Origin of the sequence: Nocardiopsis sp. MG754419 (genome assembly GCF_018207095.1) — a bacterium.
GTDB lineage: Bacteria > Actinomycetota > Actinomycetes > Streptosporangiales > Streptosporangiaceae > Nocardiopsis.
This window is the reverse complement of the sequence record NZ_QOCZ01000012.1, coordinates 1-56,528: the sequence shown is the minus strand read 5'-3', so window position 1 is coordinate 56,528 and position 56,528 is coordinate 1. Positions and strand designations below refer to the sequence as shown.

Here is a 56,528-nt window from a genome sequence, read left to right as displayed (position 1 = left end):
ATCGGGGGAGCCCTCGCCGACCGCGCCGACCGCCGGGCCATCCTGCTCGTCTGCGACCTCGGCCGGCTCCTCCTGCTCGTCACCTTCGCCACGATCCTGTTGCGGGGCGAGGCCGACGTGTCGCTCATCATCGGGGTGGCGGTCACCTCCTCGGCCCTGATGGGCATCTCCAACCCGGTGGCCATGGCCGCGATCAAACAGCTCGTGCCGGCCTCACAGATCGCCGTGGCCTCGGCGCAGAACCAGATCCGCTTCTTCAGCACCACCGCGCTCGGCGCCCCCGTCGCCGGGGCGCTCTTCGGGCTGGGACGCGCCTTCCCCTTCCTGGCGGAGGCCGTGTGCTACCTGCTGTCCACGGTGTTGATCCTGCGCATCCGCCGACCCATGCAGGCCCCGCGATGCGAGAGTGGTGAACCCTGGACCCTGCGTGCGTCCATGACCGGGTTCGCGCTGTTGGCGGGGCACCCGATCCTGCGTCCGATGATGTGCTGGATCGTCGGGTTCAACATCGCCTTCACCCAGACGGGTGTGTTCCTCGCGCTCATCGCCACGGCGGACGAACGCGGCGCCTCCAACCTCGTGGTCGGGGTGACCGTGTCGCTGGCCGGCACCGGCGGGCTGCTCGGCGCGCTGGCCGCGGGGCCCGTGGTGCGCACCGTGAGCCCCTCCCGGATCTTCCTGTTCACGGCCTGGGCGGCACCGGTGTGCGCGCTCGCCCTGGTCGCCGCTCCCGGTGTGCTCGCGCTCGGGTTGATCGTGGCGGTCGTGTTCGCGGCGGTCCCCTGCGTCAACGCCGTGTTCTTCGCCTACGTGGCCTCCGCGGTCCCGGACCGCTTCCAGGGGAGGGCGCTGGGGGCGGTGACGTTCATGGCGCTGTTGTCCCAGCCGGTCGGCATCGTCGGCATCGGGGTGGTCTTCGACCTGGCCGGCCCCACTCTGGTGTTCCTGATGATGGCCGTGGTGTCCGCGTTGGCCGCCCTGTTCACTCTGGGCCCGACGATGCGTGCGCTGCCGCGCCCCGAGGAGGTCGCCGTCCTGTGAGGGGCGGACACGTCGCGGCCCCCGTCGAAGGACGGGGGCCGCGGCGTCGATGGGGATCGTCGATGGTGATCAGCCGGTGACGGGCATCGCCATCACCGGGTCGGAGGTCGGCCGTTCGGAGCCGCCCTCGGGTTCGATGGTGACGGCGACGCCGTCGGTCTCCTCGTCCTTCGGGGTGGCCAGGACCGGCAGGACCAGACCACCCTCGTCCACGGCCAGCACGCCGGCCGAGTAGACCGAGCCGTCCGGGCGGGTCAGCCACAGCTGGTAGTCCTCGTCGTGCAGGTCCTCCAGTCCGTGGGCGCTGAAGACCAGGTCGCCCAGGGACTCGGAGTGCACCACCGTCACGCTCACACCCTCCATGGGTTCGGCGCTGGTGGTGACGGCGTCCGGGGCGGCCAGCACGGCGGCGATCTGCTGTTCGTTGGAGCGCAGCTCGTCGACCTGGTCACGCTGGTCCAGTACGACGGCGCCCAAGGCGATGATCACGGCCAGGCAGGCGGCCAGGACGAGTCCGAAGGTCCAGGGCAGGGCGCGGCGGCGGGGTTCGGGCAGCCGTTGCGGTGCCGGGGCGAGCTGGCGGGTTCGGGACACCTCCTCGACCACCTTCGCCCGCAGGCTCGCGGGTGGTGTCTCGGCGGTCGCGGCCGCCAAACGAGCGGAGGTCTCGTTGAAGCCCCGCACGTCCTGGACACAGGAGTCACAGTCGGCCAGGTGGTCCTCGAAGCGGACGCTCTCACTCGGAGTGAGGGCGTGCAGCGCGTAGGCGCCGGTCAGCGTGTGCAGATCCGGACCCAGTGAATTTCTCACCACTCCACCCCCAAACAATCCCTGAGTCGTATGAGTCCATCGCGCATCCTGGTCTTGACGGTTCCCAGGGGAGTGGACAGCAGGCGAGCCACTTCACGGTAGGAGTAGCCGCCGTAGAAGGCGAGACGTACCGACTGTTCCTGGATCTCGGTCAGATTGTCCAGACATCGTCGGACGCGCTCGCGTTCGAGCGTGTTCGTGGCCTCTTCGGCCACTTCGTCGTAGGGGCGTTCCGTGCCGGCCGCGGCGGCCCGGGCGTCCCGGTCGCTGGCGGCCTGTTCCGAGCGCACCCGGTCCACCGCTCTGCGGTGGGCCATCGTCATCACCCACGCCTGCGGGCTGCCTCGGCGGGGATCATAGCGACAGGCGCTACGCCACACCTCGACCAGCACCTCCTGGGCGACCTCCTCGGACTGGGCCGGGTCCCGCAGAATGCGCCGTACCAATCCGTACACGGTCGGACTGATGAGGTCGTACACCCGATTGAAGGCCTCTTCGTCACCGCGCGCCACCCGGCGTAGCAGTTCCTCCAGACCCGGGGGGCCCTCCTGCGAGGCCTCCTGCGGCATCGCCGCTGCCCTGTCCATGTACGCCCTTCCGCTGGGGTCATGATCGTTGCGGTTCTCTGTGATGGGGTTCGGACGCGAGGGCAGGGGCCCTGTCGTCCGAGGGGCCCGGACGATCCGGCGTCAACGCGCGGACCGCCCGGGTGTCCTCGGACAGCCTCCCCGCCAGGAAGGCATCGACACTGTTAGGAAGGCATCAGAACCGTGTCGACGATGTAGACGGTCGCGTTGGAGGTCTGCACGTTGCCGCAGACCACCTGCGAGTCGTCGTTGACCGTGAACTCCTCACCGGAGCCGGTGGTGGTCACGTCCTCGCCCTGGAGCGAGGTGAACGTGCCGTCCTCCAGGGCCTCGGGGGCCTGCTCGCCCTCGACGACGTGGTAGGTCAGGACCTCGGTGAGCTGCTCCTGGTCGGCCAGCAGCGCCTCCAGGTCCTCCTCCGGGATCTTGTCGAAGGCGTCGTTCGTGGGCGCGAAGACGGTGATGTCCTCGGCCGAGTTGAGGGTGTCGACGAGGTCGGCCTCACCCACGGCGGTCACCAGGGTGGACAGCAGCGGGTTGTTCGAGGCGGCGGTGGCGACCGGGTCCTGGGCCATGCCCTCGAAGCTGCCGTCACCGTCCTCGGGCACCTCGGCGCAGCCCGGGCCGAAGTTCTCGCCCGCGGCCATGCCCTCGTCGGTGTTCTCGTCCATGCCCTCGTCGGTACCGGTGGTCTCCTCGGTGTCCCCCATCTCCGTGTTCTCGTCGGCACCGTTGTCCATGTCGCCGCCGCAGGCGGTGAGGCCGAAGGCCAGCGCGGCGGCGGCAGCGGTGACGGTGAGCGCGTTCTTGCGGATGACGGTGTTCATCTTCTCTCCTTGATTACTTTCAGTGATGACGCTGTTGAGGTCTGTGACTGTTGCTGGTGTGGCTGATGAGACTCATGTGACTCATGTGACTCATCTGGTCTGTGTGATCTGAGCGAGCGGCTCGGATCGGTGCGGATCAGTCGGCGGTGAAGCGGATCCGGTGCCACCCCGTGGCACCGTCCGGAATGGGGTCCACCCGCTCTGAGGGCTGGGTGAAGCCGGTGGAATCGGTGGCACGAACCTCCACCGAGTGCGCACCGGGTTCGACGGAGGTCTCGGCCACCCACTGCACCCAGGTGTCGATACCGGGGACCTCGGCCAGTTCGGCCTCCCACCAGTCGCCGTCGTCGACGCGGACCTCCACGGCGTCGATGCCGCGGTGTTGGGCCCAGGCGACCCCGGCCAGGACGGTCTCGCCGGCCTCCACACGTCCCAGGGGCGCGGGCACGTCGATCCGGGACATCGTCTTGATCGGCGCGCGCACCCCCCATCCGCGCTGGGCCCAGTAGGCCTCCTCGTCGGCGAACCGGGTGAGCTTGATGTCGGTGACCCACTTGGTGGCGCTGACGAACCCGTACAGGCCGGGCACCACCATGCGGGCGGGGTAGCCGTTGACGTGGGGGAGCGGCTCGCCGCCCATTCCCACGGCGAGGAGGGCGTCCCGTCCGTCCATGACGACCTCGGTGGGGGTACCGCAGGTCCAGCCGTCGTCGGAGGTGCTGAGGATCTGGTCCGCACCGGACTGCACCCCGGCCTCGCGCAGCAGGTCGGCCAGAGGGAACCCCAACCAGCGGGTGTTGCTGATGAGGTCACCACCGACCTGGTTGGACACGCAGGCCAGGGTGATGTCCGCCTCGACGAGCTCCCGGGACAGCAGCTCGTCCATGTCGATCTCGAAGGGCCGATCGACCAGACCGTGGACCCGCAGCGTCCACCGCGTGGAATCCAGCCGCGGGATGGTGAGGGCGGTGTCGATCCGGTAGAAGTCCTTGTTCGGGGTGGAGAAGGGCACCATCCCCGGAACGCCGAGGTCGACACCGGACGGAAGAGCCGGGAGCGGTGAGGCCGGGGCCGGCAGGGTCAGCGCGCCCTGCGCTCCGGCGCCTCCGGTGACGGAGGGAAGGAAGCGCCCCAGGGCACCGGCGGCGCCGGTGGCGGCGAGGACCCCGGTCGCGGTGAGCACGAACCCGCGTCTCCCCGGTCCTCGGTCCGGCCCCGGTTCGGAGGACGTCGCACCCTCCGTGTCCGCCGGTGCCTGGGGCGTTCCGTGCCGTTCCTCCGTCGCGAGAGCCGGGCGTGCGGTCCTGAGGAGGAGCCACAGCGTCACGGCACCCGCCACCCCGCCGACGACGACGGCCGAGGCCGCCCCCATGTCGTCGGCTCGACGGAGGATCACGGCGGCGAGCCCCACCGCCGTGAACAGCGTCAGCCCCACGTATCCGACGACGGGGCGGCTCAGTGCCACGACACCGAGGACCGCGCCGGCGAGGACGAGGACGACCACGACTCCGGTGATCAGAACGGCCTTGTCGGCCGTACCGAAGAGGGAGATCGCCCACTCCATGAGGAACGGGGGGCTGTTGTCGACGAGCGCGTCGCCGACCGTGACCACCGGAGAGGTCGCACGCGCCAGGCCTGCGGTGAGTTCGCCGAATCCGAGCGCGGCCCCGACGACGAGCAGCCCGAGGGCCGCACCGACGGCGTACCGTCGGCTGTCGCGTGGCGGACGCTGTGTCCCGCGTGTCTTGATGGTCACGTGGGGTATTCGGGGCCGACGCGGGGGCGGATGGGTGGACGGGCGCTTTTTTCCGAGATTTTCTTCGTCCTCTGCGAAGCCGCTGGTCACGGCGGCCTATCGAAGTGTCAGGAGGGGATGAGAAGCATGCTCGCGACGTGCACGGTGGCGTCGGCGGTGCGCACGTCGGCGCACACCACCGGCGCGTAGCCGTCGACCGTGTACTCGCCCTCGCTCTCGTCGGTGCGGATCCGCGCGCCGCCGAGGGTCTCGAAGGTCGCGCCGCTCAGGTCCGCGCCGGCGACCTCGTCGAGGACCACATGGCGCCCGAGGAGCCGCGCCAGGGCGGCGGGGTCGGAGAACAGGTCGTGGATCTCCGGATCGGGATACATGTCGAAGGCGTCGTTGATGGGCGCGAACAGAGTGAGGTCCTCGGCGGCGTCCAACCCCGGTGCCAGGCCCGACCGATCCAGCGCGAACGACAGGCGTTCCAGCAGTGGAGTGGCGGCGACGGCGTCGGTCAGGGACTGTTCGGCCATCGCGGCGAGGCTGCCCGGGCCCTCCCGGGGAAAGTCCGCGCAGTCGGGGCCGAACGCGGTGACCGGGTCCGGTTCGACCACGGTGGCCTGTTCGGCGCTCGTGTCGCCCGGGTCGGCCTCCGCGCCGTCCCGATCGCCCCCGCCCGTACAGGAGGTCAGGGTGAACACGAGCACGGCACAGCCGGCCGCGAGGGTGGTTCGGCGCATCTTCCGTCCCCAGGACACGACGTCACATCACGAATACATCACGCTACGTGGGAACCGCTTGCGCAGCGTGTCACGACGCGCAGAGCGCGGCGTCGGATCGGTCCGTCCCCAGGGTTTCCGCGACGCCACGGTGAAGAATCCCCCATACGGGTCATCGCTGGCCAGGGCGGGTGCGGGAGTCGTTCACGGGGCACTGTGGTCGGTTCGACCCCGCGAGTGCAGGAGGATGTTGCCGGTACGTCCTCTCAACGATCGGAGTTCCCCCACATGGCGCGGAAGAAGCCCCTCACCGTGGTCGCGCTCATGGTCTCGGGCAGCCTCCTCCTCGGTGGCTGCGCCCCCGTGTCCGACTGGTGGTCCGAGACCTTCGGCGACGCGTCCGGACCGCCCGAGGTCAGAGAGGAGTTCCCCTACGTTCGTGAGGGACGCATCTTCCAGGACACCGGCCAGGACACCGAGATGCGTTTCGCCGTCACCGGGCTGGAGCGCACCGACGACTACACGGTCATGCACTACGAGGTCACCTACCTGGACGACTTCGCCGGTCCCAACCGCAACCTGAGCATGGCGCACACCCTGGTCGACCCCCTCACGGGACGGGTCTACCGCCAGTTCCTCGACGAGGAGGGGCTCAAGTACGGCTCGGAGAGCCCCAACGAGGACGGCCTCTACCCCGTGCACGACGGGGTCACCAACGAGTACACGCGTTACTTCCCCCGCATCCCCGACGAGGTGTCCCAGGTGACCTTCGTCGGCAGCGGCCTGGGCGCCATGACCGGCCTGCCCGTCCAGGACGTGGAGACCGAGCGCGAGGACCCCGAGAACCCGAACGGCCCCGACCACCTGAGCCTGGACGACCCGCCCGCGCGCGGGGACAACCTCACCTTCGCCAACCGTCGTCCCGACGAGGACGCCCTCGCGGACGAGGGGTGGGTGCAGAGCTTCGTGGACTCGGAGATCGCCTCGACCACCCGCGACGGTGACCGCGAGATCATCTCGCTGCACTCGGACGTGATGTTCGAGTTCGACCGGTCCGACCTCACCGACGACGCCGAGGACGTGGTCCGTCGCGCCGCCACGACCCTGGCGCGCAACGTCGACCCCGACGAGCCCACCATCACCGTGGTCGGCCACACCGACGGCATCGGCGACGACGCCTACAACGACAACCTGTCGGTGGAGCGCGCCGAGAGCGTGCGCGACCTGCTCGCCGAGGAGCTCGGTACCGACTACCGGTTGGAGGTCGAGGGTCGGGGCAAGCGCGAGCCCATCGCCCGTGAGGGCGGCTCCGACGACGAGGAGGCGCGCGCCCGCAACCGGCGCGTCGAGTTCTCGTACGTCTTCGACCCCACGGTCGAGGCCACCGAGGACGAGGAGTACGACGACGACGGCCTGGGCGTGGCCCAGCGCAACGTCACCTGGCCCGCCCCCTTCAGCGACGACCCGGGCTCCGTGGTCGCCGAGGGCGAGGAGAACGGGATCCGGCTGGAGATCTACCCGCTCCGCCGCGATGGTGCCTACGTCATCGGCGCCGTGTCGATGACCAACACCACCGACGGCCCGCTCGCCCCCGAGCTGGGCGGCAGCGAGACCGTGGCCGGTGGACCCGAGCAGTTCAACAAGGGCACCCTCGGCGGGTTCCAGCTGTTCGAGCCGGACAGCGGTCTGGTCCGGTACGTGGCGCAGATGGACTTCGGCGACAACCGCTACAGCAGCTTCGCCGAGGAGGTGCACACGATCCAGCCCGGTAACACCCACGAGCTGGTGGCGGTGTTCCCGGCGCCGCCGGTGGACGTCGAGGAACTGACGCTGCGCGCCGGCCCGTTCGGTGAGTTCGAGGAGATCCCCGTCGAGTACTAGGACCGTTCGACGGACCGCGGGGGTGTTCCCCGGTGCGGGCGCCGTCGGGCCGTGAACCCGGGGAGGACCTGAGGAACACGGCCTGCACGGGACACGGGAGAGGGGCCGCCGACCACGCGTCGGCGGCCCCTCCTCGTTCATCAGGCGTCGGGATCCACCGCGCGGTCGGGCAGGCCCGCCGCCTCGCGCAGGCGGACGAACTCCTCGGCGAGGGCGTCGGGCGCGTAGTGCGCGTTGCGTCCGCTGGGGTTGGGCAGGACCCACAGGCGGGTCCCACCGATCGTCGCCGCCTGGGGGCCGACCCCCGCCCGTCGCTCCCCGAACGCCGCGCGATAACCGGTGATCCCCAGGAAGGCCAGCCAGGTCGGCCGCAGTTCCAAGACCTTGCGGCGCAGGTCCCGCGCTCCCCGCACGAACTCCTCGGGGGCGAGCTCGTCGGAGCCGCGGGTGGTCCGGGCGACCAGGTTGGTGAACCCCAGCCCCAGTCGCGGCAGTTCCCGGTCCCGGTCGGGCGGGTACCGGCCCGGGGTGAACCCGGACCGCCCGAGGGCGGGCCAGAACCGGTTGCCGGGACCCGCGAAGTGGTGTCCGCGCACGGCGCTGGTCAGCCCGGGGTTGAGCCCGCAGAAGACCACGGTCAGCCCCTCTTCGAGCACGTCCGGCAGCAGGAGGTCGCGTCCGGCCTCCAGCTCGGCGCGGGTGAACCCGCCGACGCCGCGCTCGGGCCCGGCCCCGCTCCCCGTCGCCACGCCGTCAGTTGCGGATCTGCCCGGCGGCCTGCAGGACGACGCGCTCCAGGTCGCCGCGTTCGACGTCCTCGTGGTAGGCCACCGCGGTCACGTAGAAGTCGCCCGGCAGTTCCAGGTAGAGGTGGCGGCTGGAACCGTCCACGGTGCCCACGTACTCCAGGTCGCCGCCGAGGTCGTCGGACTCCTCCGTGTGGTAGGTGTCCACGTCCACGTCGACGTCCACCTCCCAGTTCATCTCGGCCTCCGCGCCGGGCACCTGGACGACGTCCGGGTTGGCGCTGGGGTCGGCCCCGGAGGTGAACACGAGGGTGAAGGAGGCGGTGCCCGGGCCGGTGCCGCCGTCACTGAAGGTGCAGGAGAGTTGTTCGGTGTCCTCGACCCCATCGACCTCCCCGCTCTCCTCGGTGAGGACGGTGCCGGGGGCGAGGTCGCCGACGATCTGGGCGGCTCCGGCGGCCTCGCACGACTCCGGCAGACCGTAGGCCGAGGCGTCCTGCTCCTCGGTGTCCTCCGTGTCCTCGGCGTCGGGGTCGGGGCTCGCGCTCGCCTCCCCGTCCGGGGCGTCCGCCCCGTCGCCGCCGGAGAGGCTCAGATCCAGATCGAGGTCGACCGCGTCGCAGCCGACGAGGACGACACCGCCGATGAGGACCGCGGCGACGGCCGTGCCCAGGCATGACAGGGGAGAGGACGGGATCAGGCGCATGGGTGGCTTTCGGTTCGGGGTGCGCCGGGCTCGTGGGAGGGGAGCCGGCGGGGGACACAGGGAAACTTAGCAACTCCGAGGGCCGTCGGGGTCGCCCTCGGCGGGCCGCGACGGTTCCGCGGGGTCGTGAACGTCCTTCGCCGGCCTCACGCGGCTCGCGTCGCGTGGCCGTCGGCCCGGGTGGGCGCCCCGGATCGCCGCTGCCGCCGGCCGGTGCGGGCCCGGAGACGACGGCGGGGCCGGCTCGGGAGCGTCTCCCGTTCCGGCCCCGCACCGACCGACCGCCGTCGGGGCGGTCAGAAGTTGATCATGTGCCCGGACAGGCCGTGCACGGCCTCCTTGACGGCCTCACTGAGGGTCGGGTGGGCGTGGATGTTGCGCGCCACCTCGTGCACCGTCAGGTCCCACTGCTGGGCCAACGTGAGCTCCGGCAGCAGTTCGGTGACGTCCGGCCCCACCAGGTGGGCGCCCAGGAACTCGCCGTACCGGCCGTCGGAGAGGATCTTGACGAACCCGCGGCTGTCGCCGAGGCCGTGCGCCTTCCCGTTGGCCATGAACGGGAACTTGGCGACCTGGACGTCGAAGCCCGCCTCCCTGGCCTCGTTCTCCGTGTAACCGAAGCTGGCGATCTGCGGCTGGCAGTAGGTGGCCCGGGGGATGAACCGGTAGTCGATCTCCTGTGTCTCGGCGCCCGCGATGGTCTCCGCGGCGACGATGCCCATGGCCTCGGCCGTGTGCGCCAGCATGAGCTTGGCGGTGACGTCGCCGATCGCGTAGATGTGCGGCACGTTGGTGCGGCCCCGGGAGTCGATGGCGATCGCCCCCCGGTCGGTGAGCTCGACACCGCTGCGTTCCAGACCGTAGCCCTCGACGTTGGGGGAGAACCCGATCGCCTGGAGCAGTTTGTCGGCCTCCAGGACCTGCTGCTGATCGTCGGTACCGGTCACGGTGACCCGCACGCCCGAACCGGTGTCCTCGACCTTCTCCACCTTGGTGGAGGTCAGGACCTTCACACCGAGCTTCTTGTAGGCGCGGGCGATCTCCTTGGAGACCTCCTCGTCCTCCAGCGGCACCATGCGGTCGAGGAACTCCACGATGGTCACGTCGACCCCGTAGTTGGCCATCACGAAGGCGAACTCGACGCCGATGGCGCCGGCGCCCGCGATGACGATGCTCCCGGGCAGTTCCTCGCTGAGGATCTGCTCCTCGTAGGTGACCACGCGCTCGGAGAGCGAGGTCCCCGGAATGAGCTTGGTGGAGGATCCGGCGGCGATGATCGCGTTGTCGAAGGTGACCGTGTCGGTCTCGCCGCTCGCCTTCTCGACCTTCATGGTGTGGTCGTCGACGAAGGTGCCACGCCCGTCGAGCTCGGTGATCTTGTTCTTCTTCATCAGGAAGTGGACGCCCTTGACCCGGCCGTCCGCCACCTCACGGCTGCGCCCGAACGCCTTGCCGTAGTCGAACTCGACCGTGCCGTCCACCTTGATGCCGAAGGTGTCGGCGTCGTTGTGGAACAGGTGCGCCAGCTCGGCGTTGCGAAGGAGCGCCTTGGAAGGGATGCAGCCGACGTTGAGGCAGACCCCGCCCCAGTACTTCTCCTCGACGACCGCGGTCGTGAGGCCGAGTTGGGCGGCGCGGATCGCCGCGACGTAACCGCCGGGCCCGGCGCCGAGGACCACCAGATCGAAGTGTTGCTGTCCCATGACGGGATCTCCTTGAGTGTGTTGGTGACGCACCCGGTGCAGCCGGCGTGCCCGGGGTGTCGGGCTGCCGCGTGCCGGCTCAGAGCCTGTGTGTCGGACCACAGGGGGTGTTCTCTTGTTCGGGCGCCGGCGGACCGTGCCTCCGGCGCACCCGGGACGGGACCGGAGGTGGGATCGCGAGGTACGAGCCACCACACCGCGGGCCCCTCAGGTTCCTGCCCTGCCGCCGGGTATCCGAACACGGGACGAAACGCGGCGGAGGCCGTGCGGGCACAGCCTAGTCGCGCTCGCCCCACCTGTGGGCTACCCGGAGTCCGACGGTGATCACTCGGTGTCGTCTGCGCCGGTGGTGGTGGGTGTGGAGGCCGTGCCGCCGGTGGAGGGGGCCGTCCCGGCGGCGCCCGCGGGGGTCTTCCCGGTGGTGCCCGTGTGCGGGCCCTCGGCGGTCGCGGCGTCGTACTCGGCCTCGGCGGCACGGATCGCCTCGGCCTTGCGCGCCCTCTGGTCGCGGACGGAGGTGAACACGGGGTACATGGCCATACCGATGATCAGCGCGAGCATGATCCACAGGGCGTACCTGTCGACCAGCAGGACGACGTCCACCCCGCCCTGCCCGGAGGCGAAGCCGATGTAGGCGACCGACGCCGTGACCATGAGGGCGCCCAGGGCGTCCAGGAGCAGGTAGGTGCGCAGCCGCATGCCGCTGGTGCCGGCCAGGACGCAGACGACCATCGTGGGGACCCCGGGCAGGTAGCCGAGGGGGATGAGGACGCGCAGGACCCAGGGGTTCATCCCCTTGAGCCGGGTGGCGAAGCGCTGGGCGCGCTCGCTCGGCACGGCGAAGCGGATGAAGCGCACCCCCCAGCGTCGACCCACCCACCAGAACAGCCAACTGGCCTTGATCTTGCCGATGACGCCCGCCAGGATGATCGCCCACAGCGTGCCCTCGCCCACCCCGGCGAAGGCGCCGCCCGCCCCGATCGCGGCGTAGCTGCCGGTGATCAGGGCCAGCGGCACCGGGTGGTCCGCGAGGAGCAGTGGACGCAGCGGGATCGTGAGCGTCATGAGCGCGGGGATCGCGATGAACAGGGTGAGCAGGACCTTGTCCTGGCGTTCGGCCTTGCCCTCCCACAGGCGCATGCCGCGGATCTGCTCCTTGGCGAGCTCCTGCTCACGCTCCTCGAACCGCTCCAACGCCCGCTGCACGGCCTCCTCGCGGGTGGGGCGAGGGGCCCGCGGTTCCGGGGCGTCGCCGGGGCCGGGGTGTTCGGCGTCGTGCTGGGGAACGGGCGTCGTCATCATGTCCCCAGGTTCCCGCGAGGGCGTTCTCGCGCGATAGTCGTAGGAATCACCGGACCGGTGTGAGGCGTGCGTGCGATCCGGATGACAAGTGTCATGTGCGAGGGCCGTGGGGTCGCCCCGGGGCGTGGTCAGCGTCGGGGTGGTTCCATGGGCCACTTCCAGTGTGGTGCCCAGGTGGAACCGTCCGACACCCCGGGAGGCATCGGCGGCAGCAGGCGGGAGCCCGGAGCCCGGTCCTTCGCGGGGGCCGTGGTGGGGTCGCCGGTGGGATCGGCGGGCGCGTCGACGGCACGCTCCCGTGCGCCGCCGAACGGATCCGGGTCCCGGAAGGGGCCCAGATCGGGGAGGGCGTGCGCCTCCTCGTCGATCAACGGTGGTGGGGCGCCGGCCCAGGGGGCCGGTACCGCGAACTCGTCGGGCTCCTCCTCCGGGTGCCCGGGCGCCGGGTGCGAGGTGCCGGTGCCGAACGCGGGGTCGCCGGCCGGGGCCGGCCCGGGGGAGAGGGGATCCGGCTCCGGCGCGAGGGCGGCGAAGGGCGTCGACGGAGGGCCCGAGTCCACTTCGGCGAAGTGGGCGGCCACACCGAAGTGCCGCGGCGGTCGCCGGTAGGAACCGGTGTCGTCGTTCTCGATCTGCGGTGCCTGCGGGTGGCGGATCGTCCCGGCCGGATGGACGCGCGACCACCAGGCGGCCGTCTCCTCCGGGTGCAGTTCGGACTGGACCGTGAGTGACCCGTGGATGTGCGGGTGGCGCCGGCCGGCGCGCCAGGAGTGCAGCAGCGACTGGGGTTCGAGCACCAGGACGCGTTCGCCGTCCACCTCGGGGATGTCGCCCGGGTGCGCCTCGTTGCCCACCCAGGAGCCGTCGCCGCCCACGAGGTCCCACTCGCCCCGCACGACGTCGGCCAGGGGGTCCACCGTGGCGTTCATCGATGCCGCGACCCAGCGCGGGTCGGGTCGTGTACCGGGCAGTCGCAGCCCCTCCTTGCCGATCAACGCGTCGGCGAGCAGGGTGTGCAGCTGGAAGTTGTCGCCGACGCCGTCGAAACGCACGCGGAACCCCCGCCAGGAGGCACGGTCCAGGACCAGGATCCGGCTCAGCTCGGCCATCCGCAGGAGCTCGGCGACCTCGGTGTACTCGCTCAGTCCGGTGGACAACGCCTGGACGATCTGGCTCAGGCCCTCCAGGGCGCTGCTGTCGGCGCGCACGGCCGAACGCACCCCGGAGTCGCTCAGCATGGCCTTGGCCGCCAGCCCGTAGCGCTGCGCGGTCCACCAACCGGCGGTGGCCAGGGGGGCGTTGTCGCCGAGGACCTCCTCGACCCGCCTCTCCTCGTCCTCGCCCACCACGGCCGGGGCGGGCGGCGGACCTCCACCGGTCTTCTCCCAGGCGTGCATGAAGGCGACGGCGGCCTGTCCGTAGGCGCCGAGCTGCCGCAGTACCTCCAGGCCGGCCTGCCCGGCGGGGGCACCCGACTCGACCAGGGCTCCGGCCAGCACCGAGAGGTCGGCCGCGACGCCCGCGTGGGGCTCACAGTCGCCCAACACCGGGGCCAGGGCCTCCAGCGCGACCTCGAGTTCCTCCGGGGGCACCGTGGAGGACAGCCGAAAGGCCTCCTGCACGGCCTCGGAGAAGTCGGGGGCCTGCCCGGCGGCGGTGTCGAGCACACGTTGGAACGCGGCGCGGAACTCTTCAGTCACCCCAGAATCCTGTCATACCCGCCCGGAACGGCGGTGGGCCGGATGCATGTGCACGAACCGGGTGACCGGAAGGTCAGTCGGGATCGTGGAGTCGAATCTCGTGTCCCTCCTGGATGGGGGAGAGGAAGGCGAGGAGTCGTCGTCCCTCCTCGATGATCTCCTCGGTCTCCGAGCCGTCGAGGGGGCGGAAGGGGAACACGTCCAGGGTCCTCGCCCGGCGGTCGCGATCCACCTTCCAGGAGGCCGCGACCGACCCGTCCACGAGCACCGTCGCGGGCGGCATCCCGTTGCGCGCCGTGACGCGGCGCAGGGAGTCCGGGGAGATCATCCGGGTGCGGTCGGCGTGGGCGCGCAGCACGTTGTCGAAGTCGTACAGGAAACGCACCGGTGCCGGGACGTCCGGGCCGGGCCGCGGCGCGTCGGGCAGGTCGAACAGTTCCGCCCCCGCCTCGTCCCGGAAGGTCACCAACCGGTCCCGCAGGCCCGACACGACCGGCGCGAGGCGGGTCAGTCCGGACCACGCCTGGACGTCCCGCACACTCGCGGGTCCGAACGCGGCCAGGTGGCGCAGCACCAGCCGCTCGTGGTCGGGTGCGGCGTCCATGGGCAGACCGGTCCAGGTGTCCGCGGGCGCCAACACCGGGCTTCCCACGGCGCCCCACACACCGCGCGGCGGGATCTGGACCACCGGGAGCAGGCAGCGCACCACGTACGCGAGGTGGGTGCCGGGAACCTCCGGCCACCGTTCGGCCAGGCGTGCGCCCAGGTCCTTCGGGCCGAGGGGGCGTTCCTCGAGGATCGCCCGTCCCAGGTCGACCACGGCGTCGAGGTCAAGGCCGGCGGTCGCCCTGCCGTGGGTACTGTGCGCCAGGTCCCGGGCCATGACCTCGCGGGTGGTGCCGCGCAGCCACCGGGCGTCCTCGGGGGTGACCAGGTGCAGGGTGGAGCGCATCAGCGACATCCGCACCAGACCACCGTCGGTGAGGGTCCGGCCCACCGCCTCGGGATCGGGCTCGCGCAGGCGGCTCTGGAAGGCGACGTACCAGGAGTGCGTGGTCTGCGCCTGGAGCCCGCCCAGACGGGTGACGAGGTCGACGGCCGGGAGGTCCACACGCGCGAGCAGGTGCTGGCGGGCCAGGGTGGCGCGGTTGAGGGCGCGACGACTGAGAACGGTGGACATCGGGAGACCTCCGGGGTCGGTCCGGTGCGTGCCGGAACCCTACCCGCGCGCACCGACGGTCCACGGAGGCCGCCACCGGAACGCCTCGGGCCGACGCCACCGAGGGGTGGGGCGTCGGCCCGAGGTCGGTCCTGAGGATCGGTGTGTCAGTGGTGCCCGTCGAGGAGTCGGGCGCAGCGGATCAGACCCAGGTGCGAGTAGGCCTGCGGGTGGTTGCCCAGGGCGCGCTCGGTGACCGGGTCGAACTCCTCGGGGATGAGGCCGGTGGGGCCGGCCGCGTCCACCAGGTGCTTGAACAGTTCCTCGGCCTCGGCACGACGCCCGGTGAGCAGGTAGGCCTCGATCAGCCACGTGGTGCACAGGTGGAAGCCGCCCTCACCGCCGGGCAGGCCATCGTCGCGGTGGTACCGGTAGACGGTGGGGCCGCTGCGGAGCTCGGCCTCGATGGCGGTGACGGTCGCCTGGAACCGCTCGTCGGCCGGGTCGATCAGGCCGGACAGGCCGATGTGGAGGGAGGCGGCGTCCAGGTCGGTGCCGTCGTAGGCGGTGGTGTAGGCCTGGGCGGTCTCGTTCCAGCCCTTGTCGAGGACCTCGGCGGCGATCTCCTCGCGCAGCGCCCGCCAGCCGTCGTCGGCGGTGCGACCGTAGGTCTCGGCGAACTTCAGGGCGCGGTCCAGGGTCACCCAGCACATCACCTTGGAGTAGACGCGCTGGCGGGGCTCGTCGCGCTCCTCCCAGATGCCGTGGTCCGGCTCGTGCCAACGGCGGGCGACCGCCTCGGCCATGGCGCGGACCAGGTCCCAGTCGCGGTCGGCCAACCGGCCGCGCGCCTCGGACAGGTGACCGATGAGCTCGACGACGGGCCCGAACACGTCCAGCTGGACCTGGTGGTCGGCGAGGTTGCCGATGCGCACCGGGCGGGAGCCCGCGTATCCGGACAGGGAGTCGATGGTCTCCTCCGGGCCCAGGTCGGTGCCGCGCAGGCTGTAGAGCGGGCGCAGCAGTTCCGGCGAGGGCAGGGAGTCCACGACGCCGTGCACCCAGTCCAGGAAGGCCTCGGCCTCGGCGTTGGAGCCGAGGGTGACCAGCGCCTGGACGGTGAGCGCGCCGTCGCGCAGCCAGCAGTAGCGGTAGTCCCAGTTGCGGACGCCGCCGATCTCCTCGGGCAGCGAGGTGGTCGCCGCGGCCATGACACCGCCGGTGGGGGTGCACAGGCCCCGCAGGGTGAGCGCGGAGCGGGCGGCCAGGGATTTCTCCGTGGCGGGGAGCTCCAGGGTGTCCAACCAGTGCGACCAGTGCCGGGTGGCGGTCTCCTGGCGTTCGCCCTCGGTGCGCCCCTCCGCGGCCAGCGAGTCGGTACCGCACCGCAGCTCCAGCACCACGGGACGCTCCGAGCGCGGGTGGACGGTGGCGCGGGCGACGTCGTCGGTGCCGTCGTGGTCCACGTGCCACTCCACGCCGGGCGACCGCAGCACCATGGGGAAGTCGGCGCCCTGGATCCGCAGACCCTCGGGCTCGACGGTGATACGGATCGGCGCGCGACCGAAGTCGGGCCGTGGCGCGAACTCGATCGTGGCCGGGGTGACGCCGCCGATCACGCGGATCAGGTCGGTGCGTCCGGGCTCGGTGTCGTGGGCGAGGTAGTCGGTGACCTCCAGGCGCGACCAACGGGTGCGCACGGTCATCGTGCCCGGCAGGTAGCGCTGGCCCAGGGGCAGCCCACCATGGGCGGGGGCGATCGCGAACACCCCGGCCTGACGGCCGCCGAGCACCTCGGCGAACAGCGCGTTGGAGTCGGGTTCGGGGTGACAGAACCACAGCAGGCGCGCGTCCGGGCCGACCAGGGCCACGGAGGCCTGGTTGGACAGCATGGACATGCGCTCGATCGGGGTGGGCCGTTCGCCGAACACCCAGGAGCGACGCTCAGTGGCGAGCAGGGCCAGCAGACCGGCGGCGGCCGGGGTGTCCGAGACGCTGTGCGCGGCGACGGTGGGTTCGGTGCCCACGCGGACGCCGGCGTCGGCCCCGGTGTTGAGGTTCATGAACACCGGCTCTTCGCCGTCGCCGCCACCGATGTAGAGGAGGGCGGTGGCGTCGACCTGCTCGCGCAGCAGTTCGAGGGCGGTGGACTTGTCCGTGGCCGCGGCGTCGGAGGCGGTGGCGTTGGGGTCGATGGTGAGGTCGGTGTCGAACTCGGTGCCGTGCGCCCCGACGAGGCGGACCTCGGAGGGCAGACGGGACAGCGCGGCGAGGTCGCGCAGGGGGCGGGCGGAGACGACCGCGCACACCGTGCCGGGCAGTTCGGCCAGGTCGCGCAGGGCACGAACCGCCTCGGGCAGCGGGCTGCGTTGGCCGGACTCGATGGGGGCGAGGGCGCCGTCGTAGTCGCAGGCGACCAGGAGGCGTGAGGTGCGGGCGAGCGCGGAGACGCGTTGGCGGACGTCGAGGGCCACGGCCTCGATGGTCGTGTCGGTCCCACTCTTGGGTGTCGCCGGAGCCGCTTCGACCGCCTGGGTGAGCGTCACGTTGCCTCCTCCACTGGCCTACTACATGACCTGGGAAATTTAGGTGAAATGTAGGACTCCGCGCACATGCTTGTCGGTTCACACGGGTTCGGTGTGAAAAACGTAGACGCAGGGATGGTGGCGCGGGATGAGCCTCGGGGGACTTTGAACAGACATCAGGAACTTTTAACGCACTGTCTGGCGAACCGGGTGATGCCGGTCGTTCCGGAAAAGGTCGTCTCCCCCAAAGGTCAACGCGAGACTACCCGCGTCACAAGGATCACGCGAACCGAGGATTCAGTGACCCAGATCACAAGATGACCCGAAGCGTGTCCGTCGTCCGGATCACGTGCCTTTCGTTCCCGGTCCGCGGCGGCGGGATCGGAGAAATCCGGGCCTGTTCCTCATCTTTTCCCGGCCGCCGGTGGAGGTCCCGTCCGGCGGGTGGTCTCGGATACGGGGGCGGAGGCCGTCCGTCCACAGCCTGTGGACGGTTCCTCGGTTCCTCCCCCGGGAGGCGCCGGGATTCGTCCACAACTTGTGGACGGCTCGCCGGCCCGCCGGGCTCGCGAGCACGGACTCGGGGAGCGAGCGGGAAGAGTGGAGGGTCCCGTGGGGCGGAACCCGGGGCGGGTGTCCCCGGGGATGTCGGCGGTCGACGGGTGTCGGACCCGCGCGCTCGTGGCGGCGTCGAGGGCGGTGGTGCCTACCCCAGCGGCCATGGCCTCGGACCCGCGCGCTCGTGGCGGCGTCCCCCTCGCGGGAGCGGGAGGTCCGGATCCCGTCGGCCTCGGTCGGCGCACGAAAGGACCGGGTGGGCGGTGCGACCGCCCACCCGGTCACGGGCGGTACCGACGGAGAGGGATCGACTCAGACGGTGCGTGGGCGGTCGCTCGACGACTCCCCTTCCGGTTTGCGCAGGTGGTGCACCCACGCCGGCGGCACGTTCGCGAACACCTTCTCCGAAGCGATGCCGTAGCGCTCGATCCGGTCCTGGACCACCCAACCGCTGCGGGCCTGGCGCAGGTAGTCCTCGCGCCGGGCGATGACCGCCTTGACCTCCTTGGTGTACAGGTAGCCGTAGAAGGACAGCGTCCCGCCCGGGCGGAGCACGGTGAAGTAGTAGTCGAGGATCTCCTCCACCTGCTCCGCGGTGAAGTTGGCGAACGGCAGGCCGGACACGATCACGTCGTACGTACGGTCGGTGCCCATGTCGTTCACGAGGCAGGCGTGCACCGAGGCGGCGTCGGCGATCCGGGACATCGTCGGGTCGCTCGTCAGCAGCTCCTCGACGTAGGCGGCGAACTCCGGGTTGGCCTCCACGAGGTCCAGGGTGTCGCCCGGGCGCATGGCCGCGGCGATCCCCCGGCTGATGGCGCCGGTGCCGGCGCCCGCCTCCAGGATGCGCAACGACCCGTCGGGGTCGGGGCGCTCGCGGACGTGCTCGGCCATCGCGTGGGCGAGCGCGCTGCTGCTCGGCAGGATGGAACCCGTCGCATGGAAGGTTCGCAGCGCCTGACCGAAGAACAACCTGGTGTCACGCAGGCGCTCCTCGAGTCTGAGGGCGGAAAAGGGTCCGGTGGGGCTCTGAGTCTCGGACATGAGTGAACGCTAACGCCTCGAAGGTGCTCCGACGTGACCGCGGTCCCATTTGTCCGAGAATCACCGGGTGGGTATCACCACCGTTGCAATGGGAACCGAAGGCGGTTCCTCCACCGTTGTCCTGGTCCGTCTCGGCCGCCGGTGACAGGCCCGTGCGGTGCGGCGCCACGCTCTACCCTGGGTCCATGAGCGCAGCGGACAGCACATCCCCCACCCCCGACCACCCCAGGACGGCGCTGGTCACCGGCGCCTCCGGCGGGATCGGTGAGGAGTTCGCGCGCAGGATCGCCCAGCGCGGTCACGCCCTCGTCGTCGTCGCGCGCAGACGGGAACTGCTGGAGGAACTCGCGGTCGACCTCCGGGAGCGCTACGGCACCGTCGTCGAGACGATCGTCGCCGACCTCGGCACCCCCGAAGGTGTGGCCTCCGTCACCGAACGCCTCTCCGCCGACGGATCCGACGGGCGCGCCCCCATCGACCTGCTCGTCAACAACGCCGGACGCGGCGACGGCGGGACGTTCGCCGCGCAGGACACCGCCGCGATCGACGCCATGCTCGACATCAACGTCCGCGCGGTCCTCCATCTCACCCGGGCCGTGCTGCCGGTCCAGATCGCCCGACGCGCCGCCGGGGAGCAACGCACGCTGGGCGTGGTGAACGTGTCCTCGATGGCCGGCGAGATCCCCGTCAACCCGGGCGGTTCGGTCTACGGGGCGGGCAAGAAGTTCATCGCCCTGTGGGGCGAGAGCGTCGCCGCCGAGGTGCGCGGCCAGGGGGTGCACGTCACCACCGTGCTGCCCGGCTTCGTGCGCACCGACATGACCCGGAAGGTACAGGCCCAGGGGTTGCCCGAGTTCGCGTTCGTGCCCAAGGAGCACGTCGTGCGCGACGCGCTCACCGCGTGGTCCGCGGGGCGCCCCACGGTCATCAGTGGACCGCAGTACCAGGTGGCCCGCGGAGCCCTGCGCCTGCTGCCGCGCTTCGTGATGCGCGCCCTGGCCCGCCGGATGGCCTGACCGCGCCCGACGCGCCGTGTCCGACTCCGGGTGATCCGTGCCACCGGCCGCTCTCACATGGTGAGACTTCTCCTCCCCGGTTGCTCGCCGGGGGGCCGATGCGCCTACCCTGGTAGCGCACTGTCGGTCGAGGAAAGAGACCATGAAGACCTTCGAAGAGCTGTTCGCCGAGCTGTCCGAGAAGGCACGCTCCCGCCCTGAGGGGTCCGGGACCGTCGCCCAACTCGACGCCGGCGTCCATGCCATCGGCAAGAAGGTCGTCGAGGAGGCCGCCGAGGTCTGGATGGCCGCCGAGTACCAGTCGGACGACGAGGCCGCCGAAGAGATCTCGCAGCTCCTTTACCACCTCCAGGTTCTGATGCTGGCCCGTGGCCTGCGGCTCGAGGACGTCTACAAGCATCTGTAGGCCGTCACGCACCGCGCCCTCCCGGGGCGCGAGCGTGCACCGGCCCACCGGACGTCCCCGGAACATCCCAGAGCGACTCAAGGAACCCACGTCATGCCCGACATGCTCAGAATCGCCGTGCCCAACAAGGGGCAGCTCTCCGAACCCGCCGTCCAGATGCTCACCGAGGCCGGGTACCGGCAGCGCAAGAGCAGCCGCGACCTCGTGCTGGTCGACCCGGACAACAACACCGAGTTCTTCTTCCTCAGGCCCAAGGACATCGCCGTCTACGTCGGTGAGGGCATCCTCAAGGCCGGGATCACCGGCCGCGACATGCTGAGGGACTCCGGCGCCCCCGTCGACGAGGTCCTCGCCCTCGGCTTCGGCGGCTCCACCTTCCGCTTCGCCGCCCCCGGCGGTGCCGGCATGACCGTCGCCGACCTCCACGGCAAGCGCGTCGCCACCTCCTTCGACGGCCTGCTCCGCTCCTACCTGGAGTCGCAGGGCGTGGACGCGCGCGTCATCCACCTCGACGGCGCCGTGGAGAGCTCCGTGCAGTTGGGCGTGGCCGACGCGGTGGCCGACGTGGTCTCCACCGGCACCACGCTGCGCAACGCCGGGATGGAGACCTTCGGCGACCCCATCCTGGTCTCCGAGGCCGTCGTCATCCGACCCACGGACGCCCCGGAGGACCCGCAGATCGAGCAGCTGCTGCGCCGGTTGCGCGGTGTCCTGGTCGCCCGTGACTACGTGATGATGGACTACGACGTGCACGCCGAGAACCTGGAGTCGGCGGTCGCGCTCACCCCGGGCATGGAGGGGCCGACCGTCTCCCCCCTGCACCGTGAGGGCTGGGTCGCCGTGCGTTCGATGGTGCCGCGCAAGGAGGCCCAGCGCATCATGGACGACCTCTGGCAGCTCGGCGCCCGCGCCATCCTGGTCACCGACATCTACGCCTGCCGCCTGTAGGACCGGCGCACCGGCCGGCCCGCGAACCCGGACCGGCCGGTGCGTTCCGGCGCGGTCGCGCGTGCGCCCCGTGCCGGAGTGTCGTCATCCCGCGGGGTTCGACGGATAGCTCCGGGGAATCACCTCCGCTCCCGCCCCCGACGGATCGGAGTCCCGGTGACCCTCCCTGACGACACGCTGTTCCCTTGGGCCACCTGGATCTTCATCCTGGTGACCGGCGGTCTGATCATCACCAGCATGGTGCTGCGGTCCCGACCGGACGGCGGGTACGCGCGAGGCCAGGAGTTCCGGGACCGGCTCATCGACCGGGCACCGTACTTCTCCGCACGCCGACGTCGGGCCGCCGCCGCGATCCGCCGGCGGGAACGGGTGGAGGACCCGGGGCCGGGCCGGTTGGTGTACCTGCTGGCCTGGGAGCACTACTGGTACACGTTCAACCCCTGGCAGCCACGCGGCGTCGGGGGACCGACCGTGTTCCTGTTCGTCATGGCGGTCGCCGCCGCCCTCTTCGGCGACGATCCGATCCTGGGGCTCGGCATGGCCGTCCCCGCCTCGCTGCTCGCCGGCTACACGTGTTTCGAGAGCACCGTCCTTCGACGGCGGGCCCTGGCCGCCATGGAGACGCATCGGGGCCACGCGACGGAGGACGATCCGACCCCGGCCGCGTGACCCCGGCCCGCTAGGAGCGTCGGTGCTCGCCGCAGGCCCGCGGTTCGGACTGGAGGGCGGCCCAGATCAGGGGGATCTGCAAGGGGACGCGTGCCCACGCGAGGCACCTGTTGTCGGCCGGACCGGGAAGCCGCCCCGAACCCGAGTCCAGCGCCATCTGTACGTTGGCAGGCCACACGGCCAGCAACAGCGCGGCAGAGGCGGGCCCGGCCCACCTCTGTCGGGTCAGCAGACCGATCCCGCAGGCCAGTTCGACCGCGCCGCTCCCGTAGACGAACGCACGGTGGGCCGGCAGCCGACGCGGCATGATCGCCTCGAAGGGGCGGGGCGCGGCGAAGTGCAGCACCCCCGAGGCGAGGAACGCGCCTCCGAGGGCACGTGGGGCCACCCCGCGCAGCCGGTTCAGAAGGGAACCCATGAACTCACTCCTCTCTCTTCGCGCCACGCCCCAACCTACTCGCCGGTAAGAATCGGGGCGGGCATCGCCCCGCAACGCGCCCACGGCGGGGCCGCCGCGGGCACAATGGGGCCATGAACCAGCGAACGCGACACCTCGCCCCCCAAGAGGAGACGGTCACCGTGGCCCGCGTGACCGGAGAGACCGGTGGCGATCTGGTGCTGCGCCGTGTGGGCGCGCACTACGAGATCTACTCCAACGGGGTCTTCCTCATGGACACCCGTGACGGGACCTCGGAACGGGAGATGGTCCGCGCGAGCCTGAGCACCCTGCCCCAGGGGCGTTCCCACGCACGGGTGCTGATCGGCGGTCTGGGCGTGGGCTTCTCCGCCCGCGAGGCGCTGGACCACCCCCGGGTCTCACGCGTGGACGTCGTGGAGTTGGAACCGCAGGTGATCGCCTGGCACGACGACGAACTCGGTGAGGCCGCCGACTTCGTCCACCGTGACCCGCGTTGTCGGGTGTACAACGCCGACATCGTCGCCTGGCTGGCGGAGGCCTCCGCACGGGAGGCGCCCGACCGCTACGACGTCATCTGCCTGGACACCGACAACGGTCCGGACTGGACCGTCGTGGAGAACAACAACCGCCTGTACGAGGCGGCGGGCCTGGAGCGACTCACCCGGCTCCTGGCCCCCGGCGGGGTCCTGTCGTTCTGGAGCGCCAACGCCGTCGACAGCTTCGAGGAGCTGCTCCGCGGCCGTTTCGCCGAGGTCGAGGTCGTGGAGGTCGTGGTCGCCCGAGGCGTCCCGGACACCGTCTACCTCGCCTCGCGTCCTCTCTAGGACCTGCGCGGGGATCGGCGCCTCGACGTGCGCCGATCGTGGCCTCGGTGCGCACCGCACCGAGGCCACCGTCGTGTCGCGCCCACCGCCGGGACCGACCCTCCGGTCCGCGTGGCTGTTCGAGCCGCGCGTCGGTGGGTAGGGGGAAAGTGGGAAAACCAGAGCAATCCTTGACCGGGGATTGGCTCGGCGCGGTGGTGCGACCACGTACCGTCCCCGGGACATCTCGATCCCCTGGGAGGCCCCGCTGTGTCGATCGACTCCACCACCATCGACCTCGTACGCGCCATCAGCGTGTGCGACAGCATCAGTGAGGCGGCCGCGGCGGTCTACCTCAGCCCGGCCGCCGCCAGTCGCAAGATCAGTAGCCTGGAGGCTCTTGTGCAGGGACGCATCGTGGACCGCGGCGGTAAGGGGCGTGCTCCCCAGATCACCGAGCTCGGGCGACGCTACCTCTCCTGGGGCGAGAGCGCCCGCCGCCGCTTCGACTCGGTGGCCGCCTACGGGGACGAGGAGGCCGGCACCGAGCTGATCCGGGTGGCCGTCCTGGGCGCGGCGCTCGCGGACACGGGGCCGGCCATCCTGGAGGAGTGGCGTGCCCGCTGGCCCCAGGTGCGTCTGGCGCACGTGCCGGTCGACTCGCACAGCCTGTCGGACCCGCTCGCCTCGGCCGACATCGCGTTCTGCCAACTCCTGGGGGACGAGGTGGCCGAACTCGGCTACCGGACCCACACCACGACCACCTCCTCAAGGGCCGTGGTGGTCCCGCGCAGTTCCGAGCTGGCCGACGCCGAATGGCTGAGCCCCAACGACGTGGCCGACGCCGAGTGGCTCTACGCCGACCCCGGGGGATCGCGCTACGCGCGGTGGATGGACGACGTCCCCGTCCATGGGGCCTCCCGCTCCACCATCCTGGAGACCCCGGAGCAGGTCGGCGCGGCGGTGGAGGTGACCGGCAACGTCGCGCTCCACACGATGTTCGCCCAAGGTGCCTTCGAGACCGCGCACACCCGGTTCGTGCCGCTCGCCGGTCGCGAGGTCAAGCTGGGCGTGGCCATCCGTGCGGGCGACTCGGTGCCGCCGGCACTGGAGGCCCTGTACGAACTCGCGGTGCTGTGCCACAACAACCTGGACGCCCTCCACGAGTTGTGACCTGCCGTGAACGCATCATCACCCCGTTGTCAAGGGGTCGGCGTTGCGAATTGTGCACCCCATACGGGGGCCTGCCGTGATCACCTGAGGGTGGTCGCCCGGACTCCTGTCCGACTCGGGCGGCCGTGACGCCCGCACGGATCAGGAGGTAGGCAGGATGGAAGCGACGCTCACCCGTACCGGCCACGACCCCGGGGCCGCCACCCTGACCCGCCTCAGCGGACGCGTGTGGACCACGCGGTGGACGTCGACTCCGGGGGCCAGCCTCCTCATCGGCCGCGGCGCCGAACTGACCGTGGTCGACCACGGAATGACCATGGAGGCCACCGAGGCGCTCCTGGCCGAGGTCGCCGTGGCCGCACCCGAACTGGTGCTGCGCCGCATGGTGTGGCTGGGCCGGGACCACGGGGCCTCCGAGCGCACTCCCGAGCACGCCGAGCGCGGCCACGCCGGGCGGATCGCGCCGGCCACCTCCGGTCCCTCACGTGTGGCCACTCACCACGCCCCGCTCCCGGGCCTGCCCGGGGTCACCATGCACGCCGCCGGCCCGGAACGGATGCTCGTCCGGGACGAACAGGACCGGATCGTGTTGGCCGGAGACCTGTTGGCCCCGGTGGCGCCGGAGCTGTGGGGGCTCGCGCCCACCCACGCGCGGCAGGCGCTGGAGTGGATCCGGGCGTGCGATCCCGATCAGGTCGTCGGCAGCCACGGCATGCTCATCTCCGGGGCCGACGTCGAGCGGGCGGTCGCCCACCGTCTGGCCTATCTGGAAGCGCTCCGGCAGGCGGCGACACGGGCTCGCGAGGCCGGGGCCACCGCCCGGTCGGCGCTGCACCAGGCCCTGCGGTCGGGGCTGTTCGACCGCTGGCGGGTCGCACCCGAACGGCACCTGGTGAACCTGCACGCGGCGCTGGCCGAGGTCTCGGGCGAACGGCCCGACCCCGAGGCGGTGGCCGCGGGGGTGCGTCGCCTCGTCGCCGAGCGCGAGGAGTTCCACCGGTAGACCATGGGAGCCGCCCCTTCCCTCCCCGGGCGGGTCCCCTTCCCCGCGCTCGGTGTCTCCTGACCGGGCGCCGGCCCCCGGCGTGTACACGCCGGGGGCCTCGTCGTCGCCGCACCCGCCACGGGCGCCATCGAGGATCCGGTGGGCCGTGAGCCCGGTGCGGCGCGGCCGTGCCGACCGGTCCATCCGCGCGGGACGGCGCGGGTCCCGCCCCGACCTCAGCCCTGGTGCCGCGACATGTAGCGGGCGAACTCCTCCAGCGAGATGCGCCGGTCGCCGTCGGCGTCCATCGCCCGGACCACCTCGGCGGCCTGCTCGTCGGTGGTCTCGTCACCCAGGTTGCGCATCAGGGAGGCCAGCTCCTCGGCGGAGATGAGGCCGTCGCCGTCGGCGTCCACCAGGGCGAAGGTGGCGGCGTACTCGGTGGTCTCGGGCATCGGGGTCACACTCCGGATCGTCTCGGGTCGAGGGTTCGCGCAAGGCTACCGTCGCCCGTCGGGCCTGGAAAGGCGGTCGGGGCCGTGCTCCCGAAGGAACACGGCCCCGTACGGACACGCGGTGGCTCAGTGGTTGTTGGTCGAGGCCTTGGAGCCGACCCAACGCGCGACGAGCGTGAACGCCAGCACCAGCACGAACAGGCACAGCGCCGCGCCCCAGGCCCGGTCGATACCGGCCTCGAAGGGCTGGGCGGCGCCCCGGTACAGCTGCATCGGCACGGCACCCTGCGGGCTGCCCTGGAAGGCGGTGACGATGAGCCCCGAACCGAAGGCGGTGAGCAGCAGCGGTGCGGTCTCACCGATACCGCGGGCGATGGCCAGCATGGAACCGGTGGTCAGGCCCGGCGCGGCCGCGGGCAGCACCGTGTGCACGATGGTCTGCCACTTGCGCGCGCCCAGGCCGTAGCTGGCGTTGCGCATCTCGTTCGGGACCAGCCGCAGCATCTCCTCCGCGGACCTGGTCACGATGGGCAGCATCATCACGGCGATGGCGACGGCGCCGACGAACGTACCGAAGCCCAGACCGCCCCAGCCGATCACCAGCAGGCCGTACACGAACAGACCCACGAAGATCGAGGGGATACCGGTCATCACGTCGGTGAAGAAGCGGATCGCCGAGGTCATCCGGTTGGGCCCGTACTCGACGATGTACACCGCCGTGGCGATGCCGAACGGGATCGACATCAGGACGGACAGCGCCATGATGTACAGGGTCCCGAAGAACCCGGCCGCGTAGCCGCCGCCGTCACGCCGGGGCGGGGGCTCGGTCTGGGTGATGAAGTCCAGGTTGACCACGCCGATGCCGCGACGGGTCACCTCGAAGATGATGAGCGCCAGCGGGATCATCGCGAGGATCATCGCGATGGTCAGGGCCACGGTGGCGGTGCGGTCCTTGAAGCGTCGGAAGCCCGAACCCGGGGGGCGCTGACTCAGCGGAACGTGCTTGCGCGGTGGAGTCGAGGTCATGGTGCTCATACGGCGGCGTCTCCCGTCATGCGCCCCAGGCGCCAGACGATGACGCGGGCGAGGATGTTGACGATCATCGTGACCAGGAACAGGGCGACACCGATGGCCATCAGGGCGGTCCTGGCCTCGGGGCCGGCCTCACCGAAGGTCGCGGCGATGTGCGAGGCCATGCTGCTGCCGGTGCCGAACAGGCTCGTCCCCCAGGACTGGGAGCCACCGATGAGCATCAGGACCGCGATGGTCTCGCCGAGTGCGCGGCCCAGACCCAGCATGGCGGCGGCCACGATGCCGGAGAAGCTGGCGGGCAGCACCACCTTGCGCAGGACCTCCCACCGGGTGGATCCCAGGGCGTAGGCGGCCATGCGCTGGTCGATCGGGTGCACCGCGATGACCTCGCGGATGATGGCGGTCATGATCGGCAGGATCATGATGGCCAGGACGATCCCGGCGGCCAGGTAGCCGACGCCGCGGATGGGGCCCTCGAAGAGGAAGAACCAGCCGAGGACGCTTTCGAGCACCTCGAAGAAGGGGCGCAGCACGTTCGGCAGGAACCAGTGCAGGCCCCACAGGCCGAAGATGACGCTGGGCACCGCGGCGAGCAGCTCCACCGTGTAGGAGAGCGGCTTGGCCAGGCGGCGCGGGGCGAGGTGCGTGATGTAGAAGGCGACCATGATCGCCAGCGGCAGCGCGATCACGATGGCGATGGCCGAGGTGACCAGGGTGCCGTAGATGAACGGCCAGGCTCCGTAGGTACCGGTGATCTCGGTACGGGAGCTGCCGGTGGTCCACTCCTCGCCGGTGAGGAAGCCGAAGAAGCCCTCCTTGACGAAGACGGGCCAGGCTTCGGAGGTGGTGCGGATCACCATCAGGGCCAGGATGATCAGCACGATCGTTCCGCAGGCCGCGACGACCCATCTGAAGATCGGGTCGGCCAGCCGCCCCTTGCCCGAGCTGAGGGACCCGCGCCGGGGTTCCTCCGGGGCCGAGGCCTCGGGGGCCTGAGTGGACATGGTGCTTCTCCTTGATGGCTTTCGTGGGAGTCGGAGAGCGGTTCACCCCTGTTCCTGCGCGCCCCGGGGTGTGGGGGGCGGGGCCGGAACGTGCGTCCCGGCCCCGACGTGTCGGGAAGACGAAGGGGCCGGAGCCTCGGGCTCCGGCCCCGCGGAGGGTTACTCCTCGTCGGCGCCCTCTTCGGCGTCGGCGTCGTCACCCTCGGCGTCGTCCTCTGCGCCCTCGGCGTCGCCGTTCTCCGAGTTGGTCTTCTCCAGCTCGGCGATGACGCGGTCGGTCAGCTCGTCGCCGAGCGGGGCGTAGCCCAGCTCACCGGCGACGTCCTGGGCGGCCTCGTCGGTCAGGGCCCAGGTCCAGAAGTCGATGATGGCGTCGGCGGCTCCCTGCTCGTAGCCGCAGGTGTAGGTGAAGATCCAGTTGGTGCCGGCGATCGGGTAACCGTCACCACCGATGTCGTCGATCGCGAACTGGAAGTTGTCCGGAACGTCGGCCTCCTCGGAGGCGGCGATGGTGGACTCCAGCGTCGGCTCGATCGGGGTGCCGTCGGCGTTCACGACCTGGGCGACGGACAGGCCCGCCTCCTGGGCGAAGGACTGGTTCACGTAGCCGATGCCGCCGGGGTTCTGGCTGATGCCCTGGGCGACGCCGTCGTTCTGCTGGCCACCGACCAGGCCGGGGGCCCAGTCGAGCTCCTTGCCCTCGCCGTACTCGTCGGCCCACGACTCGACCTCGGTGGTGAGGTAGTGGGTGAACACCGCGGTGGTGCCGGAGCTGTCGGAGCGGTGGACCGGGACGATCTCGTCGTCGGGCAGGTCCAGGTCCGGGTTGAGCTCCGCGATCGCCGGGTCGTCGAACGAGGTGATCTCGGTGGAGTAGATGTCGGCGATGGTCTGCGCGTCCAGGACCAGACCGTCCAGGTCGGGGTTGTTGAACGCGATGACCACGGAGCCGAACACGACGGGGAACTGGACCGCTTCGCAGCCGCGGGCGTCGGCGGCGGCCGCGAGCTCCTCCTCACCGAGGAACTCCTCGGAGGAACCGAAGTCGACGGTCTGCTCCAGGAACTGCTCGATGCCCGCGCCGGAGCCGACGCTCTGGTAATTGATGTCCACGCCCTGCTGGACGTCGTTGCCGTAGCTGTAGATCCAGTCCTGGAAGAGCGGGTCGGGGAAGCTGGCCCCGGCACCGGTCAGCGAGGCGCTGAGCTCGGTGTCGGTGGTCGCGGCGCTGCCGCTGTCCTCGTCACCGTTGCTGCACGCCGCAGCGAGCAGGGGGATGGCCGCCAGAACGGCGAGCTTGGAACGCCCGTTGCGCATGTTGTGGTTCTCCTCGTTGAATCACCGCTGTCGGGGCTGACGTGAAACGACACTATGCGCGTAGAAAGTCGCGGTGTCATCGAATTAGAGGACGTTCGATAGAAGAAGGGTGAATGGCGGATGAACGACTGTCACTATTCGATAACGAGTACGGTGCGTGGCGGTCCCCATCGTTCTGCGTGATCTCCGGGGTTTTGGCGGATGCACGCCTCTGAACTGCGAAGACTCTGGAGGATCCCGAGGTTCTCCGGATGTTCTCCGGAGGTTCGGATGACGCCCTCCGACGTTCCGAGTTCACCTGAACGTGTGTCGGTGATCATGCGACGTCATGTACGAAAGAAGGGCCTCGCCGGTCGAATCCGGGGGGCCTTTCGAGAAATGCGCCGGCGCTTTCGCCTGGGTTTATCCGCCGTTTCCCGTGTCGAGTCGGTAGCCGATTCCGCGCACCGTGTGGATGAAGCGGGGGCGTGCCTCGGAGTCGCCGAGCTTGTGACGCAGGCGCCGTATGTGCACGGCGATCGTGTTGTTCACCGGGGGGAGGGGCTTGCGCCACACCTCGGTCCACAGCTCCTCACGACCGACCACCCGCCCGCTGTTGCGCAACAGGAAGTCCATGATCCCGAACTCCCGCAGGGCCAGGTTGACCGGTCGGCCGTCCACGAACAGTCGGTGGCCGAGCGCGTCCAGCTCCAGGTCCCCCGAGCGCAGCGCGGACGGGGAGGACGCGGCGCTCTCCGGCAGGTGTTCGGCCCCCGGCAGCGAGCCGCGCAGCAGCGCCGCCAGTTCCGGGATCCGGTAGGGCCGGCTCACACAGGCGGTCGCCCCCGCCGACAGGGCCCGGACCGCGCGCTGGGAGTCACCCGGACCCACCCCGATCAGTATGGGGATGTCGGTGGCCCGACGGGTCACCCGCACCAGGGTCTCCAGGTCGACCTCGGAGGGGTCGGCACTGGTCAGCAGGGTGTCCGGGCGCAGCATCCCCACGCGCAGCAGGGCCTCGGCCCCGTCCACGCACACCGTGATGTCGACGTCGTGTCCGCTCAGCGACAGCACCAACTGGTGGGACTGCTCGGACTCGGGTTCCACCAACAACACCTTCAGCGGACCCTCCACACGAAACGAGCGCGCCTCGTCGTCCGGAGCGTCCGAGGGAGGAGGAACCGGAGAGGAGGAGGCGAGCGCGGTCATGGGCGGGGTCCACTTCGTCGAGGGGGCGGTCGGGTGGCGCGGCGGACTACCCGAAGCGGCCCGAGATGTAGTCCTCGGTGCGTTGGTCGGAGGGCTTGCTGAAGATCGTCGCGGTCTCGTCGTACTCCACGAGGCTGCCGTAGCGGTCGCCCGCGTCGTCCACGCCCGCGGTGAAGAACGCGGTGCGGTCCGACACCCGGGCCGCCTGCTGCATGTTGTGGGTGACGATGACGATCGTGTACTCGGCCGCCAGCTCGTACATCAGGTCCTCGATCTTGAGCGTCGCGATCGGGTCCAGTGCGGAACACGGCTCGTCCATGAGGATGACCTCGGGGTTCACCGCGATGGTGCGGGCGATGCACAGACGCTGCTGCTGACCGCCGGACAGCGCGAAGGCGCTCTCCTTGAGCTTGTCCTTGACCTCGTCCCACAGGGCGGCCTTGGTCAGGGTCTCCTCGACCAGGTCGTCCATGGTGCCGCGCATGCCGTTGATGCGGGGCCCGTAGGCGACGTTGTCGTAGATCGACTTGGGGAACGGGTTGGGCTTTTGGAAGACCATCCCGATGCGGCGACGGACCTCGATCGCGTCGACCTCGGGGGCGTACAGGTCCTCGCCGTGGTAGGTCACCCTGCCCTCGACCCGGGCCCCGGGGATGAGGTCGTTCATCCGGTTCAGGGTGCGCAGGACCGTGCTCTTGCCACAGCCGGACGGGCCGATCATCGCGGTGATCTGGCGCGGACCCACCTTGAGGTTCACGTCGCGGACGGCCTTGTTGGACCCGTAGTGGATCGACAGGTCGGCGATGTCGAAGACGGGGTCGCCCAGGTCGGGAACCTCACGGTTGTACCGGACGGTGTCGGGGGCGACCCCGCGGCCGGACTCGGTTCCGCGAGAGGACGCGGTGTTGCTGACAGGCATGTGGCCACTTCCGGTTCGGACGGAGCTTGCGCGGCGGTCTCACTCGGGGCTGAAACCCGCGGAGCGCGGTCGATACCCATGCAAAAGGGTGCGCATGAAGCGAAGGTGAACGAACCCCGTGGCCAAGATGAACGTGGGCGGTGGAGTGCGAAGCCCCCGGTGACGTTCCGGTGTCCTTCCTCCTGGGGCAGGACACGCCGCCGGCGCGTCCGCCGTGGTGGGAGGGCGCGCCCTGTCGGCGCCTGGCCCGCGTCCCGGGTGCTCGTGCGCCTTGTGGGACCGCCTCCGTACGCCGCGTTCCGCGTCCGCCGACCCCGGACACACGACGGCCGCCCCGCCGTCCCGAGGGGACGGTGACGGGGCGGCCGTGGGAGCGCGGGACCTCGGGTGTCCCGTTATCGGGCCTCGCCCTGCTCGGCGATCTTCTGCTTGACCTCGTCCATGTCGAGCTCCCGAGCCTGGGTGATCAGGCTCTCCAGCGCCTCGGAGGGGAGCGCGCCCGGCTCGTTGTAGATGACGGTCTGGTCGCGGACGATCATCAGGGTCGGAATGGACTGGATCTTGAACTCGAAGGCCAGCTCACGCTGGGCCTCGGTGTCGACCTTGGCGTGCACGATGTCCGTGTGCTGGTCCGCGGAGTTCTCGAAGACCGGGGCGAACTGCCGGCAGGGGCCGCACCAGTCCGCCCAGAAGTCGATGAGGACGAAGCTGTTGTCCTTCAGCGTCTCGGCGAAGTTGTCCTTGGTGAGTTCGACGGTGGGCACGTGGTCTCCTGCTCTTCGTTCGTCTTGTTGGTGTCGACCGGTGGCCAACTGCCATCCTCTCGGGTGCTACAGCGGTCGTGCCCGCTTGTTTGTTCCGCATGCCCGCGGAGGGCATCCGAACGCCCTCGATGGCCCAGTGGTTTCCGACACAACACGTGTTACATACCTGTTTGGGAGGAAAACCCTCGTGGGGTTAGTGTCCCGTGAGGGGCACGGGTTCATTGTGGTGACCGTGGCCGTGATGTGGGGGCCGAACACCGGAAACCGGGGGGACCGATGGGCGCGGGGGAACCCGAGGACGACCGGCCGGTCGACTACCGGTTCACCCTGGCCAACGAGCGCACGTTCCTCGCCTGGATCCGCACGGCCCTGGCGCTGCTGGCCGGCGCCGTCGCCGTCCTGCACCTGCTGCCGCTGGGCTGGGCCGACGCGCCCCGCACGGCCGTGGGTCTGCTCCTGGCCCTGATCGCGGGGGTGGTCACCGTGTACGCGCCGCTGCGCTGGTACCGCGTGCAGCGCCTCATGACCCGGGGCGACACCCTGCCGATGAGCGCCCTTCCGATCATCACCACACTGGCCGTGGGCCTGGTGTGCCTCGTGGTCCTTCTGGGAAACCTGCTGTGAGCACCCGGGACCCGGGTCTCCAGCCGGAGCGCACACTGCTGTCCTGGCAGCGCACACTGATCCTGGTGGTCCTGGTGGGGCTGCTGTACCTGCGCGGGCCATTGGTGCCCGGGTCCGCCGTCGTCCCGGAGGTTCCCGGGTCGTTCAGGGTGGGCGTCATGGCCCTGACCCTCCTGCTGGGGGCCGGGCTGGGGCTGCACTTGTGGCTGCGGTGGCGGCGGACCGGACACGGGACGCGTGAGCCGGGAGAGACGGGTCCGCCCTTGAGCGTGGCCCGCCCGTGGGCGATGGTCCTCACGAGCGCGGGCGTGCTCGTCCTGACGATGGCCGTGGTGGCGACGGTCCTCGTGCCGTGAACCGTCGGATCCGGCCGGGCGGTACGGACGAACGTCGCGGCGCGGGCCGCGCGGTGTCCAGGGCCGGCTCTCGCCCGGGACGGGTGGGGCCGGAGCCGAGGCGGGGGCCGGGCCTCGTACCTGCTGGCGGCTCCGCTCGGGGACGGATGCGGGTGGCGGGGCACCCGAGGTGATCCTCTGAACCGGCTCTACACCGGCTGCGGCACGGCCTCGGTCGACCGACGGTGGTCGACCAGGGACGCGATGATCGTGCTCAGGTCCCGCGTCGGCTCGTAACCGATGAGACGCGCGGCGAGCGAGGTGTCGGGGTAGCGGCGCTGCATGTCCTCGTACCCCTCACCGTAGGCCTCCTCGTAGTCCGTGTAGGTGATGTCGCTCCGGGAACCGGTCATCTCCACGACACGGTCGGCCAGGACCTTGATCGACACCTCCTCGTGCCCGCCGAGGTTCACCGCCCGGTTGTAGGCCGCCGGGGTCTCCATGAGCCGGGGCATCGCCGGCACCACGTCGAACACCGAGCCGAAGCACCGGCGCTGTGTCCCCGTGCCGTACACGGTGATCGGCTCGTGCTTCAGGGCCTGGTCCACGAACCTGGGGACCACCATCCCGTACTGGCCGGTCTGCCGCGGTCCCACCACGTTGAAGAAACGGGTGATGACGCACGGCACGCCCGACTCTCTGCCGTGGACGTGGGCGACCAACTCGTCCAGGCCCTTCGCCGCGGCGTAGGACCAGCGGCTCTTGATCGGCGAACCGTAGATCCGGTCGTCGTCCTCCTTGAGGCCGTCCGCGTCGTTCTTGCCGTAGACCTCACTGGTCGAGGCCACCATGAAGGGGACGCGGTGTCGGACCGCGGCCTCCACGACGGTCTCCGTGCCGTGCAGGTTCGTGCGTAGGGACCGGAGCGGCTTGTCGACGATGTTGTACACCCCCACCGCGGCGGCGAGGTGGTACACCGTGTCCGCCTCCGCGACGAGCCGGTCGACCAGCTCCTCGTCCAGGATGTCCCCCTGGACGAAACGGAAGGCCGGCGTGTCCCTCAACTGGGACAGGTTCGACAGTGAACCGGTCGAAAGGTCGTCCAGCGCGACGACCTCGTGCCCCTGGGCGATCAGGTGATCGCTCAGGTGCGAGCCGATGAAGCCGGCTCCGCCGGTGATGACAGCCTTCATGCTTTCCCCTCCACTGCGGGCTCGATTCGGTGTTCTGTACTGCGTGGGTAAGGGTGTTGCGGTGATGGGTGGAGCGTTCCTGCGGCGTCCCGAGGCGGCTCAGGCCAGGTGGCGCAGCACGTGGTAGCCCTCGCCGAGGGCCACTCCGGCCTGCATGCCTCTGAGGACGGCGAGACTGCGGAGGGTGAGTTCGGATCGGGTGTGGGGGTGCTCGTGACTCTGCGAGCCGTACAGTTCCATGCCGTGGAGTTTGGCCAGCAGATCCTCCTCTGAGAGTTCGACGATGAGGTTGGGGGGCTCCACCGGTTCGTCCCGCCACTGGTCGGCGGCCTCTTCGTAGGCCAGGACCAGACGGGGGTGATGGCGCAGCCGGGTGTCGGAGGGGCGCAGCGCGGTGTGGACGGCCTCGGCGGTGGCCCGGTGATCCTGGTTGTAGCTGGTGCGGTGCGGGATGAGCACCACGGTGGGTTCGACCCGGGTGATCGACAGGGGGCTGTCCCGTTCGATCAGGCGGGTCAGGTCCAGCCGTGGGACACCGTCCAGCCTGAGGTGGTGCGCGTCGCCGGGCAGGGCCATGTGCCAGCCGTCCCAGCGGAAGTGTTCGGAGACCTTCTTGATCTCGCTGTGGCGCTCCTGCGCCGTCGAGAAGCCTTTGACGGACTGGTCCGAGGTGTCGCCGACCGTCATGAACTGGACGTGGATCTCCGCGCCCGCGCGCTTGGCCTTGTGCATCAGGCCTCCGCAGCCGAGGGTCTCGTCGTCCGGGTGAGGTGCGTAGACCAGGACGCGTTCCTGGGACCAGTTCATCTTCATGTCGGTTTCCCGTTCTCTACCGAATGTGGGTGGGGCGGTCGGTGGCGGCCCCGGCGCTCCGCGAACCGTGCCCGGTGGTTCGGCAGGGGCGTGCCCCGACGCTCCGTCCCCGGGTCAGTCGCGTTCGCGTGCCTGACGGAGCACGCGCAGCGCGTCCGGCCCGGCGTTGAGCAGAAGGTCGATCGCCGCGAGGCGGGGAACGAACGGCTCCGTGCTCTTCCGGGTGTGCTGGCGGTACTCCGGATGCCGGAACTCCTGCCACACGATGGACACCCCGTACCGTCGGGTGACCTCGGGGTCCATGTAGTCCCGGGACCCCTCGCCCGCGAGCAGGGTGTCCGCTCCGGCCTTGGCGCAGATCTGGGCGAGCAACTCGCTCTTGGCACCCGAGAAGTCCCCGAGCTCACCGGCGCGCAGGATCGGCGTGTCGATACCGAAACCGCGCATCAGGAGCCGAGTGGTCGCTATGGCCAGATCTGACAGGTTTTCCCGATTTGCCGCATACAGGTCGGCAATTTCTTCTTTGTAGTCATTCCAGTACGGGGCCTTGCGGTAACAGTGTTCAGCGAGTGCCTTGTAGTGCTTCATCCTCCATTTCTGGGTGTTGTCGATCTTCTTGTCACGGATGTGTTGGTCCCTGCTCGCCTGCTCCACCGGCACGGTCAACAAGATCGGTTTCCCGGGGCCCGCGATGTAGTTCCGGTTCTGCCAGCCGCGTCGCTCGAACTGCACCGTGTCGAGCATGACGACACGGTCGGATCGGTCGATCTTGTCGAGTAACCCCAACCACGGCCAGTAGTGCGGTTGGTGGATCGCTACCACGGTCTGACCGGAATCGTCACTGGTGGGCGAGATGTGGCGTCCGGTGCCGCTGTGGTCTGGGCGGGCAGGATCCGGCGATGAGGAACGTGATGCGCCGACCACGCCGGGCGTTCTCCTTCTGTCGGTGGGCGTCCCGAGGCGAGGACTCTCCCAACTACTAAGACGTATCGGATAAATCGGATACTCTGAGGACGGTCCTTCGCCTCAAATATCCTCTAATGGTTACCATCTCTCGCAAGCCCGTGTATACGATTCGGGTGGCCTACATAGGACGCGAACACTGGTGAACCATCCGCTCGCGTGGGGCGTCAACCTAACGCCGACTTTGCGGGTTAATGTCGGTCCGAAACCGTTTACTTTCGGAGGGGTCGTAGGGCTGTGCGTATCGCGCGTTTCGTCGGTGGCTGGGTGACGGGGTTGATCGCCCTGGTTCTGGTCGCCGCACTGTTCGTTTTCTGGTTCGACTTCGCCACGGGCCTCGCGGCCGCCTCGGGGCTGGGCGCCCTGGGGTACGCGTTCCTGTGGATGGCCTTCGGGCTCAACCTTCTGCTGTGGACCGTCATGGGTCTGCTCCGGTTAGCCGAGGACGGTGCCAGGGCCGCGCTGGGTCGCCGCCGCCCCGCGCACAGACGGGAGCGGCCGGTCGTCCGCGGCGGCCGTCACCGGGAGAGGGTCCTCGTCGGCGCGGGTGCCGGCGGCGGGGCCATCGAGGGCCCGGGTCACGCCGGCGACACCCTGGTGGCCACGCGTGGCGACGCCGGCGGCGGTGGCGTCCTGACGAGCGCTCCCGTGGGGGGCGACGTCGTCGCGACCGACCCCGACGACATCACGCTCGCGGTCATCATCCCCGCCCACAACGAGGAACCGGTGATCGACGCCGCCATCTCCTCGGCGCTCGGCCTGTTCAACCGCTGGGACATCTACGTCGTCTCGGACTCCTCCAAGGACTCCACCGCGGAGATCGCCGCGAAGACCGGCGTGAACGTCCTCGAACTCCTCACCAACCGGGGCAAGGCGGGGGCCATCGAGGCGGTCATCGAGGAGTTCGCGCTGACCGACAACTACGACGGCGTCCTGATCCTGGACGCCGACACCGAGCTCGACCCGGGGTACGTGGAGGGGGCCAAGCGACAGTTGGCCGATCCCGAGGTCGCCGCCGTGGCCGGTTTCGTCGTCTCCGAGTGGAAGCCGGGGGAGCGCAGCGTCGTCGGACGGGTCATCTCGGCCTACCGCGACCGTCTGTACTTCATGCTCCAGTACCTGATGCGCTTCGGCCAGACGTGGCGGCGCGCCAACGTCGCCTTCATCGTGCCGGGCTTCGCCAGCGTCTACCGCAGCCGCGCGCTCAAGCAGATCACCGTGAACCCGCCGGGGTTGGTGATCGAGGACTTCAACATGACCTTCGAGGTGCATCATAAGCGTCTCGGGCGCGTCTCGATGAATCCGGACACCAAGGCCTTCAGCCAGGACCCGTTCACCTTCGGCGACTACCGCAAGCAGGTGCGCCGGTGGACGCTGGGCTTCTGGCAGACGCTGCGCCGGCACAAGCTGTGGCCGGGCCTCTTCTGCGTGTGCCTGGTGCTGTACGTGTTCGAGGTCGTCGTGGTCTCGCTGATGCTGCTCGCGACGGTGGTCCTGGCGGCCTTCGTCCTGCTCGGCACGGTCGCCGGCGACCTCCTGGCGGGGGTCCCGCTCTTCACCGACGCGTTCACGGGGGTGACGGCCTTCCTGCCGTTGGCCGCCCTCGCCGTCGGCCTGCTGGTGCCCGACTACATGCTCACCTGCGTGATGACCGTGGTCCGACGTCGACCGTCGTACCTGATCTACGGACTGTTCTTCTTCCCGATCCGGCTCGTGGACGCCTACATCTCCCTGCGGATGATCCCCAAGGCCTGGACCGCGAAGTCCGACGGCCGGTGGAGCAGCCCCGTCCGTGTCTCCCACCGGGACAAGTGACCCACTCGAACGACCCCGGAGCACCCCTGCTCGACCCGTGCTCGCCTGCGACGATGTGACATTCACCGGTCACGGCCACCCCGGCGGGCCACGGTGCCGGACACCGCTTAGCCTCGTGGGGAGGGACCCGACACGGCTCGGGGCCCGGGCTGTGATCTCGGGGCCTTCACTCCGGCCCGCACCCGCACGCCGAGGACCTCGGCACCGGGGGAGGAGGGCGGGGGACGCCCATGGTGCGAGGGTCCGTTCCCGGCCGCCCCGCCTCGGGCACCTTCGGAACCCCGTCGGCGTCCGTACGAGAGCACACCCCCGTGGCCGAGCCGTCCGAACTTCGTCGTTGAATGGGTGTGTTCGCAGTGGACAAGAGACGCGTGTCGTTCGCGTTGTACCGGGTGTTGGCCTACGTGACGGGTGTCTTCCTCATCGGGTTGGCCTTCGTCGCCATGCCGGCCAAGTACCTGGTCGGCGAGACGTCGATGTTCGCGCTGGCGCCCGCTCCCGAGGGCTGGGAGCACTGGTTCGGTCCCGAGTCCCCGCTGATGCACCTCATCGTCATGCCGCACGGCTACATCTACATGGTGTACGTGCTGGTGGTCCTGTGGGTGGCGCTGGACCGTCGTTGGGGCGCCGGGCGCACCCTCGGTGTGGTGCTGTCCGGCACCATCCCGATCCTCGGTTTCGTGGTGGAGCACCGCATCGTGAAGTCGGAGCAGGCCGAGGAGCGGGCCGCGGAGGCCCGGGACAGCGGTCAGGAACCCGCGCCCACCGTCTGATCCGACGGTGGTCCACCGCTCTCCGAGGCCCCGCCCGTATCCCGGGCGCGGGCCTCCTGCAGTTCTCGGCGCATGAGGATGATCCAGAAGACCAGCGCGGACACCCCGAACATCGCCCACTGGACGGCGTAGCTGAGGCTGCGCCAGTTGATGGTGAACCCGGTCGGCGGCTCCGGCGGCGGCATGGCGGTGAGCCCGTCGACGGCGGGCTCGTGCTCGGGCAGCGTGAGATAGGCCGCGTAGAGCCGCTGATCCCACTCGCCCACGAGCAGGGACGGGGCGATCCGTTCCACGGTGCCCTCCTCGGGGGCGCCCATGGGCACGAAGCCCTCGGAGGAGTCCTGGGGCGGCTGGAGCCAGCCGGTGACGGTGACGTTCCCCTCCGGCGGCGCGGGAACGGCGTCGGGGTCCTCGGTCCACCCGCGGTTCACCGGCATGGCCACACCCTCGGCGGTGACCAGGGGGAGCACCACCGCGTACCCCTCGGCCCCGTCCAGGTACTGGGGCACGACGACCTGCGCGTCGGCGTCGAAGTGGCCGCTCGCCTCGACCGCGGTGTTCGCGGTGAGGTTGGGGTGCAGGAAGTCGCCGGGCTCGCCGAGGTCGGCGACCGGGATGGCGTCCGCGAGGTCCTCGACCGGGTTGGTGATGACGTCACGGTCGGGCTCGAAGGCGCGGGTGCCCTGCCAGAAGGTGCCGGCGACGCACACGGCGGCCACGAGCAGGGCCGCGAGGTGGATGCCGAGCCAGCGTGGGCTGAGGAGAGGTGAACTCACCCGTCCAGGCTATGTGGGTGTCCCGCACGGGGCCTCATGACCCCTGGTTGACGATGGCCACAGTGGCTTGGGACCCCGCCTTCCCAGGAATGACGATCACTTTAAGTAGTTTCTCGTGACTGAGGGTTGTTATTCGTGGTTGGGGTGGGTACTGTTTGTATCAACGCGGAAGACAGCAGCGCTTCCGCGGCAGACCTTTACAGGCCGCGACTCCAGGGGGGAGGAGTCGCAGGCCGTTTCCCAGAGCGAGGGTTGCCTCCGTACTTTGAGGGGGGATGCGGAGGCGACCCTCGCCACCTCGTCAGCGGGGCGGGACCACCAGCGGTGGTCCCGCCCCGCTCGCGTTCCCGGTGTCGCCGGAGCCGCCCCCGGGCTGCGGGTGAGGGCGGCGCCCTCCGCTCCGGGGGTGTTCCGGTCGGCGCCGTTCCCGGCGGCGCGTCAGGGGCGGTGCTCGACTCGGCGCTCGGTCGTCGCGGTCGCCCGGCCGCGCTCCCGCACCACCTCGGAACGGCTCCGGTGGCGCGCCGCGTACACCCGCAACGCGAGGTTGACCGCGTCGTCCAGGGTGCGCGCCCCGGAGAAGCGCATGGCCTCCCGGAGCGCCTCGTCGTCGATGTCGATCCAGGTGGGGCTCACGCCGGGCTCCTCGCCGCTCGGAGATGGGACGACACCATCGTCCCGCATGCGCAGAGTGACACGAACGCTACTCCGGGGTGTGCGGTCGGGTGTCGCCGCAGGTGGATCCCGGTGGTCGAGGGCGGGCTCCGGCGAACCCGGCGAGGCCCGGACCGCTCAGCCCATCGTCTTCTGTCCGTCCAGGGACTCCCGGATGATGTCGGCGTGACCGCAGTGCTGGGCGGTCTCCCGGATCAGGTGCAGCAGCACGTCACGCGCGGTCCACGTGGTGTCCTCGGGGAACCAGGGCGCCGCCGGCAGCGGGTGCGCGATCTCCAGGTCGGGCAGGGAGCGCACGTACCTCTCGGTGGCCTCCGCCGTCGCCGCGTAGTCGGACGACACCCCCTCCAGGGTCTCGTCGTCGAGCAGCCGGAAGGAGTTCTCGTGGAACTCCACGCTGTCCGGGGACTCGTGATCGACCTCCACGGGGCCGTCCTCGATGAACCCGATCCACCCGCGCTCGGTCGCGCTCACGTGCTTGACCAGCCCGGCCAGGTGCAGGACGCTCACCGTCGTGCGTGTGGTGGCCTGTTCCCGGTTCAGCCCGGTGAGCGTGGTGAGCAGGAACGCGCGCTGTTCGGCGAGGACCCTCAACAGCGCCTCCCGCTCGACATCCACCCGGTGCTCGGTCTCGGTGCCCGTCGCCCTCATGGGAACTCCTTCGTCGTGTCCGTCTGGAGTCGACCCTAGGAAGCATGGCGGTCGGTTTCCGTCCTCCACTTCCGTTGCCGCACGGATTCTTCTGGCATCGGCGAAAGCTCTGCGGATAGCCTGGCCGTCTGGCGACCCGGAGGATTCATGGCCCTGATTCCGCTGCAGTACCGACTCGAAGGCCCCGGACACGCGCCCGTGGTGCTGCTCGTGCCGCCGTTCGGGACGAAGATGTCGGTCTGGGAGCCACAGATCCCCGAACTCACGCGCAACCGTCGTGTCCTGCGGATCAACCACCGCGGTCACGGTCTCTCCCCGGCCCCCGAAGGCCCCTACACCGTCGAGGACCTGGCACTGGACGTGCTGGGCCTGCTGGAGGACCTGGGCTTCAGTCGGGTGTCGGCGGTCGGCGCCGGGTTCGGCGCCTCCCTGCTGTTGTGGATCGCCGCGAACTCCCCGCGCACGCTCGACCGGATCGCGCTCATGGCGGCCACGCCGCGCACGCCCCCCATGCACCGTTGGGGACGGATCGCCTCGCGGGTGCGCGCCGGCGGTATGGAGACCGTCACCGCCGACGTGGTCCTGCCGTGGTTCACCCCCGACCTCACCTACGGACGTCCCGAGATCGCCGCCCGCTTCACCGCGGACTTCGACGGCATCGACCCGGTCGGCTACGCGTCCATCTGCGACGCGGTCGACGCGATGGACCAGCGCCACCTGGTCTCCGGGGTGCGGGTGCCCACCACGGTGGTCTCCGCCGCGCACGACCCGCTGCTCCCGCCCGGCCACGGTCGCCGGCTGGCCGACGGGATCGCGGGGGCCCGGTTCGAGGTGGTCTCCGGCGCCGCGCACCTGCTCGGTGTGGAGCGCGCCGACCGCGTGAACGACCTGCTGGTCGGTCACGTGGCCGGGTGAGACCGCACCCCGGTCAGTCCTCGGACACGACGCGCAACCCGCGCACCGGACCCTCCAGGTCCACGACGGGGATGAGCGGACGGTTGATCTCCAGCAGATAGCCGTCCGGGTCGCGGAAGTGCGCCGCACGGATGCCCCAGGCCGTCCAGTCGCGCGGCTCCATCACCTGGCGGGCGCCGTCGGTGACCAGTCGCCTCGCCGTCTCGTCCACGTCGTCGACCTCGAAGATCACCGCCAGTCGGTCCTGGTGGGGGAGTTCGGGGTCGGCCGTGTCGGTCTCCAGCGCCTCGGCCATGACCTCGCGCTGGTTGATGGCCAGCCGCGTCCCCGACCGCACGTCGAACTCCGCGTAGCGGCTGTACTCGTCCCCCCAGAGGACGGGCAGGCCGAGTACGTCGGAGTAGAAGCGGAAACAGGCCTCGTAGTCGTTCACGAGGAGTCTGATGTAGCTGCAGCGCATGGGGGCCTCCTGCCGTGCGGGTGGGTGGTCGGCACCATTGTCCGATTCGAGCGTGGCGGATTCCTGAGTATCCGTACCCGGATCCCGGGTGGCCGGATGTGGCCACCCCCTTCCTTCCTCCCCATGTGACCTGCGATTTCGCCACGAAAATCTCTCCGGGCGCCAAGCGTGGTCTCCGGCACCCCGGTGCCGCCCGCCCCGAAGGGCCGCGCGGGTGTCCGCGCGTCGGCGTCGCCCGTCCCCTTACCAGGGGCGACGTCACCGGGGCCGGGACCACGGCCCCGGTGCTCCGGGGCCCACCCGGCGGTGCGGGCACGGACCTGCCGCGGACCCACTCCGAAGGACCAGGGCATCATGTCGACCGACGCCACGTCCACTCCCCGGGCCCGGTCGAGGTACGGGGGCCGTCGTGGTCGTGGCCTTCGAGGTCGAACGGTCAACGGATCGGCGATCGCGGCGCTTCTTCCGCAGGCTTCCCCACCACGAAGGACGGACATCATGAAGACACCCCCCGAGTACGAAAAGACGTGGACCGGCCTGGAGACCGGCCGTTACGAAGCCGCGCTGGAGGCCATCCACGGCGCGATGGGGGCGTACAGCGCCCTGATCTATCACGAAGAGGCCAAGGACGCCCCCGATGAGCAGGTGATCGAGAAGGCGCGCCAAGGTCGACGAGCGTGCATCCGTCGCCGTGAGGACCTCGACCCGGAGGACCCCGCCGACGTCGCGCGGGTGCGGGCCGAGTACAGCGCACTGATCGAGACGGTGCGGGCCTCCTTCCTCTGACCACGCTCATCGCACCCCCAGGAACAGGAGCACCCCATGGACGACGACTACGTTTCCGTTCTCAGGTCGACGACCCCTGACGTGGTGGTCTTCGAGGCCATGCGTGAGACCGCCAACCGGGCCTCGGCCGCCTACATGCGAGCCGCCGAGGCCGCGACCACCCCGGAGGCCAAGGAAGAAGCCAGGCAGAAGATGTTGGAATGCTGGAGGCTCAAGAGCAACCGCAGCATGAGCCGCGAAGAAATGGATCAGACCATGCGGAGGCTGCAGGCGCAGATCAACGCTCTGCGAAGGTCCTGACGCGCCGGCCCGCGACGAGGCCGACGCGAAGGAACCCGGCGAGCATGGTCAGACCACCGTTCCCCCCGGCCGGCGGTGGGTGAGGAGCCTCGGGCCGTCCGTTCCTGGGGGGTGGACGGCCGGGAGGGGTGTGCGGGACCGGCATCGGTCACAGGAAGGGGTCGGGGCCCGCCCAGCCGTAGGTGTCGCGGCGCCGGGCCTCGGCGAGCTCTTCCTCGGACAACACGCGCGGGCGTCCGATCTGTCGGGCGCGCAGGTAGGTGGCGCTGAGCCAGTCGAGCAGCCGCAGGTTCTCCAGCGCGTGCTCCAGACCGCGGCCGAGCGCCACGCCGCCGTGACCGGCGAGCAGCGCCGCGTCCCGCCCCTTGAGCGCCTTGACCGCCTGGTCGGCGATCTCCCCACCGCCGTAGGGCATGAACGGGGTGACGGCGATGGCGCCGCCCAGTCCGGCGGCGCGGTGGTGGATCGGCGGCAGTTCCACTTCGACGGTCGACACGGCCACGGTGTCGGTGGTGAACGCGTTCACCACGGCGGTGACGTCGCGGTCGTGTGCGACGGCCTGACGGTGCACGGCCATGTGCAGGGTGGTCTCGGCGGCCGGGTCGCGCCGACCTTCGAGCATCCGGTCGTCCAGGGACATGACCGGACAGTCCTGCGGCTGGATCTGGTCCAGGGGCATCCCGTGCGGGGTCACGACCACCAGCTCGCCGCTGCGGACGCTGACGGTGCCGGCCTCGCCGGGCGCGACACCCGGGTGGTGGGCGATGGCGCGGGCCGTCAGGCAGACATCACGACGTTCTTGTTCGAGCAGCATGCGTTCCTCTGTGGGGTTCGCGGGCGGCGGTCGCTCGGGGAGGCGCCCCGGGCGTCCGGGACGAACCGACTTAGGTACCCCTAAATGTACGTCAAAGTCTCGTTCGGGTATTCCCTCGGGCGGTGTGTCCCATGCCCGCCGGGCTCTCCGGGAACATAGGTCTGTTCTGTCGGGGCGGTGCGGGTGATGAACGACACCGGCGGGCGCCCCGAGGCCCACGACGCGGCGTTCCCCCTGTTCGTCAGGGGCCATGTGAGCGTTGTGGTGCAGGTTTCATACGAAACGAGGCCGTTTGTGACTACCGATCTTGGGCACAAGGGATCCGTGAATCAGCCCTACACCACCCTGCCTTCCGTGCCGTACCTGGCTGAACCCGGGTCGGCCACCGCCACCAGCCTCTACATCGACGGTGAGTGGCGGGCGGCGAAGAACGGACGCGTCCGGGAGATCCTGGACCCCGCCGACGCGACCGTTCTGACCATCGTCAGCGAGGGCGGTGCCGCAGACACGGAGGCGGCCATCGCCGCCGCGCGCCGTGCCTTCGACACCGGCCCCTGGCGTCGCACCGACGCCGGCGACCGCGGTCGCGTCCTCGACCGGATCGCCGACCTCCTCCAGCGCGACCGCGAGGAGATCGCGGTCATGGAGTCCCTCGACACCGGCAAGACCATCGAGGAGGGCGGGATCGACGTCGACGACGTCACCAACGTCTTCCGTTACTACGCCGGTCTGGCCGACAAGGACGCGGGCCGACTGGTCTCCGCGCCCGAGGGCGTCCACAGCAAGGTCGTCTACGAACCCGTCGGGGTCTGCGGCATGATCACGCCGTGGAACTACCCGCTGCTCCAGCTCGCCTGGAAGATGGCTCCCGCCATCGCGGCCGGCGACACCATGGTCATCAAGCCCAGTGAGATCACCCCGGTGACCACCGCCAAGCTGGTGGAACTGTCCACCGAGGCGGGCATCCCCGCGGGCGTGGTCAACCTGGTCACGGGCAGCGGCCCCGACGCGGGCGCGCCCCTGTCCGAGCACCCCGACGTCGACCTCGTCTCCTTCACCGGGGGCCTGGCCACCGGACGCCGGATCATGGCGGCCGCCTCCGAGACGGTCAAGAAGATCGCCCTGGAACTGGGCGGCAAGAACCCGAACATCATCTTCCCCGACGTGGACCTCGACACGGCCGTGGACTACGCGCTGAGCGCCGCGTTCTTCCACTCCGGTCAGGTGTGTTCGGCGGGCGCGCGGTTGATCGTGCACAACGACATCCACGACGCGTTCACCACCGAGCTCGCCCGGCGCGCCGAGGCCATCCGCATCGGCCGCGGCCAGGACGAGGGCGTGCGCTGCGGACCCCTGGTCTCCGCCGAGCACCGAGCCAAGGTCGAGAAGGCCGTGGCCCGAGGTGTCGAGGAGGGCGCCCGGATCATCGCCGGCGGCAAGCGGCCCGACGACGCCGCGCTGCGGGACGGCTACTTCTACCGTCCCACCGTGTTCGTGGGCTGCGAACGCTCCATGGACATCGTGCAGACCGAGGTCTTCGGCCCTGTCGTGACCGTCGAGCGCTTCGAGACCGAACAGCAGGCGATCGACCTGGGAAACGACACCGACTACGGGCTCTCCGGCGGTGTGTGGACCGGCGACACCGCCCGTGGCGAGCGTGTCGCCGCCGGCCTGCGCCACGGCACCGTGTGGATCAACGACTACGGGCCCTACTTCCCGGGCGCCGAGTGGGGCGGCTTCGGCCGCAGCGGTGTCGGCCGTGAACTGGGCCTGGCCGGGCTCGACGAGTACCGCGAGGCCAAGCACATCTACCGCAACCTGGCTCCCGAACCGCAGCGCTGGTTCGGCTGACCGACGTCGGCCCCGGTCCCACCGGGGCCCCGGCCACCCGTCGGTGCGGGACCGTCCACCGCGCCGACGGGTGTCCCACCTCGACCACAGAAGAAGATCCAGAACAACGACCAACGCCATGCGGGTCGGTCTCCCGGTGTCCCCCCGGGAGATCAACGAGAGGAATCCGGCCGTGTCCAACCAGGAACACACCTATGACTACGTCATCGTCGGTGGCGGTACCGCGGGCTCGGTGATCGCCAACAGGCTCACCGAGGACCCCGGAACCACCGTCTGCGTGATCGAGGGAGGGCCCGACGACCGGGACCTGGAGCACGTGCTGCGGCTCCGCGACTGGTTGAGCGTCCTCGACGGCGACCTGGACTACGGGTACACGACCACGGAACAGCCCCGCGGCAACTCGCACATCCTGCACTCGCGCGCCCGGGTGCTCGGCGGCTGCTCCTCGCACAACACGCTCATCAGCTTCCGACCGTTCGCCGAGGACCTCGACGAGTGGGTGGCCGCGGGCGCGAAGGGCTGGGACAACGCCACGGTCCAGTCCTACGCCGACCGGATCAAGTGCAACATCGTCCCGATCGCCGAGAAGGACCGCAACGCCATGGTCCGGGACTGGGTGTCCTCGGCCTCACAGGCGGCGGGCGTCCCGGTCATCGAGGACTTCAACGCCCTCACCTCGCACGGGGGCGGCTTCGCCGACGGCGCGGGCTTCCTGTCCATCGCCTACGACCCCTACACCGGCCACCGTTCCTCCGCCTCCGTGGCCTACCTGCACCCCATCATGGACGTGCGCGAGAACCTCACCCTGCTGTTGGAGACCTGGGTCGACCGGATCCTGTTCGACGGCGACCGTGCCACGGGCGTCGGTGCCACCACCAAGGACGGTGAGCGGATCACCGTCACCGCCCGCCACGAGGTCGTTCTCGCCGCCGGGGCCGTGGACAGCCCCCGCCTGTTGATGCTGTCGGGTGTCGGCGACCGGAAGGACCTGGAGGACGTGGGGATCACGTCCCACCACGACCTGCCGGGCGTGGGCGCCAACCTCCAGGACCACCCCGAGTCGATCATCATGTGGGAGACCGAGCGGAGGGTTCCCGAGAACACCGTGATGGACTCGGACGCGGCCCTGTTCGTCCGGCGTGACGACGGCGATCCCCGGCCGGACCTGATGTTCCACATCTACCAGATCCCCTTCGACGACAACACGAAGCGGCTGGGCTACGACTCGCCCGAGGACGGCTACGCGGTCTGCATGACCCCCAACATCCCGCGGTCCCGTTCACGCGGGCGGCTCTACCTCACCTCCGACGACCCCCAGGTCCCGCCCGCGCTGGACTTCCGCTACTTCACCGACCCCGACGGCTACGACGAGCGGACCATCGTCGACGGGCTGAAGATCGCCCGCGAGGTCGCCGCCACCGAACCGTTCCGGTCCTGGATCAAGCGCGAGGTCGCCCCCGGGCCCGAGGTACGGACCGACGAGGAGCTGTCCGAGTACGGGCGCCGCGCCGCCCACACCGTCTACCACCCCGCGGGCACCTGCCGCATGGGCGCGGTCGACGACGACGGCGCCGTGGTCGACCCCCACCTGCGTGTGCGCGGGCTCCGCGGACTGCGCGTCGCCGACGCCTCCGTGTTCCCGACCCTTCCCACCCCCAACCCCATGGTCATGGTCCTCGCCCTGGGCGAGCGAGCCGCCGACCTGATCCGCCTGGATCGGGCCGCCGAGAAGGGGGAGACCCGATGAGCACCCAGGCCACCGAGGCGGCCCCCGCGGCCGGCGCCTCCGACGTGACCTTCTCGGTCCGCAACCTCTGGAAGATCTTCGGTAAGAAGGCCGACACCATCATCGGCACCGAACTGGAGCGCGCCGACCGGGACCGCATCAAGGAGGAGACCGGCTGCACCGTCGCGGTGCGCGACGTCTCCTTCGACGTCCGCCCCGGCGAGATCTTCGTGGTGATGGGCCTGTCCGGTTCCGGCAAGTCCACGCTCATCCGGTGCCTCACCCGGCTCATCGAACCCACCTCGGGTTCGGTGCGGCTGGACGGTGAGGACATCGAGCAGGCGAGCGACCAGCGACTTCGGGAACTCCGTCGGCACAAGATGGCGATGGTCTTCCAGCACTTCGGGCTGCTGCCCACCCGCAAGATCATCGACAACGTCGCGTACGGGCTGGAGGTGCGCGGGATGCCGCGCCCCGAACGCTACGCGCGCGCCCAGGAGATGATCGACATGGTGGGGCTGAACGGCTACGAGTACGCCCGCCCCGGTGAACTGTCCGGAGGCATGCAGCAGCGCGTGGGTCTGGCCCGTGCCCTGGCCGTCGACCCGCAGGCGCTGCTCTTCGACGAACCCTTCAGCGCGCTGGACCCGCTGATCCGGCGCGACATGCAGAACGAGGTCGTCCGGCTCCAACGCGAGCTGAACAAGACCGCGGTGTTCATCACCCACGACCTCCAGGAGGCGCTCAAGCTGGGCGACCGCATCGCCATCATGCGCGACGGCGAGCTCGTCCAGGTCGGTACCCCGGAGGAGGTCGTGGGCCGCCCCGCCAACGCCTACGTCGCCGACTTCACCTCCGACGTCGCCCGCACCACCGTGCTCACCGCCCGGTGGCTGGTCCGCGACGCCTACCCGGAGGAGCGCACGGACGGGCCGACCACCGAACCCGGCACCGTCCTGGCGGAGGTCCTGCCCATGCTGGCCGCCAGCACGGCCCCGGTCCGGGTGGTGGAGGGCGACACCCTCCTCGGTTACGTGGGTCGCGACGACGTGTTGCGCGCCATCGCCGAGGACCAGCTGGAGGGCGCCGACCAGGTGGCCGCCATTGTGGAGGAGACCGTGGAGGAGATCCCCGACGAGGCCATCGACCACGGCGGCGCGACGCCGACCGGGGACGGAGGGTGAGATGGCCACGGTGACCGAACCGACCGGCTCCACGGCCGTCGGCACGGCGACGTCCGGGCGCACCGGGGGGTGGCTGCGCAGCAGCGCGGCGCAGGCCCTGCTGGTGTTCGTGGTGCTCGTCGCCGGATACTGGGTGACCCGGCTGATGGGGGAACCGTCCTGGGCCGGGGGCTTCCCGACGGGGCCCGGCGATCGCTTCATGGCGTGGCTCGACCAGGTCTACGCCTGGATCGTCGCCAACCGCAACGACAGCCCGCTGTTCCTCTACTTCTTCAACTACATCTCGGTGGGGCTGGGGTCGGCCGTCGTGCTGATCAACCAGGCCCTGGACTTCCTCACCTGGGCCGGGGTGACCGCGCTCGGTCTCTTCACGGCCTGGCGCGTCGCCGGGTGGCGGGTGGCGCTGCTGGTGCTCGCCACCTTCGCGGTGTTCGCCCTGACAGGGCTGTGGACCGAGTCGATGACGACACTGGCGCTCATCATCACCTCGGTCTTCATCGCGCTGCTGTTCGGGCTCCCGCTCGGCATCCTCGCGGGACGCAGCGAGATGTTCTACCGGGGGCTGCGGCCGGTCCTGGACTTCATGCAGATCATGCCGGCCTTCGCGTACCTGCTGCCCTTCGTGCTGCTGTTCGGCATCGGTAACCCGGCGGCGGCCGTGGTCACCGCGGTGTACGCGCTGCCTCCGGTCGTGCGGATCACGGCACTGGCCATTCGCGAGGTGCCCCAGGGGGCGATCGAGGCGACGACGTCGCTGGGATCCACGCCCTGGCAGATGCTCACCAAGGTGCAGCTGCCGATGGCCAAACGCACCATCCTGCTGGGCGTCAACCAGACCATCATGCTCGCGGTCTCCATGGTCGTGATCGCCTCGGTGATCGGTGCCGGTGGTCTGGGCGACGCCATCTACCAGGCCCTGGCCAAGGTCAACGTCGGGCAGGCGTTCCAGGCGGGTCTGGCCATCGTCATGCTCGCCATCGCGATGGACCGGGTCACGGGTGCGGTCGGCCATGGCACCCGGACCCCGAACATCCCCGAGCGGTACCGGATGCCGCTGTCCGCCGCCGGTCTCGCGGTGATCATCCTGGTCACCGCCATCGGTCGCCTGTTCGGGTTGGGCGCCTGGCCGCGCGACCTGTCCATCGACATCGCCACGCCGGTCAACATCGCCTACGAGTGGGTCCAGTCGGTGATCGGCGCGTACACCGCGGCGTTGGCCACGTGGACGTTGAACTGGATCCTCAGTCCGTTGGACCTGCTGCTCAGCGGCTCTCCGTGGTGGCTGGTGGTGATCGCCGCCACCGCACTGGGCTGGATCTTCGCCGGTGTGCGCGTGGCGATCGTGTCCGCGGTGTCCTTCCTCGTCATCGGCCTGTTGGGCGTGTGGGACAACGCCATGGACACGCTCTCCCAGGTGCTGGTGGCCTCCCTGGTCACCATCGCGTTGGGCGTGGTCATCGGAGTGCTGATGTCCCGCAACGACGTCCTCGCGGCGATCCTGCGCCCCGTGCTCGACGCGATGCAGACGCTGCCGCCGTTCGTGTACCTGATCCCCGCCGTCGCCCTGTTCGGCATCGGCCGGATCCCGGCGCTGGTGGCCGCGCTCATCTTCGCGCTGCCCCCCGTGATCCGGCTGGTCAACGACGGCATCCGCGGGGTGGCCACGGGGTCGGTCGAGGCCGCCGTGTCCCAGGGGTCGACCAAGTGGCAACTGCTCACCAAGGTGGAGCTGCCGATGGCCCGCGGATCGCTCCTGCTGGCGGTCAACCAGGGCATCATCCTGGTGCTGTCCATGGTGGTCATGGGGGCACTGGTCGGCGCGGGCGCGCTCGGCAACGACGTCGTCGTGGGTCTGGCGCAGAACCAACTCGGTCTCGGTCTGGCCGCCGGTCTGGCGATCGTCTGCCTCGGCCTGTTCCTCGACCGGGTCACACAGGGAAGGAGGGCACCCCGTGCCTAGGTTCTTGAGGAGAAAGGGTGTCCTGCTCCGGGTCGTCGTGGCCGTGCTCGCCATGGTCATGGTGTCCTCGTGCGCGGTACGGACCGACCAGATCGCCCGGGACCCGGGTGTGGTCCGCATGGCCCTCAACGGCTGGGTGGGGTACGAGGCCAGCGCGGAGGTCCTGGCCACCATCCTGCGCGACGAGATGGGCTACGAGGTCCAGCTGGTCCGCACGGACGAACAGCCGTCCTGGCAGGCCTTGGACCAGGGTGTGCTGGACGTGATCGTGGAGAACTGGGGCCACGAGGACCTGTTCGAGCTCTACGGCCCCGACGGCAACGACACCGTGGTGGACGGTGGCCCCAACGGGAACGTCGGCGGTATCGGCTGGTACGTGCCCGCCTACATGGTGGACGAGTACCCGGACCTGCCCACGATGGAGGGGATCAAGGAGCACGCCGACCTCTTCCGTACCGCGGAGACCGGCGACAAGGGCGAGTTCCTGGGCGGCGCGCCCGGGTTCGTCACCCAGGACCAGGGGATGATCAACGCGTTCGACCTGAACCTGGAGATCGTCTTCGCCGGTTCGGAGGCCGCCCAGATCACCGAGGTACGGCGCCGCTACGCCAACGAGGAACCGGTCCTCTTCTACTTCTACGACCCGCAGTGGTTGCAGGAGGAGTTGGACTTCGTACGGGTCGAGTTCCCCGCGTACAAGCCCGGTTGCGACGCCGATCCCGAATGGGTGCCCTGCGACTACCCGCAGTACCACATGAACAAGATCTTCCGCACCGGGTTCGTCGAGGAGGACGGTGACTCCTACCAGTTCCTCGACAACTGGCACTGGACGAACGAGCAGCAGAACGAGGTCGCCCGGATGATCGCCGACGAGGGGATCGACGCCTCCGACGCCGCCCGTATCTGGGTGGACGAGAACCCCGACGTGTGGCGTGAGTGGCTCCCGGAGGGCTACGAGAACCGCTGACGGCTCGCCTCGCGCGGGTGGGGACCGTACGGGTCCCCACCCCCCGAGGACGGTGCGTCGCGGGGCCCGTGCGGGCCCCTCGACGGTTCCCCGGGCCGCAGTGGCACGCCGGGGCCCCGCCCCGGTGTGGCCGCCCCGGGTCAGCGCTTGGGGCGTTCGTAGTGCAGGCGCCGGCTCACCCAGTAGACGTTGATGCAGGCGGCGACGAATCCCGCGCCCAGGACCACGACCAACCAGGTCGGGTCGGCCCACAGAAGGGCGGCGATCGTGCCCAGAAGCAGCACGACGGCCCCGAAGACCGCCAGAACCAGCCGGAAGGCCAGGGCACTGGCGGGGCGGTCGTGGCTTCCGAGGGCTCCCTTCACCCGTCCACGTCTGGCGCGTTCCATGTGCGTCCACCTCCTCCCCACAGTCCTACCCCGTGCGGGTGCGTCACCGACCCCGGGGGCACGTCAACGGTGCACGACCACGTGCGCCCCGCGCAGTGTCATCCCCACACCGACGGGGAGCGGCAGCACGGCGATCTCCGCCTCCTCGTCGGCCTCCCACTCCCAGCCCACCTCGCTCACCGAAGAGACCCGGTCCGGCGCCGTGATCGCGCCCTCGGCGGTGTCCTGCTCGATCCCCGACCCGGGGTCGGGGTCCTCCTGCGGTGAGGAGGAACAGCCCGACACCGCCAGTGCCAGGCAGAGGGCGGAGACGGCCGGGTCGCTCGGTCTCGTCACGTCGCGCGTCCTCGGTCGGGTGTCGGTCCTGTGCTGACGGCGTCTTCCGAGGCCATGTCGCCCGGGACCACTTTCCCACCGGGCCCTCCCCGCCGCTCCACAGGGTGGGACGATCTTGACACGCCGCAGGGGGCGCCCCGGCGGGAGCGCCCCCTGGCGTTCGGTGGGCCCTACACGCCGTCCATCAGGGCGGGCAGGGTGGACTCGTAGGTGGAGCGCAGCTCGTCCAGGCCGATCTCGACGACGCCGCCCGTGTGGGTGATCGTCAGGCTCGTGCCGCCGACGGTGCCGATCTGGGCGACGGGGACCCCGTGCTCACCGGCCAGGGCCACGAAGGCCTCCTCCTGGCCGGGCTCGACCGCCACGATCGTGCGGGCGCCCGACTCGCTGAACAGCTCCGTGAAGGCGTCGCCGTCCAGCTCCACCCGCACACCCTTGCCGCCGCGCAGGGCCGACTCGGCCAGGGCCACGCCCAGACCACCGTCGGACAGGTCGTGCGCCGCGGCGGCCAGGCCGCGGTCGGCCGCGGTGGCCAGGACCTCGCCCAAGGCCGCCTCGGCGGCCAGGTCGACGTGCGGGGGGAGCCCGCCCAGGTGTTCGTGGACCACGTCGGCCCAGGCCGATCCACCGAACTCCGGCCGGGTGGTGCCCAGCAGGAACACACGGGAGCCCTCGGCGTCGAAGCCCGAGCGCAGGCGGCGGTTGACGTCGTCGATCACGCCGAGCACACCGATGACCGGCGTCGGGTTGATCGCCACGTCACCGGTCTGGTTGTAGAAGCTGACGTTGCCACCGGTCACCGGGGTGCCCATCCGCAGGCAGGCGTCGGCCAGACCGCGCGTGGTCTCGGCGAACTGCCACATGACCCCGGGGTCCTCCGGCGAACCGAAGTTGAGGCAGTTGGTGACCGCGAGCGGGCGCGCACCGGTGGCGGCCACGTTGCGGTACGCCTCGGCGAAGGCCAGCTGCGTGCCCGCGTACGGGTCCAGCCGGGTGAACCGGCCGTTGCCGTCGGTGGACAGCGCCACGCCGCGGTCGGAGTCGTCGGCGATCCGGATCATGCCGGAGTCGTGCGGGGCGGACACCACCGTGTCGCCGCGCACGTAACTGTCGTACTGCCGCGTGACCCAGGTGGGGTCGCCCACGCCGGGCGCGCCCAGCACCCGCAGCAGCTGCTCGCGCAGCGCGGCGTCGTCGCCCGGACGGGCCAGCTTCGCGGCGTCGTCGGCCTGCAACGTGTCCTGGGACTCCGGGCGCGCGAACGGGCGGCGGTAGACCGGGCCCTCGTCGGAGGCGGTCCGCGGCGGCATGTCCACGACGGTCTCACCGTGCCAGGTCATGACCAGACGGCCGCCGCGCTCGGCCTCCTCGGGGGTCACGTCGGTGACCTCGCCGATCTCGGTGGCCAGGATGCCCCACTTGTCGCACACGGCGAGGAAGTCGTCCATCTTGGCGGGCTCGACGATCGCCATCATGCGTTCCTGCGACTCGCTCATGAGGATCTCCTCGGGAGTGAGTCGGTGGTCGCGCAGCGGCACCCGGTCCAGCCGGATGTTCATGCCGCCGGTGCCACCGGCGGCCAGCTCGGTGGTGGCGCAGGAGACGCCCGCGGCACCGAGGTCCTGGATCCCGACCACCATGTCCTGGGCGTACAGCTCCAGGCTGCACTCGATGAGCAGCTTCTCCATGAACGGGTCGCCGACCTGGACGCTGGGCCGCTTGGCGTGCGACTCGTCGTCGAAGGTGGCGCTCGCCAGCACCGAGGCGCCGCCGATCCCGTCGGGGCCGGTGGTGGAGCCGAACAGCACCACCTTGTTGCCGGGACCGGGCGCCTGGGCGAGCTTGATGTCCTCGTGCTTGAGCACACCCACGCACAGGGCGTTGACCAGCGGGTTGCCGATGTACCCGGGGCCGAAGCCGATCTCACCGCCGATGTTGGGCAGACCGAGGCAGTTGCCGTAGAAGGAGATGCCGGAGACCACACCGGGAAGCACGCGCTTGGTGTCGTCGGCGTCGGCCGGTCCGAAACGCAGCGCGTCCATCACGGCGACCGGCCGGGCGCCCATGGTGAGGATGTCGCGGACGATGCCGCCCACGCCGGTGGCCGCGCCCTGGTGCGGCTCCACGTAGGAGGGGTGGTTGTGCGACTCGATCTTGAAGGTCACGGCGTGACCGTCGCCGACGTCCACCACACCGGCGTTCTCGCCCATGCCCACGAGCAGGGCGTCGCTCTCGGGGGCCTTCTCCCCGAACTGGCTCAGGTGCACCTTGGACGACTTGTAGGAGCAGTGCTCGCTCCACATGACCGAGTAGATCGCCAGCTCGGCCGAGGTGGGTCGACGGCCCAGGATCGCGCGGACCCGCTCGTACTCGTCCTTGGCCATACCCAGTTCGGCGTACGGCTGAGGGGTGTCCGGGGTGTCGTGCGCCGTGGCGACGGTGTCGAGACCGGGTACTTCAGACATGCGGTGCTTCCGTTCGGGTGTCGCGGAGTTGCGCGGGTGGTGCGGGCCGAGCCTTGGCTGTGTCCGCCGCCCGGCACCGGATCAGTAGGCGGGCATGCCCGCGTTGCCCAGCATGAGGACGGGGATGGCGTCTCCGCCCGGTGCGGAGGAGTCCGCGACCAGGGTGTCCCCGTCGGTGAGGACGGAGTCGTTGAGCGCGATGTCGTCGGGGGAGTCGGCGTCCTCGGGCAGTTCCTGTCGCCAGCCGTTGGACAGCAGGTGCTCGTACACCGACGTGACCGCCTCGTCGGTGGACATGTCGAGCTCCTCGCCGTCCTCGCCGGCGACGAGGATCAGCCGGAAGCACACGTTCCCGTTGCAGTGGGCCTCGTCCTGGTCCACGTAGGTGAACCCGGACGGGGGGTCGCCCAGGGCCCCGACGTCGGGCGGCGGCTCCTGCTGCTGCCCGTCCGGTGCGCCCTGTTGCCCCTGGCCCTGTTGTCCCTGTTGCTGCTGGGAGGCCACGGGAGCGGCGTTGAACGACTGGAACAGGCCGATGGCCCCGGAGACCACTAGGCCGACCACGACCAACCCCACCAGTACGTACATGGTCTTCCGGGAGCGCAGCAGCGCCATCATCGCGAGGATCGTCCCCCTGTCGGGTGCGGTGGGCCGACGGGTGCGCCGGCCCGGGTGGTTCAGGCCGGGACTTCGGCCTTCAGGTGGTGCAGGATCGAGCTGAAGAAGCCCAGACCCTCGGTGGAGGGTCCGGTCAGGGCCTCGACGGCGTGTTCGGGGTGCGGCATGAGGCCGACCACGTTGCCGTGCTCGTTGGTGATGCCGGCGATGTCGCGGCGCGAGCCGTTGGGGTTGCCGCCGACGTAGCGGGCGATGACCCGGCCCTCGGCCTCCAAGCGGTCGAGGGTGTCCTCGTCGGCGACGTAGCTGCCCTCACCGCTCTTGAGGACCACCAGGATCTCCTGGCCCTCGTCGTAGGCGTTGGTCCAGGCGGTGCGGGTGTTCTCCATCCGCAGGACCTGGTCGCGGTTGACGAACCGCAGCGAGGAGTTGCGGGTGAGCGCACCGGGAAGCAGGTGGCTCTCGCACAGGATCTGGAAGCCGTTGCAGATGCCCAGGACCGGAAGGGCGCCCGAACGCGCCGCCGGGACCAGCTCGGACATCAGCGGGGCGAACCGGGCGATGGCGCCGCAGCGCAGGTAGTCGCCGTAGGAGAAGCCACCGGGCAGGACCACGGCGTCGACCCCCTTGAGGTCGGCGTCGTCGTGCCACAGCGCGACGGGTTCGGCACCCGCCAGGGACACCGCGCGCGCGGCGTCCTTGTCGTCAAGGGAGCCTGGGAAGGTGACGACGCCCACACGGGCTGTCATGAGCACACTCCGGGATCGTGGTTCGACGGGGAGAAGTTCGGTGCCCGACCCCGTCACGGGGACGGTGGGTCCGCTACCACCGCAGCGTACCCGCTCACCTGTGTTCGGGTACGACGGTCACCCCGTTCCAGGGGGCGGGGTCTGTGCGATCCTCCCAAGGAAACCCCGCCCGAAGGGGGTGCGGGTGTGCGACCGGACAGGTCCCGTGGTGTGCGTCACGGCCCGGACCGCGTCCGGAAGGGGC

Annotated in this window: 55 protein-coding genes (1 of these 55 running past the window's edge); 21 read left to right on the top strand and 34 right to left on the bottom strand. The window is 70.3% G+C overall.

What is annotated here, in order from left to right; translation table 11 throughout:
- Window positions 1-1,041 carry the 3' portion of an MFS transporter gene (locus DSY14_RS04140; RefSeq protein ID WP_211715089.1) on the top strand. The gene continues 246 nt to the left of window position 1, outside the view, so 1,041 of the gene's 1,287 nt are visible here — the last part of the coding sequence; the start codon falls outside the window, past its left edge; its stop codon occupies window positions 1,039-1,041.
- A 69-nt stretch (window positions 1,042-1,110) separates the two neighbouring features.
- Here the strand turns inward: DSY14_RS04140 and DSY14_RS04135 are convergent, their stop codons facing one another.
- The 5 genes from DSY14_RS04135 to DSY14_RS04115 all read right to left on the bottom strand — a co-directional run bounded on the left by DSY14_RS04135 (window position 1,111) and on the right by DSY14_RS04115 (window position 5,746).
- Entirely contained in the window at window positions 1,111-1,851 is a 741-nt protein-coding gene (locus tag DSY14_RS04135) for an anti-sigma factor (RefSeq protein WP_307851124.1), read from the bottom strand.
- A complete protein-coding gene (gene sigK, locus DSY14_RS04130; protein WP_211715088.1) occupies window positions 1,848-2,438 on the bottom strand; it encodes an ECF RNA polymerase sigma factor SigK in 591 nt (196 codons plus the stop codon). Before sigK ends, DSY14_RS04135 begins: the two co-directional genes overlap by 4 nt.
- Before the next feature lie 164 nt (window positions 2,439-2,602).
- Window positions 2,603-3,265: a fasciclin domain-containing protein gene (locus tag DSY14_RS04125; protein ID WP_211715087.1), complete on the bottom strand. Its 663-nt coding sequence runs from the start codon at window positions 3,263-3,265 to the stop codon at window positions 2,603-2,605.
- Between the two features lie 136 nt (window positions 3,266-3,401).
- Window positions 3,402-5,021 (bottom strand): molybdopterin-dependent oxidoreductase, encoded by a 1,620-nt coding sequence (locus DSY14_RS04120; protein WP_374223978.1) that lies wholly within the window; start codon window positions 5,019-5,021, stop codon window positions 3,402-3,404.
- A gap of 107 nt (window positions 5,022-5,128) precedes the next feature.
- Window positions 5,129-5,746, bottom strand: a complete 618-nt coding sequence (locus tag DSY14_RS04115; protein WP_211715086.1) for a fasciclin domain-containing protein — start codon at window positions 5,744-5,746, stop codon at window positions 5,129-5,131.
- Between the two features lie 267 nt (window positions 5,747-6,013).
- Between DSY14_RS04115 and DSY14_RS04110 the strand changes: the two genes are divergently transcribed.
- Window positions 6,014-7,606, top strand: a complete 1,593-nt coding sequence (locus DSY14_RS04110; RefSeq protein WP_211715085.1) for an OmpA family protein — start codon at window positions 6,014-6,016, stop codon at window positions 7,604-7,606.
- Between the two features lie 140 nt (window positions 7,607-7,746).
- Here the strand turns inward: DSY14_RS04110 and DSY14_RS04105 are convergent, their stop codons facing one another.
- The 8 genes from DSY14_RS04105 to DSY14_RS04070 form a co-directional block, all read right to left on the bottom strand.
- Window positions 7,747-8,355 (bottom strand): mismatch-specific DNA-glycosylase, encoded by a 609-nt coding sequence (locus DSY14_RS04105; RefSeq protein WP_307851123.1) that lies wholly within the window; start codon window positions 8,353-8,355, stop codon window positions 7,747-7,749.
- 4 nt (window positions 8,356-8,359) lie between these two features.
- On the bottom strand, window positions 8,360-9,058 hold the full coding sequence (locus DSY14_RS04100; RefSeq protein ID WP_211715084.1) for a hypothetical protein: 699 nt from the start codon (window positions 9,056-9,058) through the stop codon (window positions 8,360-8,362).
- Window positions 9,059-9,354: 296 nt separating this feature from the next.
- Entirely contained in the window at window positions 9,355-10,761 is a 1,407-nt protein-coding gene (lpdA, locus tag DSY14_RS04095; protein ID WP_211715083.1) for a dihydrolipoyl dehydrogenase, read from the bottom strand.
- A 324-nt stretch (window positions 10,762-11,085) separates the two neighbouring features.
- Window positions 11,086-12,063 (bottom strand): DedA family protein, encoded by a 978-nt coding sequence (locus DSY14_RS04090; protein ID WP_249187298.1) that lies wholly within the window; start codon window positions 12,061-12,063, stop codon window positions 11,086-11,088.
- Between the two features lie 128 nt (window positions 12,064-12,191).
- Entirely contained in the window at window positions 12,192-13,763 is a 1,572-nt protein-coding gene (locus tag DSY14_RS04085) for a hypothetical protein (RefSeq protein ID WP_211715082.1), read from the bottom strand.
- Between the two features lie 73 nt (window positions 13,764-13,836).
- On the bottom strand, window positions 13,837-14,943 hold the full coding sequence (locus DSY14_RS04080; RefSeq protein WP_211715081.1) for a winged helix DNA-binding domain-containing protein: 1,107 nt from the start codon (window positions 14,941-14,943) through the stop codon (window positions 13,837-13,839).
- A gap of 146 nt (window positions 14,944-15,089) precedes the next feature.
- Window positions 15,090-17,468, bottom strand: coding sequence for a trehalase-like domain-containing protein (locus DSY14_RS04075; protein ID WP_211715080.1), 2,379 nt, complete (start codon window positions 17,466-17,468; stop codon window positions 15,090-15,092).
- A gap of 849 nt (window positions 17,469-18,317) precedes the next feature.
- The gene (locus tag DSY14_RS04070; RefSeq protein WP_211715079.1) at window positions 18,318-19,049 is read right to left on the bottom strand and encodes a class I SAM-dependent methyltransferase; all 732 of its coding nucleotides are present in this window, start codon (window positions 19,047-19,049) and stop codon (window positions 18,318-18,320) included.
- Between the two features lie 185 nt (window positions 19,050-19,234).
- On the opposite strand from DSY14_RS04070, the gene DSY14_RS04065 reads away from it, so the two are divergent.
- The 4 genes from DSY14_RS04065 to DSY14_RS04050 all read left to right on the top strand — a co-directional run bounded on the left by DSY14_RS04065 (window position 19,235) and on the right by DSY14_RS04050 (window position 22,088).
- Complete coding sequence (locus DSY14_RS04065; RefSeq protein WP_211715078.1) at window positions 19,235-20,065, top strand: SDR family oxidoreductase; 831 nt, start codon at window positions 19,235-19,237, stop codon at window positions 20,063-20,065.
- A gap of 142 nt (window positions 20,066-20,207) precedes the next feature.
- Window positions 20,208-20,471 (top strand): phosphoribosyl-ATP diphosphatase, encoded by a 264-nt coding sequence (locus tag DSY14_RS04060; protein WP_211715077.1) that lies wholly within the window; start codon window positions 20,208-20,210, stop codon window positions 20,469-20,471.
- Between the two features lie 93 nt (window positions 20,472-20,564).
- Window positions 20,565-21,419 (top strand): ATP phosphoribosyltransferase, encoded by an 855-nt coding sequence (hisG, locus tag DSY14_RS04055; protein WP_211715076.1) that lies wholly within the window; start codon window positions 20,565-20,567, stop codon window positions 21,417-21,419.
- Between the two features lie 156 nt (window positions 21,420-21,575).
- Entirely contained in the window at window positions 21,576-22,088 is a 513-nt protein-coding gene (locus tag DSY14_RS04050) for a hypothetical protein (protein WP_211715075.1), read from the top strand.
- Window positions 22,089-22,098: 10 nt separating this feature from the next.
- On the opposite strand, the gene DSY14_RS04045 is transcribed toward DSY14_RS04050, so the two are convergent.
- Window positions 22,099-22,506, bottom strand: coding sequence for a DoxX family protein (locus DSY14_RS04045; RefSeq protein ID WP_211715074.1), 408 nt, complete (start codon window positions 22,504-22,506; stop codon window positions 22,099-22,101).
- 113 nt (window positions 22,507-22,619) lie between these two features.
- Here DSY14_RS04045 and DSY14_RS04040 point away from each other — a divergent pair, with 113 nt between their 5' ends.
- The 3 genes from DSY14_RS04040 to DSY14_RS04030 all read left to right on the top strand — a co-directional run bounded on the left by DSY14_RS04040 (window position 22,620) and on the right by DSY14_RS04030 (window position 25,485).
- Entirely contained in the window at window positions 22,620-23,330 is a 711-nt protein-coding gene (locus DSY14_RS04040) for a spermidine synthase (RefSeq protein ID WP_211715073.1), read from the top strand.
- 249 nt (window positions 23,331-23,579) lie between these two features.
- Window positions 23,580-24,482, top strand: a complete 903-nt coding sequence (locus tag DSY14_RS04035; RefSeq protein WP_211715072.1) for a LysR family transcriptional regulator — start codon at window positions 23,580-23,582, stop codon at window positions 24,480-24,482.
- A gap of 157 nt (window positions 24,483-24,639) precedes the next feature.
- Window positions 24,640-25,485 carry a hypothetical protein gene (locus DSY14_RS04030; protein ID WP_211715071.1) on the top strand — a complete coding sequence of 282 codons (846 nt, stop codon included), beginning with the start codon at window positions 24,640-24,642 and terminating at the stop codon, window positions 25,483-25,485.
- A 218-nt stretch (window positions 25,486-25,703) separates the two neighbouring features.
- Here DSY14_RS04030 and DSY14_RS04025 read toward each other — a convergent pair whose 3' ends face one another.
- The 7 genes from DSY14_RS04025 to trxA form a co-directional block, all read right to left on the bottom strand.
- A complete protein-coding gene (locus DSY14_RS04025; RefSeq protein WP_211715070.1) occupies window positions 25,704-25,922 on the bottom strand; it encodes an EF-hand domain-containing protein in 219 nt (72 codons plus the stop codon).
- 126 nt (window positions 25,923-26,048) lie between these two features.
- Complete coding sequence (gene pstA, locus DSY14_RS04020) at window positions 26,049-26,957, bottom strand: phosphate ABC transporter permease PstA (RefSeq protein WP_211715069.1); 909 nt, start codon at window positions 26,955-26,957, stop codon at window positions 26,049-26,051.
- Complete coding sequence (gene pstC, locus DSY14_RS04015; RefSeq protein WP_211715068.1) at window positions 26,954-27,958, bottom strand: phosphate ABC transporter permease subunit PstC; 1,005 nt, start codon at window positions 27,956-27,958, stop codon at window positions 26,954-26,956. Before pstC ends, pstA begins: the two co-directional genes overlap by 4 nt.
- Window positions 27,959-28,117: 159 nt before the next feature.
- Window positions 28,118-29,275, bottom strand: a complete 1,158-nt coding sequence (gene pstS, locus DSY14_RS04010) for a phosphate ABC transporter substrate-binding protein PstS (protein ID WP_211715067.1) — start codon at window positions 29,273-29,275, stop codon at window positions 28,118-28,120.
- Between the two features lie 402 nt (window positions 29,276-29,677).
- Window positions 29,678-30,463: a response regulator transcription factor gene (locus tag DSY14_RS04005; RefSeq protein ID WP_211715066.1), complete on the bottom strand. Its 786-nt coding sequence runs from the start codon at window positions 30,461-30,463 to the stop codon at window positions 29,678-29,680.
- A gap of 46 nt (window positions 30,464-30,509) precedes the next feature.
- Window positions 30,510-31,382, bottom strand: coding sequence for a phosphate ABC transporter ATP-binding protein PstB (gene pstB / locus DSY14_RS04000; RefSeq protein WP_211715065.1), 873 nt, complete (start codon window positions 31,380-31,382; stop codon window positions 30,510-30,512).
- Between the two features lie 395 nt (window positions 31,383-31,777).
- Window positions 31,778-32,146, bottom strand: a complete 369-nt coding sequence (gene trxA / locus DSY14_RS03995) for a thioredoxin (RefSeq protein ID WP_211715064.1) — start codon at window positions 32,144-32,146, stop codon at window positions 31,778-31,780.
- Between the two features lie 276 nt (window positions 32,147-32,422).
- Here trxA and DSY14_RS03990 point away from each other — a divergent pair, with 276 nt between their 5' ends.
- Both DSY14_RS03990 and DSY14_RS03985 read left to right on the top strand, forming a co-directional pair.
- Window positions 32,423-32,770 (top strand): YidH family protein, encoded by a 348-nt coding sequence (locus tag DSY14_RS03990; RefSeq protein ID WP_211715063.1) that lies wholly within the window; start codon window positions 32,423-32,425, stop codon window positions 32,768-32,770.
- On the top strand, window positions 32,767-33,126 hold the full coding sequence (locus DSY14_RS03985; protein ID WP_211715062.1) for a DUF202 domain-containing protein: 360 nt from the start codon (window positions 32,767-32,769) through the stop codon (window positions 33,124-33,126). Before DSY14_RS03990 ends, DSY14_RS03985 begins: the two co-directional genes overlap by 4 nt.
- A gap of 188 nt (window positions 33,127-33,314) precedes the next feature.
- Here the strand turns inward: DSY14_RS03985 and DSY14_RS03980 are convergent, their stop codons facing one another.
- The 3 genes from DSY14_RS03980 to DSY14_RS03970 all read right to left on the bottom strand — a co-directional run bounded on the left by DSY14_RS03980 (window position 33,315) and on the right by DSY14_RS03970 (window position 35,933).
- The gene (locus DSY14_RS03980) at window positions 33,315-34,298 is read right to left on the bottom strand and encodes an NAD(P)-dependent oxidoreductase (protein WP_211715061.1); all 984 of its coding nucleotides are present in this window, start codon (window positions 34,296-34,298) and stop codon (window positions 33,315-33,317) included.
- 99 nt (window positions 34,299-34,397) lie between these two features.
- The gene (locus tag DSY14_RS03975; protein WP_211715060.1) at window positions 34,398-35,111 is read right to left on the bottom strand and encodes a PIG-L deacetylase family protein; all 714 of its coding nucleotides are present in this window, start codon (window positions 35,109-35,111) and stop codon (window positions 34,398-34,400) included.
- 114 nt (window positions 35,112-35,225) lie between these two features.
- The gene (locus DSY14_RS03970) at window positions 35,226-35,933 is read right to left on the bottom strand and encodes a WbqC family protein (RefSeq protein WP_307851122.1); all 708 of its coding nucleotides are present in this window, start codon (window positions 35,931-35,933) and stop codon (window positions 35,226-35,228) included.
- 378 nt (window positions 35,934-36,311) lie between these two features.
- On the opposite strand from DSY14_RS03970, the gene DSY14_RS03965 reads away from it, so the two are divergent.
- Entirely contained in the window at window positions 36,312-37,889 is a 1,578-nt protein-coding gene (locus DSY14_RS03965; protein ID WP_211715058.1) for a glycosyltransferase, read from the top strand.
- Between the two features lie 341 nt (window positions 37,890-38,230).
- Entirely contained in the window at window positions 38,231-38,662 is a 432-nt protein-coding gene (locus DSY14_RS03960; protein ID WP_211715057.1) for a DUF3817 domain-containing protein, read from the top strand.
- Here DSY14_RS03960 and DSY14_RS03955 read toward each other — a convergent pair.
- The 3 genes from DSY14_RS03955 to DSY14_RS03945 all read right to left on the bottom strand — a co-directional run bounded on the left by DSY14_RS03955 (window position 38,638) and on the right by DSY14_RS03945 (window position 40,764).
- Window positions 38,638-39,438, bottom strand: a complete 801-nt coding sequence (locus DSY14_RS03955) for an SURF1 family protein (RefSeq protein ID WP_211715056.1) — start codon at window positions 39,436-39,438, stop codon at window positions 38,638-38,640. The genes DSY14_RS03960 and DSY14_RS03955 overlap by 25 nt on opposite strands.
- A gap of 438 nt (window positions 39,439-39,876) precedes the next feature.
- Window positions 39,877-40,074, bottom strand: a complete 198-nt coding sequence (locus tag DSY14_RS03950) for a type II toxin-antitoxin system VapB family antitoxin (protein WP_211715055.1) — start codon at window positions 40,072-40,074, stop codon at window positions 39,877-39,879.
- Window positions 40,075-40,230: 156 nt separating this feature from the next.
- Entirely contained in the window at window positions 40,231-40,764 is a 534-nt protein-coding gene (locus DSY14_RS03945; protein WP_211715054.1) for a DinB family protein, read from the bottom strand.
- Between the two features lie 147 nt (window positions 40,765-40,911).
- Here DSY14_RS03945 and DSY14_RS03940 point away from each other — a divergent pair, with 147 nt between their 5' ends.
- Window positions 40,912-41,679, top strand: a complete 768-nt coding sequence (locus DSY14_RS03940) for an alpha/beta fold hydrolase (RefSeq protein ID WP_211715053.1) — start codon at window positions 40,912-40,914, stop codon at window positions 41,677-41,679.
- 13 nt (window positions 41,680-41,692) lie between these two features.
- Here DSY14_RS03940 and DSY14_RS03935 read toward each other — a convergent pair whose 3' ends face one another.
- Window positions 41,693-42,139 (bottom strand): VOC family protein, encoded by a 447-nt coding sequence (locus DSY14_RS03935; RefSeq protein WP_211715052.1) that lies wholly within the window; start codon window positions 42,137-42,139, stop codon window positions 41,693-41,695.
- A 498-nt stretch (window positions 42,140-42,637) separates the two neighbouring features.
- On the opposite strand from DSY14_RS03935, the gene DSY14_RS03930 reads away from it, so the two are divergent.
- A complete protein-coding gene (locus DSY14_RS03930) occupies window positions 42,638-42,925 on the top strand; it encodes a hypothetical protein (protein ID WP_211715051.1) in 288 nt (95 codons plus the stop codon).
- A 36-nt stretch (window positions 42,926-42,961) separates the two neighbouring features.
- Window positions 42,962-43,225, top strand: a complete 264-nt coding sequence (locus DSY14_RS03925; RefSeq protein ID WP_211715050.1) for a hypothetical protein — start codon at window positions 42,962-42,964, stop codon at window positions 43,223-43,225.
- 148 nt (window positions 43,226-43,373) lie between these two features.
- On the opposite strand, the gene DSY14_RS03920 is transcribed toward DSY14_RS03925, so the two are convergent.
- A complete protein-coding gene (locus DSY14_RS03920; RefSeq protein ID WP_211715049.1) occupies window positions 43,374-44,039 on the bottom strand; it encodes a class II aldolase/adducin family protein in 666 nt (221 codons plus the stop codon).
- Window positions 44,040-44,363: 324 nt separating this feature from the next.
- On the opposite strand from DSY14_RS03920, the gene DSY14_RS03915 reads away from it, so the two are divergent.
- The 5 genes from DSY14_RS03915 (at window position 44,364) to DSY14_RS03895 (ending at window position 51,727) form a co-directional block, all read left to right on the top strand.
- Window positions 44,364-45,890: an aldehyde dehydrogenase family protein gene (locus DSY14_RS03915; protein WP_211715048.1), complete on the top strand. Its 1,527-nt coding sequence runs from the start codon at window positions 44,364-44,366 to the stop codon at window positions 45,888-45,890.
- 172 nt (window positions 45,891-46,062) lie between these two features.
- The gene (locus DSY14_RS03910) at window positions 46,063-47,637 is read left to right on the top strand and encodes a GMC family oxidoreductase (RefSeq protein ID WP_211715047.1); all 1,575 of its coding nucleotides are present in this window, start codon (window positions 46,063-46,065) and stop codon (window positions 47,635-47,637) included.
- Window positions 47,634-48,800, top strand: coding sequence for a glycine betaine/L-proline ABC transporter ATP-binding protein (locus tag DSY14_RS03905; protein WP_211715046.1), 1,167 nt, complete (start codon window positions 47,634-47,636; stop codon window positions 48,798-48,800). Before DSY14_RS03910 ends, DSY14_RS03905 begins: the two co-directional genes overlap by 4 nt.
- A gap of 1 nt (window position 48,801) precedes the next feature.
- Entirely contained in the window at window positions 48,802-50,760 is a 1,959-nt protein-coding gene (locus DSY14_RS03900) for a proline/glycine betaine ABC transporter permease (protein ID WP_211715045.1), read from the top strand.
- A complete protein-coding gene (locus tag DSY14_RS03895) occupies window positions 50,753-51,727 on the top strand; it encodes an ABC transporter substrate-binding protein (RefSeq protein WP_307851121.1) in 975 nt (324 codons plus the stop codon). The genes DSY14_RS03900 and DSY14_RS03895 overlap by 8 nt, the downstream gene beginning before the upstream one ends.
- Window positions 51,728-51,867: 140 nt before the next feature.
- Here DSY14_RS03895 and DSY14_RS03890 read toward each other — a convergent pair whose 3' ends face one another.
- The 5 genes from DSY14_RS03890 to purQ all read right to left on the bottom strand — a co-directional run bounded on the left by DSY14_RS03890 (window position 51,868) and on the right by purQ (window position 56,284).
- A complete protein-coding gene (locus DSY14_RS03890) occupies window positions 51,868-52,116 on the bottom strand; it encodes a hypothetical protein (protein WP_211715044.1) in 249 nt (82 codons plus the stop codon).
- 63 nt (window positions 52,117-52,179) lie between these two features.
- Window positions 52,180-52,452, bottom strand: coding sequence for a hypothetical protein (locus DSY14_RS03885; protein ID WP_211715043.1), 273 nt, complete (start codon window positions 52,450-52,452; stop codon window positions 52,180-52,182).
- 170 nt (window positions 52,453-52,622) lie between these two features.
- Window positions 52,623-54,917, bottom strand: coding sequence for a phosphoribosylformylglycinamidine synthase subunit PurL (purL, locus tag DSY14_RS03880; RefSeq protein ID WP_211715042.1), 2,295 nt, complete (start codon window positions 54,915-54,917; stop codon window positions 52,623-52,625).
- An 81-nt stretch (window positions 54,918-54,998) separates the two neighbouring features.
- Complete coding sequence (locus tag DSY14_RS03875) at window positions 54,999-55,535, bottom strand: hypothetical protein (protein WP_211715041.1); 537 nt, start codon at window positions 55,533-55,535, stop codon at window positions 54,999-55,001.
- Window positions 55,536-55,594: 59 nt separating this feature from the next.
- Window positions 55,595-56,284: a phosphoribosylformylglycinamidine synthase subunit PurQ gene (gene purQ / locus DSY14_RS03870; protein ID WP_211715040.1), complete on the bottom strand. Its 690-nt coding sequence runs from the start codon at window positions 56,282-56,284 to the stop codon at window positions 55,595-55,597.
- Window positions 56,285-56,528: the final 244 nt, after the last annotated feature.

Bases quoted from the DNA above. Each gene is read 5' to 3' on its own strand.
- sigK (WP_211715088.1), bottom strand. From the start codon at position 2,438: ATGGACAGGGCAGCGGCGATGCCGCAGGAGGCCTCGCAGGAGGGCCCC.
- DSY14_RS04125 (WP_211715087.1), bottom strand. From the start codon at position 3,265: ATGAACACCGTCATCCGCAAGAACGCGCTCACCGTCACCGCTGCCGCC.
- DSY14_RS04115 (WP_211715086.1), bottom strand. From the start codon at position 5,746: ATGCGCCGAACCACCCTCGCGGCCGGCTGTGCCGTGCTCGTGTTCACC.
- DSY14_RS04110 (WP_211715085.1), top strand. From the start codon at position 6,014: ATGGCGCGGAAGAAGCCCCTCACCGTGGTCGCGCTCATGGTCTCGGGC.
- DSY14_RS04100 (WP_211715084.1), bottom strand. From the start codon at position 9,058: ATGCGCCTGATCCCGTCCTCTCCCCTGTCATGCCTGGGCACGGCCGTC.
- lpdA (WP_211715083.1), bottom strand. From the start codon at position 10,761: ATGGGACAGCAACACTTCGATCTGGTGGTCCTCGGCGCCGGGCCCGGC.
- DSY14_RS04090 (WP_249187298.1), bottom strand. From the start codon at position 12,063: ATGATGACGACGCCCGTTCCCCAGCACGACGCCGAACACCCCGGCCCC.
- DSY14_RS04080 (WP_211715081.1), bottom strand. From the start codon at position 14,943: ATGTCCACCGTTCTCAGTCGTCGCGCCCTCAACCGCGCCACCCTGGCC.
- DSY14_RS04070 (WP_211715079.1), bottom strand. From the start codon at position 19,049: ATGTCCGAGACTCAGAGCCCCACCGGACCCTTTTCCGCCCTCAGACTC.
- DSY14_RS04065 (WP_211715078.1), top strand. From the start codon at position 19,235: ATGAGCGCAGCGGACAGCACATCCCCCACCCCCGACCACCCCAGGACG.
- DSY14_RS04060 (WP_211715077.1), top strand. From the start codon at position 20,208: ATGAAGACCTTCGAAGAGCTGTTCGCCGAGCTGTCCGAGAAGGCACGC.
- hisG (WP_211715076.1), top strand. From the start codon at position 20,565: ATGCCCGACATGCTCAGAATCGCCGTGCCCAACAAGGGGCAGCTCTCC.
- DSY14_RS04045 (WP_211715074.1), bottom strand. From the start codon at position 22,506: ATGGGTTCCCTTCTGAACCGGCTGCGCGGGGTGGCCCCACGTGCCCTC.
- DSY14_RS04040 (WP_211715073.1), top strand. From the start codon at position 22,620: ATGAACCAGCGAACGCGACACCTCGCCCCCCAAGAGGAGACGGTCACC.
- DSY14_RS04030 (WP_211715071.1), top strand. From the start codon at position 24,640: ATGGAAGCGACGCTCACCCGTACCGGCCACGACCCCGGGGCCGCCACC.
- DSY14_RS04025 (WP_211715070.1), bottom strand. From the start codon at position 25,922: ATGCCCGAGACCACCGAGTACGCCGCCACCTTCGCCCTGGTGGACGCC.
- pstA (WP_211715069.1), bottom strand. From the start codon at position 26,957: ATGAGCACCATGACCTCGACTCCACCGCGCAAGCACGTTCCGCTGAGT.
- pstC (WP_211715068.1), bottom strand. From the start codon at position 27,958: ATGTCCACTCAGGCCCCCGAGGCCTCGGCCCCGGAGGAACCCCGGCGC.
- pstS (WP_211715067.1), bottom strand. From the start codon at position 29,275: ATGCGCAACGGGCGTTCCAAGCTCGCCGTTCTGGCGGCCATCCCCCTG.
- DSY14_RS04005 (WP_211715066.1), bottom strand. From the start codon at position 30,463: ATGACCGCGCTCGCCTCCTCCTCTCCGGTTCCTCCTCCCTCGGACGCT.
- pstB (WP_211715065.1), bottom strand. From the start codon at position 31,382: ATGCCTGTCAGCAACACCGCGTCCTCTCGCGGAACCGAGTCCGGCCGC.
- DSY14_RS03990 (WP_211715063.1), top strand. From the start codon at position 32,423: ATGGGCGCGGGGGAACCCGAGGACGACCGGCCGGTCGACTACCGGTTC.
- DSY14_RS03980 (WP_211715061.1), bottom strand. From the start codon at position 34,298: ATGAAGGCTGTCATCACCGGCGGAGCCGGCTTCATCGGCTCGCACCTG.
- DSY14_RS03975 (WP_211715060.1), bottom strand. From the start codon at position 35,111: ATGAAGATGAACTGGTCCCAGGAACGCGTCCTGGTCTACGCACCTCAC.
- DSY14_RS03960 (WP_211715057.1), top strand. From the start codon at position 38,231: ATGGGTGTGTTCGCAGTGGACAAGAGACGCGTGTCGTTCGCGTTGTAC.
- DSY14_RS03945 (WP_211715054.1), bottom strand. From the start codon at position 40,764: ATGAGGGCGACGGGCACCGAGACCGAGCACCGGGTGGATGTCGAGCGG.
- DSY14_RS03940 (WP_211715053.1), top strand. From the start codon at position 40,912: ATGGCCCTGATTCCGCTGCAGTACCGACTCGAAGGCCCCGGACACGCG.
- DSY14_RS03935 (WP_211715052.1), bottom strand. From the start codon at position 42,139: ATGCGCTGCAGCTACATCAGACTCCTCGTGAACGACTACGAGGCCTGT.
- DSY14_RS03930 (WP_211715051.1), top strand. From the start codon at position 42,638: ATGAAGACACCCCCCGAGTACGAAAAGACGTGGACCGGCCTGGAGACC.
- DSY14_RS03925 (WP_211715050.1), top strand. From the start codon at position 42,962: ATGGACGACGACTACGTTTCCGTTCTCAGGTCGACGACCCCTGACGTG.
- DSY14_RS03920 (WP_211715049.1), bottom strand. From the start codon at position 44,039: ATGCTGCTCGAACAAGAACGTCGTGATGTCTGCCTGACGGCCCGCGCC.
- DSY14_RS03905 (WP_211715046.1), top strand. From the start codon at position 47,634: ATGAGCACCCAGGCCACCGAGGCGGCCCCCGCGGCCGGCGCCTCCGAC.
- DSY14_RS03900 (WP_211715045.1), top strand. From the start codon at position 48,802: ATGGCCACGGTGACCGAACCGACCGGCTCCACGGCCGTCGGCACGGCG.
- DSY14_RS03890 (WP_211715044.1), bottom strand. From the start codon at position 52,116: ATGGAACGCGCCAGACGTGGACGGGTGAAGGGAGCCCTCGGAAGCCAC.
- purL (WP_211715042.1), bottom strand. From the start codon at position 54,917: ATGTCTGAAGTACCCGGTCTCGACACCGTCGCCACGGCGCACGACACC.
- DSY14_RS03875 (WP_211715041.1), bottom strand. From the start codon at position 55,535: ATGATGGCGCTGCTGCGCTCCCGGAAGACCATGTACGTACTGGTGGGG.
- purQ (WP_211715040.1), bottom strand. From the start codon at position 56,284: ATGACAGCCCGTGTGGGCGTCGTCACCTTCCCAGGCTCCCTTGACGAC.